The sequence below is a fragment of the Deinococcus hopiensis KR-140 genome, assembly GCF_900176165.1.
In the GTDB taxonomy this organism is placed as follows: domain Bacteria; phylum Deinococcota; class Deinococci; order Deinococcales; family Deinococcaceae; genus Deinococcus; species Deinococcus hopiensis.
Genome location: NZ_FWWU01000009.1, coordinates 2,079,891 through 2,137,561 on the forward strand (window position 1 = coordinate 2,079,891; position 57,671 = coordinate 2,137,561).

At 67.0% G+C, this 57,671-nt stretch carries 43 protein-coding genes (1 of these 43 only partly in view); 19 read left to right on the forward strand and 24 right to left on the reverse strand.

What is annotated here, in order from left to right:
• The first annotated feature begins 87 nt into the window (after nt 1–87).
• Both rpoB and rpoC read left to right on the forward strand, forming a co-directional pair.
• The gene (rpoB, locus tag B9A95_RS23655) at nt 88–3,546 is read left to right on the forward strand and encodes a DNA-directed RNA polymerase subunit beta (protein WP_084049510.1); all 3,459 of its coding nucleotides are present in this window, start codon (nt 88–90) and stop codon (nt 3,544–3,546) included.
• A 103-nt stretch (nt 3,547–3,649) separates the two neighbouring features.
• Nucleotides 3,650–8,248 (forward strand): DNA-directed RNA polymerase subunit beta', encoded by a 4,599-nt coding sequence (rpoC, locus tag B9A95_RS23660; protein WP_084049511.1) that lies wholly within the window; start codon nt 3,650–3,652, stop codon nt 8,246–8,248.
• A gap of 587 nt (nt 8,249–8,835) precedes the next feature.
• On the opposite strand, the gene B9A95_RS23665 is transcribed toward rpoC, so the two are convergent.
• Nucleotides 8,836–9,369, reverse strand: coding sequence for a DUF2721 domain-containing protein (locus tag B9A95_RS23665; RefSeq protein ID WP_084049512.1), 534 nt, complete (start codon nt 9,367–9,369; stop codon nt 8,836–8,838).
• Nucleotides 9,370–10,243: 874 nt separating this feature from the next.
• Between B9A95_RS23665 and rlmN the strand changes: the two genes are divergently transcribed.
• The 5 genes from rlmN (at nt 10,244) to B9A95_RS32660 (ending at nt 15,806) form a co-directional block, all read left to right on the forward strand.
• On the forward strand, nt 10,244–11,275 hold the full coding sequence (rlmN, locus tag B9A95_RS23670; RefSeq protein ID WP_084049513.1) for a dual-specificity RNA methyltransferase RlmN: 1,032 nt from the start codon (nt 10,244–10,246) through the stop codon (nt 11,273–11,275).
• A 184-nt stretch (nt 11,276–11,459) separates the two neighbouring features.
• Nucleotides 11,460–13,148, forward strand: coding sequence for a tetratricopeptide repeat protein (locus B9A95_RS23675; protein ID WP_084050937.1), 1,689 nt, complete (start codon nt 11,460–11,462; stop codon nt 13,146–13,148).
• Entirely contained in the window at nt 13,145–14,512 is a 1,368-nt protein-coding gene (locus B9A95_RS23680; protein ID WP_084049514.1) for an SPOR domain-containing protein, read from the forward strand. The genes B9A95_RS23675 and B9A95_RS23680 overlap by 4 nt, the downstream gene beginning before the upstream one ends.
• A 5-nt stretch (nt 14,513–14,517) precedes the next feature.
• A complete protein-coding gene (locus B9A95_RS23685) occupies nt 14,518–15,213 on the forward strand; it encodes a redox-sensing transcriptional repressor Rex (RefSeq protein WP_084050938.1) in 696 nt (231 codons plus the stop codon).
• Nucleotides 15,210–15,806: a hypothetical protein gene (locus B9A95_RS32660; protein WP_139806958.1), complete on the forward strand. Its 597-nt coding sequence runs from the start codon at nt 15,210–15,212 to the stop codon at nt 15,804–15,806. The genes B9A95_RS23685 and B9A95_RS32660 overlap by 4 nt, the downstream gene beginning before the upstream one ends.
• A 69-nt stretch (nt 15,807–15,875) precedes the next feature.
• Here B9A95_RS32660 and cpdB read toward each other — a convergent pair whose 3' ends face one another.
• The 6 genes from cpdB to B9A95_RS23715 form a co-directional block, all read right to left on the reverse strand.
• Nucleotides 15,876–17,807, reverse strand: coding sequence for a 2',3'-cyclic-nucleotide 2'-phosphodiesterase (cpdB, locus tag B9A95_RS23690; protein WP_084049515.1), 1,932 nt, complete (start codon nt 17,805–17,807; stop codon nt 15,876–15,878).
• A gap of 142 nt (nt 17,808–17,949) precedes the next feature.
• A complete protein-coding gene (locus B9A95_RS23695) occupies nt 17,950–18,609 on the reverse strand; it encodes a DUF5639 domain-containing protein (RefSeq protein ID WP_084049516.1) in 660 nt (219 codons plus the stop codon).
• A gap of 123 nt (nt 18,610–18,732) precedes the next feature.
• Complete coding sequence (locus B9A95_RS23700; protein ID WP_139806959.1) at nt 18,733–20,148, reverse strand: FAD-binding oxidoreductase; 1,416 nt, start codon at nt 20,146–20,148, stop codon at nt 18,733–18,735.
• A gap of 94 nt (nt 20,149–20,242) precedes the next feature.
• Complete coding sequence (glcF, locus tag B9A95_RS23705) at nt 20,243–21,472, reverse strand: glycolate oxidase subunit GlcF (RefSeq protein WP_170928813.1); 1,230 nt, start codon at nt 21,470–21,472, stop codon at nt 20,243–20,245.
• Between the two features lie 172 nt (nt 21,473–21,644).
• A complete protein-coding gene (locus B9A95_RS23710) occupies nt 21,645–22,826 on the reverse strand; it encodes an MFS transporter (RefSeq protein WP_084049519.1) in 1,182 nt (393 codons plus the stop codon).
• 240 nt (nt 22,827–23,066) lie between these two features.
• A complete protein-coding gene (locus B9A95_RS23715; RefSeq protein WP_084049520.1) occupies nt 23,067–23,888 on the reverse strand; it encodes a pyruvate, water dikinase regulatory protein in 822 nt (273 codons plus the stop codon).
• Between the two features lie 170 nt (nt 23,889–24,058).
• Here B9A95_RS23715 and ppsA point away from each other — a divergent pair, with 170 nt between their 5' ends.
• Nucleotides 24,059–26,440, forward strand: a complete 2,382-nt coding sequence (ppsA, locus tag B9A95_RS23720) for a phosphoenolpyruvate synthase (protein ID WP_084049521.1) — start codon at nt 24,059–24,061, stop codon at nt 26,438–26,440.
• A gap of 58 nt (nt 26,441–26,498) precedes the next feature.
• Here the strand turns inward: ppsA and B9A95_RS23725 are convergent, their stop codons facing one another.
• The 11 genes from B9A95_RS23725 to B9A95_RS23775 all read right to left on the reverse strand — a co-directional run bounded on the left by B9A95_RS23725 (nt 26,499) and on the right by B9A95_RS23775 (nt 38,646).
• Nucleotides 26,499–27,689 (reverse strand): branched-chain amino acid ABC transporter substrate-binding protein, encoded by a 1,191-nt coding sequence (locus B9A95_RS23725; protein WP_084049522.1) that lies wholly within the window; start codon nt 27,687–27,689, stop codon nt 26,499–26,501.
• A gap of 295 nt (nt 27,690–27,984) precedes the next feature.
• Complete coding sequence (locus B9A95_RS23730) at nt 27,985–28,617, reverse strand: LysE family translocator (RefSeq protein WP_084049523.1); 633 nt, start codon at nt 28,615–28,617, stop codon at nt 27,985–27,987.
• Between the two features lie 3 nt (nt 28,618–28,620).
• Nucleotides 28,621–29,826 (reverse strand): 23S rRNA (cytosine(2499)-C(5))-methyltransferase, encoded by a 1,206-nt coding sequence (locus B9A95_RS23735; RefSeq protein WP_084050939.1) that lies wholly within the window; start codon nt 29,824–29,826, stop codon nt 28,621–28,623.
• Nucleotides 29,827–30,017: 191 nt separating this feature from the next.
• Nucleotides 30,018–31,226 (reverse strand): thiolase family protein, encoded by a 1,209-nt coding sequence (locus B9A95_RS23740; RefSeq protein ID WP_084049524.1) that lies wholly within the window; start codon nt 31,224–31,226, stop codon nt 30,018–30,020.
• Nucleotides 31,219–32,433: an alpha/beta hydrolase family protein gene (locus B9A95_RS23745; protein WP_084049525.1), complete on the reverse strand. Its 1,215-nt coding sequence runs from the start codon at nt 32,431–32,433 to the stop codon at nt 31,219–31,221. Before B9A95_RS23745 ends, B9A95_RS23740 begins: the two co-directional genes overlap by 8 nt.
• Nucleotides 32,434–32,449: 16 nt before the next feature.
• Complete coding sequence (locus B9A95_RS23750) at nt 32,450–34,783, reverse strand: 3-hydroxyacyl-CoA dehydrogenase/enoyl-CoA hydratase family protein (RefSeq protein WP_084049526.1); 2,334 nt, start codon at nt 34,781–34,783, stop codon at nt 32,450–32,452.
• Nucleotides 34,784–34,831: 48 nt separating this feature from the next.
• Nucleotides 34,832–35,074, reverse strand: coding sequence for a hypothetical protein (locus tag B9A95_RS23755; RefSeq protein ID WP_084049527.1), 243 nt, complete (start codon nt 35,072–35,074; stop codon nt 34,832–34,834).
• Nucleotides 35,075–35,928: 854 nt separating this feature from the next.
• Nucleotides 35,929–37,047 carry a transposase gene (locus B9A95_RS23765; RefSeq protein WP_245808460.1) on the reverse strand — a complete coding sequence of 373 codons (1,119 nt, stop codon included), beginning with the start codon at nt 37,045–37,047 and terminating at the stop codon, nt 35,929–35,931.
• Between the two features lie 31 nt (nt 37,048–37,078).
• A complete protein-coding gene (locus B9A95_RS35685; RefSeq protein ID WP_245808461.1) occupies nt 37,079–37,240 on the reverse strand; it encodes a hypothetical protein in 162 nt (53 codons plus the stop codon).
• A gap of 387 nt (nt 37,241–37,627) precedes the next feature.
• Nucleotides 37,628–37,897, reverse strand: a complete 270-nt coding sequence (locus B9A95_RS23770; protein ID WP_084049529.1) for a hypothetical protein — start codon at nt 37,895–37,897, stop codon at nt 37,628–37,630.
• On the reverse strand, nt 37,894–38,646 hold the full coding sequence (locus tag B9A95_RS23775; RefSeq protein ID WP_084049530.1) for a sulfite exporter TauE/SafE family protein: 753 nt from the start codon (nt 38,644–38,646) through the stop codon (nt 37,894–37,896). Before B9A95_RS23775 ends, B9A95_RS23770 begins: the two co-directional genes overlap by 4 nt.
• A gap of 101 nt (nt 38,647–38,747) precedes the next feature.
• Between B9A95_RS23775 and B9A95_RS23780 the strand changes: the two genes are divergently transcribed.
• Nucleotides 38,748–38,987, forward strand: coding sequence for a hypothetical protein (locus B9A95_RS23780; protein ID WP_084049531.1), 240 nt, complete (start codon nt 38,748–38,750; stop codon nt 38,985–38,987).
• On the opposite strand, the gene B9A95_RS23785 is transcribed toward B9A95_RS23780, so the two are convergent.
• Both B9A95_RS23785 and B9A95_RS23790 read right to left on the reverse strand, forming a co-directional pair.
• Nucleotides 38,965–39,456, reverse strand: a complete 492-nt coding sequence (locus B9A95_RS23785) for a P-loop nucleotide/nucleoside kinase family protein (protein ID WP_084049532.1) — start codon at nt 39,454–39,456, stop codon at nt 38,965–38,967. The genes B9A95_RS23780 and B9A95_RS23785 overlap by 23 nt on opposite strands.
• A complete protein-coding gene (locus tag B9A95_RS23790; RefSeq protein WP_342744608.1) occupies nt 39,443–39,898 on the reverse strand; it encodes a M67 family metallopeptidase in 456 nt (151 codons plus the stop codon). Before B9A95_RS23790 ends, B9A95_RS23785 begins: the two co-directional genes overlap by 14 nt.
• A gap of 142 nt (nt 39,899–40,040) precedes the next feature.
• On the opposite strand from B9A95_RS23790, the gene B9A95_RS23795 reads away from it, so the two are divergent.
• Complete coding sequence (locus B9A95_RS23795) at nt 40,041–43,172, forward strand: FtsK/SpoIIIE family DNA translocase (RefSeq protein WP_084049534.1); 3,132 nt, start codon at nt 40,041–40,043, stop codon at nt 43,170–43,172.
• A gap of 241 nt (nt 43,173–43,413) precedes the next feature.
• Nucleotides 43,414–45,297, forward strand: coding sequence for a fasciclin domain-containing protein (locus B9A95_RS23800; protein ID WP_084049535.1), 1,884 nt, complete (start codon nt 43,414–43,416; stop codon nt 45,295–45,297).
• Nucleotides 45,298–45,355: 58 nt separating this feature from the next.
• On the opposite strand, the gene B9A95_RS23805 is transcribed toward B9A95_RS23800, so the two are convergent.
• Nucleotides 45,356–46,198, reverse strand: coding sequence for a metallophosphoesterase family protein (locus B9A95_RS23805; protein ID WP_084049536.1), 843 nt, complete (start codon nt 46,196–46,198; stop codon nt 45,356–45,358).
• Between the two features lie 81 nt (nt 46,199–46,279).
• Here B9A95_RS23805 and cysK point away from each other — a divergent pair, with 81 nt between their 5' ends.
• The gene (gene cysK / locus B9A95_RS23810) at nt 46,280–47,248 is read left to right on the forward strand and encodes a cysteine synthase A (protein ID WP_084049537.1); all 969 of its coding nucleotides are present in this window, start codon (nt 46,280–46,282) and stop codon (nt 47,246–47,248) included.
• Nucleotides 47,249–47,315: 67 nt separating this feature from the next.
• On the opposite strand, the gene B9A95_RS23815 is transcribed toward cysK, so the two are convergent.
• Entirely contained in the window at nt 47,316–48,164 is an 849-nt protein-coding gene (locus tag B9A95_RS23815) for a DUF937 domain-containing protein (RefSeq protein WP_084049538.1), read from the reverse strand.
• A gap of 737 nt (nt 48,165–48,901) precedes the next feature.
• Here B9A95_RS23815 and B9A95_RS23820 point away from each other — a divergent pair.
• Genes B9A95_RS23820 through B9A95_RS23830 form a run of 3 tightly spaced genes read left to right on the forward strand, consistent with a single transcriptional unit; the run spans nt 48,902 to nt 51,594 of the window.
• Complete coding sequence (locus B9A95_RS23820; RefSeq protein WP_245808552.1) at nt 48,902–49,741, forward strand: ABC transporter permease; 840 nt, start codon at nt 48,902–48,904, stop codon at nt 49,739–49,741.
• Nucleotides 49,734–50,624: an ABC transporter permease gene (locus tag B9A95_RS23825; RefSeq protein WP_245808463.1), complete on the forward strand. Its 891-nt coding sequence runs from the start codon at nt 49,734–49,736 to the stop codon at nt 50,622–50,624. The genes B9A95_RS23820 and B9A95_RS23825 overlap by 8 nt, the downstream gene beginning before the upstream one ends.
• 16 nt (nt 50,625–50,640) lie before the next feature.
• Nucleotides 50,641–51,594, forward strand: coding sequence for an ABC transporter ATP-binding protein (locus B9A95_RS23830; RefSeq protein WP_084049539.1), 954 nt, complete (start codon nt 50,641–50,643; stop codon nt 51,592–51,594).
• 613 nt (nt 51,595–52,207) lie between these two features.
• Here B9A95_RS23830 and B9A95_RS23835 read toward each other — a convergent pair.
• On the reverse strand, nt 52,208–53,494 hold the full coding sequence (locus tag B9A95_RS23835) for a polysaccharide deacetylase family protein (RefSeq protein ID WP_084049540.1): 1,287 nt from the start codon (nt 53,492–53,494) through the stop codon (nt 52,208–52,210).
• Nucleotides 53,495–53,596: 102 nt separating this feature from the next.
• Between B9A95_RS23835 and B9A95_RS23840 the strand changes: the two genes are divergently transcribed.
• The 3 genes from B9A95_RS23840 (at nt 53,597) to B9A95_RS23850 (ending at nt 55,846) form a co-directional block, all read left to right on the forward strand.
• On the forward strand, nt 53,597–53,989 hold the full coding sequence (locus B9A95_RS23840) for a hypothetical protein (protein ID WP_084049541.1): 393 nt from the start codon (nt 53,597–53,599) through the stop codon (nt 53,987–53,989).
• Nucleotides 53,990–54,622 (forward strand): DNA-3-methyladenine glycosylase, encoded by a 633-nt coding sequence (locus B9A95_RS23845; RefSeq protein WP_084049542.1) that lies wholly within the window; start codon nt 53,990–53,992, stop codon nt 54,620–54,622.
• 66 nt (nt 54,623–54,688) lie between these two features.
• Entirely contained in the window at nt 54,689–55,846 is a 1,158-nt protein-coding gene (locus tag B9A95_RS23850; protein WP_084049543.1) for a DNA glycosylase AlkZ-like family protein, read from the forward strand.
• Here the strand turns inward: B9A95_RS23850 and B9A95_RS23855 are convergent.
• Nucleotides 55,765–56,853 (reverse strand): phosphotransferase family protein, encoded by a 1,089-nt coding sequence (locus tag B9A95_RS23855; RefSeq protein ID WP_245808464.1) that lies wholly within the window; start codon nt 56,851–56,853, stop codon nt 55,765–55,767. The two genes, B9A95_RS23850 and B9A95_RS23855, sit on opposite strands and share 82 nt — an antisense overlap.
• A 268-nt stretch (nt 56,854–57,121) precedes the next feature.
• On the opposite strand from B9A95_RS23855, the gene glmM reads away from it, so the two are divergent.
• Nucleotides 57,122–57,671, forward strand: the 5' portion of a protein-coding gene (gene glmM, locus B9A95_RS23865) for a phosphoglucosamine mutase (protein WP_084049545.1). Its footprint extends 785 nt past the window's final position; 550 of the gene's 1,335 nt are visible here — the first part of the coding sequence; it begins with the start codon at nt 57,122–57,124; the stop codon falls past the right edge of the window.

Genomic DNA, 57,671 nt, shown 5'->3' on the forward strand with positions numbered 1-57,671 from the left:
CGCAGCCACCAGAGCTGCGGTCTCGACTGCGCCTTTTTATCCGCCCCGAAAGGCCGCAGGAACTCAACCAGGGAGCGCGAGGTGGGAATGAGTCTATCGAACGTCAAGCCGCGCATCGAGCGGTTCGGTGAGATCACCGAAGTGATCACGCTGCCCAACCTGACCGAAGTGCAGGTCAACTCCTTCCGGGCGTTTTTGCAGGCCGACCGTGCGCCGGACCGCCGCGAGGATACTGGGCTCCAGAGCGCCTTCCGCGAAGTCTTCCCCATCGACGAAACCGAGAAGGGCCGCTCAACCGGCCTGGTGCTCGATTTCCTGGAATACCGCCTGGGCGACGCGCCCTACACACCCGAGGAGTGCCGGGAAAAGGACCTGACCTACCAGGCCCCGATGTACGCCAAGCTGCAGCTGATCCACAAAGACAGCGGCCTGATCAAGGAAGACCAGGTGTTCCTGGGTGACCTGCCGCTGATGACGGAGGACGGCTCCTTCGTGATCAACGGGGCCGACCGCGTGGTCATCTCGCAGATCCACCGCTCGCCCGGCGTGTACTTCACGTCCTCCTACAAGGGGATCAAGAAGATGTACACGGCGGCCATCATCCCGATGCCCAAGCGCGGCCCCTGGATCGAGCTGGAGTTTGCCAGCGGCATTCTCGAAATGAAGGTCAACAAGCGCAAGTTCCCGGTGTCTATGCTGCTGCGCGTGCTGGGCTACGACGATGCCAGCCTGCGGGCGCTGTTCACCGAGTTCGAGCCTGATGCCGAGCTGCCTGAGGACAAGAGCGCGGGCATGAGCGCCGACGAGGCCCTGCTGCGACTCTTCACTGTGCTGCGCCCCGGCGATCCGCCCAAACGCGACAAGGCGATTCAGTACTTGTATGGCCTGCTGGCCGATCCAAAGCGCTACGACCTGGGCGATCCCGGCCGGTTCAAGATGAACACCAAGCTGGGCACCTCGCGCCAGGAGCGTACCCTGCTGATGTTCCAGGACGGCAAGTTTAGCGACGCCGGGCTGGTGGACACCATCCGCTACCTGATGGCGCTGCAGCGCGGCCTGGAAACCGTGGGGATCGGTGCTGACGCCGACGGTGTGGTCAACGAAGTGCCGGTTACCGAAGACGACATCGACCACCTCGGCAACCGCCGCGTGCGTACGGTGGGCGAACTGCTCGCCGACCAGCTGCGCGTGGGCATGGGCCGCATGGCCCGTGGTGTTCGCGAGCGCATGCTGCTGGGCAACCCCGACGCCGCGACGCCCACCAAGCTCGTGAACAACCGCCCCATCGTGGCCGCGATGCGCGAGTTCTTCGGGCGCAGCCAGCTGTCACAATTCAAGGACCAGACCAACCCCCTATCGGACCTGCGCCACAAGCGCCGTATCTCCGCGCTGGGGCCGGGCGGACTGACCCGCGAGCGCGCAGGCTTCGACGTACGCGACGTGCACCGCACGCACTACGGGCGTATCTGCCCCATCGAGACGCCCGAAGGCGCGAACATCGGCCTGATCTCCTCACTGTCCTCCTACGCGAAGGTAAACGACCTCGGCTTTATCGAGGCGCCCTACCGCCGCGTGTCTGACAGCCGCGTCAGCGACGAAGTGGTCTATATGACCGCCGATATCGAAGACCGCTACACCATCGCGCAGGCCAACTCCCCGCTCAACGCCGACGGGACGTTCGCCGACGACCGCGTGCTGGCCCGGCGCAAGGGTGACCCGCTGCTGTACGCACCCAGTGAAGTGGACTTCATGGACGTGTCGCCGAAGCAGATCGTGTCCATCAACACCTCGCTGATTCCCTTCCTGGAGCACGACGACGCCAACCGCGCACTCATGGGATCGAACATGCAGTCGCAGGCCGTGCCGCTCGTGCGCGCCGACTCCCCCGCCGTGGGCACGGGCGTGGAGGAGCGCGTGGTGACGGACTCGGGCACCAGCGTCATCACCGACGTGACGGGCCGCGTTTCCTATGTGGACGCCCGCGTCATTCAGGTCACGCTGACCGAGGACGCGCCCCAGGCCGGAATGGTCAAGGGCAACGTCCGCACCTTCGAGCTTGTGCGCTTCACCCGGTCCAACCAGGGCACCAACCTCGACCAGCACCCCATCGTGGAAGTGGGCGAGGAAGTGAGCGCCGGGCAGGTCATCGCCGACGGTCCCGCCTCTGACCTGGGCCGCCTCGCCCTGGGGCAGAACATCACCATCGCGATTATGCCCTTCGACGGCTTCAACTTCGAGGACGCGATCTGCATCTCCGAGGGACTCGTCCGCAAGGACTTCTACACCTCTGTCCACATCGAAAAAGACGAGATCGAGGCCCGCGACACCAAGCTGGGGCCGGAAAAGATCACCCGTGACATCCCCGGCCTCTCCGAAGCGGCGTTGCGCGATCTCGATGAGGACGGCATCGTGCGCGTGGGGGCCGAAGTCAAGCCCGGTGACATTCTGGTGGGCAAGACGAGCTTCAAGGGCGAGAGCGAGCCGACGCCCGAAGAGCGCCTGCTCCGCTCGATCTTCGGTGAGAAGGCCCGCGAAGTGAAGGACACCTCGCTGCGCGTGCAGTCCGGTCAGGGCGGCATCGTGGTGAAGACCGTGCGCTTCCGCCGTGGAGACGAGGGCGTGGACCTCAAGCCCGGTGTGCGCGAAATGGTGCGCGTGTACGTGGCCCAGAAGCGTCAGCTTCAGGTGGGCGACAAGGTGGCAAACCGCCACGGCAACAAGGGCGTCGTCTCCAAGATTCTCCAACCCGAGGACATGCCCTACCTGGAAGACGGAACGCCCGTGGACCTCGTGTTCAACCCGCTCGGCGTGCCCAGCCGCATGAACCTGGGGCAGATTCTGGAAACGCACCTCGGCGAAGTCGCGCGCCTGACGGGCCAGAAGTTCGTCACGCCCGTGTTTGACTCGGCCACCGAGACGGCGATCAAGGAAATGCTGGAAGTGGCCGCCGCCGAACGCCTCCAGCGCCGCAAGGACGAGGGCTTCGAGCTCGACAAGCGCGAGCAGGAGGTGCTGGACCGCGCGGGCAAGCTCGGCGTGATCGGCGCTCCAGGAAGCAACTACGAGAAGGCCCAGATGGAACTCTCGCGCACCGGCAAGAGCATCCTGTATGACGGGCGCACCGGCGAGCCGATCAGTGGACCCGTCGTGGTGGGCACCATGTACGTGATGAAGCTGTACCACATGGTCGAAGACAAGCTGCACGCCCGCTCCACCGGCCCCTACTCGCTTATCACCCAGCAGCCGCTCGGCGGTAAGGCGCAGTTCGGCGGCCAGCGCTTCGGCGAGATGGAAGTGTGGGCGCTCGAGGCCTACGGCGCGGCGCACACCCTGCAGGAAATGCTGACCATCAAGTCCGACGACATCGATGGCCGCGACGCCGCCTACCAGAGCATCGTTAAGGGTGAGGAAGTCTCGGGAAGCACCATCCCCGAGTCTTTCAAGGTGCTTGTCAAGGAACTGCACTCGCTCGGCCTGGACGTGGAAGTGCTGGACCAGGGCGACAAGTCGGTGGACATCTTCGAAGGGATGATGCCGAAGCGCTGAGGCTTTGGGCGTTGGGGGTTGGGGCGAAAAACCGAACCCTCATCCCTAACGCCTCCCCCCCCCTCCCTTAAACAACGGGCCTCCCATCACAGGAGCACTTACTTTGAAAGACTTCAGCAAAGTCCGTATCGCCATCGCCAGCCCCGCGAAAATTCGCGAGTGGTCGTTCGGCGAGGTCGAGAAGCCGGAAACGATCAACTACCGCACCCTGAAGCCCGAGCGCGAGGGCCTCTTTGACGAGCGCATCTTCGGGCCGATCAAGGACTACGAGTGCGCCTGCGGCAAGTACAAGCGCCAGCGCTACGAGGGCAAGGTCTGCGAGCGCTGCGGCGTCGAAGTGACGAGCAGCAAGGTGCGCCGCTACCGCATGGGCCACATCGACCTGGCGACGCCCGCCGCGCACATCTGGTACGTGAAGGACACGCCCAGCAAGATCGGCACCCTGCTGGACCTCAGCGCCGGGCAGCTGGAGAAGGTGCTGTACTTCTCCTCCTTCCTCGTGACTGACGCGCGCAACGCCCAGAAGGACGGCCGCCCGCTCAAGCGCGGCGAGCTGCTGAGCGACGACGAGTACCGCGAGCTGCGGTTCGGGCGTCAGGAGACCTACACGCTGCCCAACGGCACCGAGGCCGTGATTCGTGACGGCGAGTACGTGACGCGCGGGCAGTCGCTCGGCGGCAACGTGGTCGCCAAGATGGACGGCCTGGCGCAGTACCGCTTTCCTCGCCGCGCCGAGATCGCCTACGCGGAAGTGGCCGAAGCGTCCCTGCCCCTGCCCGCCGACGTGCTTGTGGAGCAAGAGGAGTTCCGCGCAGGAGAAATCCTCGCCGAGCTGGAAAGCGACGTTCAGCTCGCCTCCCCCGTGGACGGCACCGCGTTCCTGCAGCCCATGGGCGAGGACAGCGTGATGGTGCTGTTGCGCGACGGCAGCGAGGACGGCGAGGTGCTGGCCCGCGTGTACGTGCCGCACGGAATGGAACTGCAGATTGCCGAGGGCGAGGTGCTGGAGGCCGGCGCCACCATCGCCACCGCGAGCGCCGGAGGCCGCCTGCGCGTGAGCCGCGACAGCCGCCTCAGTGGCGTCACCTTCCCCAAGAAAAAGGGGGACGTGCAGGTCACGGCGCACTGGACCCGCCGCGTGGAATACCCCATCAACCCCACCATGCACGTGCTGGTGGGCGACGGCTCGCCGGTCCGCAAGGGCCAGAAGGTCGTCGGCGCGATTGACAAGGAAGAGGAAGTCACTGCCGAGGCCGAGGGCATCATTACCCTGCACGCGCCCGCCTCGGTGATCGTGAGCCGCGCGAAGGTCTACGCTTACAACGACGAGCCCCTCGTCGTGAACGGCGACCGCGTGGAGCCGGGCGACGAGCTGGCCGACAGTGGCAACCTCCGCTCGGAAATCTCGGGCCGGGTGGAAATCGACCTCGTGCGCAAGCAGGTGCGCGTGATCGAGTCCTACGACTTCGAGGCCAAGATGGGTGCGGAGGCAGTCAAGGAACTGCTCGACGACATGGACCTCGATCAGCTGGAGGCCGAGCTGGGCGAGATGATGAAGGACTCCTCCCGCCACAAGCGTGCCAAGGCCCGCAAGCGGCTGGAGGTGACGCGCGCCTTCAAGCGCAGTGGCAACCACCCCTCATGGATGGTGATGGAGACCGTGCCCGTGATGCCGCCTGACCTGCGCCCCATGGTGCAGGTGGACGGTGGGCGCTTCGCCACCTCGGACCTCAACGACTTGTACCGCCGCCTGATCAACCGTAACAACCGCCTCAAGAAGCTGATGGGCCAGGGCGCACCCGACATGATCATCCGCAACGAGAAGCGCATGTTGCAGGAAGCGGTGGACGCGCTGATCGACAACGGGCGGCGCGGCAGCCCCGTAACCAACCCGGGCTCGGACCGCAGTCTGCGCTCGCTGACCGACCTGCTGGGCGGCAAGCAGGGCCGTTTCCGCCAGAACCTGCTGGGCAAGCGCGTGGACTACTCGGGCCGCTCGGTGATCGTGGTGGGCCCGCAGCTTCGCCTGCACCAGTGCGGGGTGCCCAAGCGCATGGCGCTGGAACTCTTCAAGCCCTTCTTGTTCAAGGTGCTCGAAGAAAAGGGCGAGGTCACCAACATCAAGCAGGCCCGCAAAATGCTGGAGCGCTACCGCGACACCCGCGACTCCGTGTGGGACGCGCTGGAAGAGGTTATTGAGGACAAGGTCGTGCTGCTCAACCGCGCGCCCACCCTCCACCGCCTCGGCATTCAGGCCTTCGAGCCCGTGCTCGTGGAAGGGCAGTCCATTCAGCTGCACCCGCTGGTCTGCGAAGCTTTCAACGCCGACTTCGACGGCGACCAGATGGCGATCCACGTGCCCCTCAGCGCGCAGGCACAGGCGGAAGCCCGCATTCAGATGCTCTCCGCGCACAACCTGCTCTCGCCCGCCAACGGCGAGCCGAACGTCAAACCCAGCCGCGACATCATCCTCGGCATCTTCACGCTGACCCAGCTGCGCAAGGACAACCTGGGGATGGGCACCGAGTTTGCCAGCGAGCAAGACGCCCTGACCGCGCTGGAAGAGGGCCGCGTGGCGCTGAATACGCCCATCACGGTGCGCGGTGTGGATACCAGCCCAGGCCGCCTGAAGTACACCTTCTCCAATCCCGACGAGGCGATCATGGCCGTCGAGCGCGGAACCATCGACTACCAGGACCACGTGCGGATTCGCCTGGGCGGCACCGTACACGAGACCTCCGCCGGGCGCGTGATGTTCCGCCGCATCGTGCAGGAGGCCCTCGGTGCGCAGGCACACCTGGTGGACACGTTGGTAAACCTCGACACCGCGTACGAGAAGGACCACCTCAAGGACATGGTGATGGCCTGCTTCAAGCACCTCGGCATTGAGGCCACCGCCGGACTGCTCGACGGCCTGAAAGACAGCGGCTTCAAGCTGTCGACCACCTCGGGCATCACCATCAGCATCGATGACATCGTGCTGCCGCCCAACAAGCCCGAGCTGCTGGCCGCCGCCGACGAGAAGCTCATCGAGATCGAGCAGAACTTCGACTTCGGCTTCATGACCGAGGAGGAGCGCTACAAGCAGGTGGTGCAGCTGTGGACCGAGACCACGGACGCCGTGAAGAACGCGGTCTTCGAGAACTTCGCCCAGAACTACCCCTTCAACCCGCTGTGGATCATGAGCGTGTCCAACGCCCGTGGTAACCCCCAGCAGATTCGCCAGCTCGCCGGAATGCGCGGCCTGATGCAGCGCCCGGACGGCAGCACCATCGAAGTGCCGATCAAGGCGTCCTTCCGTGAGGGCCTCACGGTGCTGGAATACTTCATCTCCACCCACGGTGCCCGTAAGGGTGGTGCCGATACGGCGCTCCGTACGGCCGACTCGGGCTACCTGACCCGCAAGCTGGTGGACGTGGCCCACGAAGTCGTGGTGCGCGACGTGGATTGCGGCACCACCGACTACACGGTCATGCCCCTGGGCGCGACCGATGAGCGCACCGGCGAGTGGCGTACCCGCAAGGCCAGCGAGATCGAAACCTCGATCTACGGGCGCACCATCACTGCCGACGTAGAGCTCGCTGACGGGCGCACGATTCCCGCCGAGACGATGCTCAGCCTGGAGGATGTGCGGTCGGTCACCAAGGACGCCAAGCACATCAGCGAGGTCTTTGTCCGCACGCCGCTGAACTGCCGCGTGAAGGCGGGCGTGTGCCAGAAGTGCTACGGCTACGACCTGTCGCAGGCCAAGCCCGTTTCCATGGGTGAAGCCGTGGGCGTGGTGGCCGCCGAATCCATCGGTGAGCCCGGCACGCAGCTGACGATGCGTACCTTCCACACCGGCGGCGTGGCGGGCGGCGGCGACATCACGATGGGTCTGCCCCGCGTGATCGAACTGTTCGAAGCCCGCAAGCCCAAGACGCAGGCCGTGGTGGCCGACCGCGACGGCGTGGTCCGCATCGAGGAGGAAGAAGAGCGTTACCTCGTGCGCATCGAGGCGGAAGACGAGCAGTACTCCTCCAAGACGGCGACGAAGATCGGCAAGGCGCTGCGCCTGATCGTGCGCGACGGCGACCACGTCGAAGCCGGGCAGCCGCTGACGCGCGGCGCCATCAACCCGCATGACCTGCTGCTGTACAAAGATACCGACGCGGCACAGCGTTACCTGGTGGAAGAAGTGCAGCGCGTGTACCGCTCGCAGGGCGTGAAGGTGCACGACAAGCACATCGAGACCATCGTGCGTCAGATGCTGCGCTACGTCGAGATCACCGATGGCGGCGACACCGACCTGCTTGAAGGCCAGACCGTCGAGCGCTGGGAAGTGGATCAGGCGAATGAGGCCCTGGCCGACGGCCAGACGCCTTCGAGCTGGAAGCCGGTGCTGCTGGGCATCACCAAGAGCAGCCTGACCACAAAGTCGTGGCTCTCGGCGGCCTCCTTCCAGCACACCACCCACGTGCTGACCGAAGCCAGCATGAAGGGTCAGGTGGACGAGCTGATCGGGCTGAAGGAGAACGTGATTCTCGGCAAGCTGATTCCCGCCGGTACGGGCCTGCTTACCGTCCGCGAGATGCAGGTGGCCGACGACCGCACGCTCGAGAAGTACGGCCAGGAGAGCAACAGCCCCGACGCCGTGACGGGCAACCAGCGGTACGACGACACGCGCCCCGGCAGCGCGATCAACCCCAGCTACGGCGACTGAGCCGAGCGGAACTCCCCCAATCGACGCCCCTCCCCGTTTCCGGGGAGGGGCGTTTTCCGTTATGAACCCTACAGATTTTGTATGTTTGGTACATAACTAAAGTGATTTCCACCTTTTGGCGCACGAGAGCCACTCCGCACCAGGTCTTCATAGGCGAGCTTTACAGCCTCACCATCGACTTTTCCACATACGAGAATCACTTTTCTCTCGTATGACTTCCAAGCCGGGAGTTTCCCGGCTTGCTTCCCCTCACGCCCGGAAACCGCTGCTCTGCTGCGCGCCGCTCGGACTGAATCGCTTTATAAGCGACGAGCCAAGAGTCCGTATCAAAAGGATTCCCGTCACCAGTGGTGAGATCACTGGTTGGCCCAAACGAAGCGAGCATAGCGCAGTTGTCCGAATTGGGCCGCGCGTGGAGGGGCCGCCCTCACGGCACCCTATTCTCCCAATGCACATTCAAGTTCGCTCGTTGGACTCGGTCAAAAAGAAGTCCTCTTTTTGACACATGCTCTAGAAAACGGTGACGGAGAGGCGCCGCATCACTGAAGTGGAGCGGAGGCGATGAAACGGATGATCTGGAAACCGCATCAGCTGTTCGCTGCCTGCCCGACCCGCTCCGTTTCACCGTTGTACAACCCCGCGTAGTGCTGCCCCAAGTCCAGTAGAAAGCGCATTTCCTCCTGCGTGGTGCGGGCACTCAGGCGCGTCTCGAAACTCAGGAGCAGCGCGGCGTAGGCGAGCGAGGCTGCCCCCAGCAGGGCGAGGATCACCGCAGCAGGCCCGGACGTCTCCCCCACCAGCGCCCCTGCCCCAATCAGAATGCTGGTCAGCACGAGCAGGGCGACGGCGAGGTACAGGGCCGTCATCGCGCCCTGAATAATGCGGGTACGGCGGGCGAGGCGCGGAAGCTGGCGCATGATCATCTGTTTTTCCTCGCGGGCCAGCGCCTCCTGCTGTCCCTGGGGACTGACCAGCACCTTGAAGCGGGCGGTCAGTTGGCGCACCCGGTCTGTCGCGCGGCCGAGCCGCGTACTCGTGCTCATAAGCAGGGTGCTGCCGCCGCCGATCAGGACAGCGGGCGTGATCATCGCCGTCAGAACGCTGAGGTTGGGGTCCGCCACCTCCCCAGGCTACGCCGGAAGCAGCGTGCGCCGAAAGAAGCCGAGCAGACGGACCTCCGCGTGCCTCTTTAATGGAGTGATCCCCGTCCAGTTCCGCGGGTTCACTGCCCTCACTGCAGGACTGGAGGCCCGCGTGCATCCGCCATGCCTGGGAGATGGCCACGTAAACGTCCGGCCCTGCCGCCCGTGAAGGTGGAGAAAGGGTGCCGAATGGGCCGGGGCATGGCGGACGGGACTGCCCGAAGCTGCCAGCCCAAAGCACTCGGACAGCGGTGCGCCGAACAGGGGAAACGGCCGGAAGTCCGGGGGGAGGGCCGGACCAAAAAAGTTCATCAGCCCACCGCCTGCACCTCCGAGGCCTGTTCGGGCCAGGCGTTTGCCGCCGGCCACCTGCTCAACATCGTCCACCCACCACCGTGCACGTGGAGAATGGCAGGGACAGGCCGGGAAGGCTGGATCCGGAGCCGCAGGACACCGAGCTTCAGGCCATGGGAGCTGAAGAGCACATCTTCCACCAGTTCGGGGTCTGGAGGCGGGCTTCACCTTCTCGCCCCAGGTCATTCCCCGGTCCATCTTTCAGTAAAGCGGTGAAGTCCCAGACCCACCGGGCCGAACCCGTCCGCTTGCGAGGAAGCGGGACGGAGGGCGGCCATGCTTGAAATTTGTTGCGCTTGAGTCAAGCAAAACCCCTTCGGGTGTGCACCCCGCCCCAACAGAATGGAGGACGCCTGAATCCCTCCCTCTCAAGTCAACCCGGCTTCCCGGGGATGCCGCTCTCGCCGGGCTCCCCTACCGTCCTTCTTCCCCCATTCTGCCCGTCCAGATCGTGCTCCACGCCCCTCCCTCTGTTCTGCAAAGCCGCTAGACTGCGTGGATGCAGCTTCTCCTCGACCTTCACCCTGATCAGTACCCGCTGGAGGGCTTCCGGCGGAAGCAACTCCTGGAATGGGTCTTCGTGCAGGGGGTAGGCGGTTTTGAAGCGATGACCAACCTGCCCGGCCCTGTGCGAGCGGACCTGTCCGCCAAATTTCGGCTCAACCCTTTTCGCGAGATCGAGACCGTTCGCAGCAGCGACGGCTCGGCGAAATACCTGTTTACCCTGCTTGACGGGCGGCAGATGGAAGCGGTGTACATGCCCTACCTCGACCGCAAGACCGTCTGCGTCTCCACCATGGTGGGCTGCCCGGCCCGCTGCGCCTTTTGCGCAACCGGGGCGATGGGGTTCGGGCGCAACCTGACCCCCGGCGAGATTGTGGGGCAGGTGCTGGCGGTGGCGGGCGGCGAGGGCATCAGCCCGCGCGAGATCCGCAACCTCGTGTTTATGGGCATGGGCGAGGCGATGCTCAACTACGAGCACACCATGGTTGCCGCCCGGATCCTGCTGCACCCGCAGGCGCTGGGCATGAGTAAGCGCCGCATAACCCTCTCCACAGTGGGCATCGCCAAGGGCATCCGCCGGCTCGCCGAGGAAGACGACCTGGGGATCAAGCTGGCGATCAGCCTGCATGCCCCCGACGAGGAAACGCGTCAGAAGATCATTCCCACGGGCGCGGCCAACTCCATCGAGGAGATCATGGCAGCGGCGCGCGACTACCAGGACGTAACGGGGCGGCGCGTGACGATGGAATACACCATGCTGCGCGGCATCAACGATCACCTGTGGCAGGCCGAACTGCTGGCCGAACGCCTGCGCGGGCTGGTCAGTCATGTCAACCTGATTCCTATGAACCCCTGGGAAGGTTCGGGCTTCGAGAGCAGCACCGAAGGCCAGATTCAGGCGTTTTACGACGCGCTGCAAGACCGGGGCGTGGACGTGAGCGTGCGGCGTTCTCGCGGAAAAGACGCCGGGGCGGCGTGCGGCCAACTCGCACTCAAGCGCCCAGCAGGCCTGGCCGCTGCCCTCTGAGCTTTACGGTGCCTCTCGACCCGCCTCTCTTTCGGGAGAGGTTTTTTCGTCACTCCCCCTCTTGCCCTCACCCTCCCCCTTCCGGCGTGAGAGAATTGCACTGTTCGGACCCGGCAAACGCACAAGAATGGACCAAAGCAGGATGGTACAATCCTCACGTTCCCTCATTCAGGAGGACTTTTCGGTGACTCAACGTAACCTCAAGGTGCTGATTGGCCTGCTGCTCGCCTCGGCTCCGGTGGCCTCGGCGCAGACCCTGCTGGACACATCGGCGGCTGTCTCGGTTCAAAACACCCTCAACGGCGTGGGCACTCCCAACTACGACGCCTGTAAGCTCGCGCCGCAGTACTGCGTGGGTGGTCAGGCCCCTGCCCAGAGCACGGCGAGTCAGGCTGCGGGAACCCCACCCCAGGCCGCGGCCACCACGCCCACCCCTGCAGCCGCTCCCACGCCCCAGGGTGCGCCCCTTCCGCCTCCCGCGCCGCTGACCGAAGCGCAACTCGCCACCCTCGGGCAGGCGCAGAGGGCGCTGGGGGGTGGGCAACTGGCGCAGGCCCGAACCCTGTTCGAGCGGTTGATCGCGCAGAACTACCGCCAGGCCGAACCGCACTTCGGCCTCGGCTTGACGCTGCTGAGTCAGAAAGACCTCAAGGGCGCGATTTTCGAGTTCACCCAGCTTACTGCCCTGGCTCCGGAACGTCCGGAAGGCCCCTACAACCTGGGCGTGATCGCCACCCGTGAGGGCCGTTACGGCGAAGCGTTGCAGCTCTACACCCAGGCGGCGGCGCTGGCGGCAGGCAAGGCGAACGCCGCCACCCAGCGCCAGATTCTGGAAGCCCTGGCCGCCGAACAGGTGCGGGCGCGTGATTTCGCGGGGTTGACGAACACGCTGACATCCATCACGGCGCTTGATCCGAACGACGTGGACGCGCAGTTCCGACTGGCGCAGGCGCAGGTGCTGGCGGGGCAGGGAGCGCTGGCACTGCCCGGCACCTACGCCGTGCTGGAGCGTCAGCCGGGGCGGGTGGACGCCGCGCTGCTGCTCGCCGACATCTATGTGGGCCAGAACCTGCCGGACCGGGCCATCCGTGAACTCGATGCGGCGGCGGGGCGCGTAGCGAACGGCTCGGACCGCGCCACGCTGCTGATCCGCAAGGCCAACATCCAGGCGGCCACGGGCGATTCCCGCACCGCTGTGTTCACCGCCCAGGAAGCCACCCGGGAAGACACCCGCAGCGCCTCGGCCTTCGTCCGCCTGGCCGAGCTGCGCCTGGTGCGTCAGGACCGGGCCGGAGCGCTGAGCGCTTACCAGAAGGCCGTGCAGCTGGCCCCGCAGAACGCGGCCTACCGCCTCGCCCTGGCCACGCTGCGGCTGGCGGTAGGTCAGGTGGCGGACGCTGGGCGGGACGCCGCCGAGCTGGTCCGCCTGAAGCCCGAACCCCCCCTGCTGGCGCAGGCGCAGCTTGTGCAGGGCATCGCGGCGTTCCGGCAGGGGCAGTACGCCCAGGCGCGTACCGCGCTGCGGGCGAGTGCCCAGGGCACGCCCACCGCCGACGCCTACCTGTGGCTGGGCCTCAGCGCCTACGCCATGAAGGACTATGCGGGGGCCGCCGGAGCGCTGACCACCAGCGTGAAGTTGAATCCCACGCCCACCGCCCGGCAGAATCTGGCGGCGGCCCTGCTCGCCACCACCCGCTACGCGGAGGCCGAGGCCATCTTGCGCGGATTGGTTACCGATGATCCCAAAAACGCCGACGCGTGGTATTTGCTGGGACTCGCACAGCGCTCGCAGGCCCGTGAGGCAGACGCCCGCGTGTCGCTGAAAACCGCGGCTGACCTGGGCAATGCCGCAGCGAGGACGGCGCTGAAATGAGCCGGGTGGAGGCCCCGCCGCGCCGCTGGCCCGACCTCATGATCGGCCTGCTGGTGCTGCTGCTGCTCGCGGGCTTCGTGGCCCTTCTCGCCGCCCAGCGTCGCCCCACGCTGACGCAGGTTCCGCCGAGTTCGGCCGCCCAATCCACCGTCACGGAGTCCACCGCCGCGCCAGAGGCAGCAGAAGCGCCGAACACCTCCACTGCTGGAGAACAGATATCCGAGGCGCAACCTACGGGGGAAACGTCAGCCGCGATTCCCGGAGCGCCAGGAACACAGCTGGGCACCACTCCGGAACCTGCGCCGACAAAGGCGGCTGCGGCGCCCTCAGCCAGCACCCCCAGCGCCCAACCGTCCGAGGAAACCTCCTCCAAGGAGGCAAAGAGCGGGCCGAAACCGGCGGTGGCCGCGTCACCGTCAAACTCTTCCCCAGCCGCCGTGTCCGGTGAAACGGCCTCCAGCACCCCGGCACAGACAAACGGCAACCCGGCCCCCCCCGCAGCCTCAGCCGCCGCTTCCAGCAGCGGCACCGGCGCGCAGGCGAGCGCGGCCACCGAGGTTCCGGTGGTGCCCGCCGACCCGATCCCCGCAGCACCCGAAGCGCCCGTCGCGCCGCCCGTCACGCCGCCCGTCACGCCGCCGTCCACAGTCCAGACGAACGGCGCGTCGCCCTCTGCTTCTGAGGACCGCACGCCGCCTGCCACTGCCCAGACTGGGCCTGGCACGTCCCCCCAGGCCAGCCCAGTGGCCTCCGCCACCGCTCCCCGGTCGGGTGGAACGGTGGCGACGAGCGAAGCGCGCACGCCGCTGCGAAGCGACTATCGCCTCAGCCTGGGCACCTTCGGTTCTGCCGCTGAGGCGGAGCGGGCCACGGCCGAGGTGAGCGGCCTGGGCTACACGGTCTACCCCATCGAAGTGGGCGACCAGGTGGTCGCGCAGGTGGGCCCCTTTGCCGATGAGGAGACGGCACGGCAGGCGCTGGCCGACATTGGACGTGTCTATTCCCGGTCGATTCTCTACCGCCCACGTGGGCAGCGGCAGGACGCCGCCGCCAGTACACCGTCAGAGACGGCGTCATCCGATGCGGCACAACCCGCCAACGCCTCCGAATCCGTGGACGACGCCCCCACCGCCAGCGCTCCGGCCCCCAGGGGGCCCGTCTACCTGCAGGTGGGCGCTTTCGACCGGGTGGAAAGCGCCCAACGGCTCGTGGGGATGCTGCGCGACGAGGGCTACGCACCCACGGTCAACGCCCCCGAGGACAGCAAAGTCACGGTCCTGATTGGCCCCTTCTCTGGCGACGCGGTCACGCGGGCCGAGGGGCGGCTGGACGCAGGCGGCTTCGATCACTTCCGGGTGCGGTGACGCGGGTGACGGCCATCCCCACCGCCACCATCAGCCGCCTCGTCACGTACCTGCGCATTCTGGAAGGTCTGGAGACGCAGGAGGTGGGGCGCACGAGCAGCAGTGACCTGGCCGAACGCGCCGGCGTCACGGCCTTTCAGGTGCGCAAGGACCTGGCGTACTTCGGCCGCTTTGGGACGCGGGGCATGGGCTACCTCGTGCCGGTCCTCAAGCGGGAGCTGATGCGGGTCTTGGGCCTCAACCGCACCTGGAACGTGGTAATTGTGGGTGTGGGGCGGCTGGGGCAGGCCATCGCCAATTACCCAGCCGCCGGGGACTACCAGTTCCAATACGTGGGCCTGTTTGACGTGAGCCCGGAGCTCATCGGCCACACTGTGCGGCATCTGACCGTGCAACATGTCGAGACGCTGGGCCAGTTTGTACAGACCACCCCGGTCGACATGGGATTTTTGGCGGTCCCCCCCGAACGGGCGCAGGACGCCGCCCAAACGCTCGTTGAGGCGGGCATACGCGGTATCCTGAACTTCGCCCCCACGGTCATTCAACCGCGCACCGCTGACCGGGGCGATGTGGCCGATCCAGGCGATGAGTGGCGCGGCGTCACCATTGAGAACGTCGATTTTTTGGCTGGCATGAAGCGGCTGGCCTTTTACACCCTCAATCCCCATCTCAAATCCGCCGATCTGGAGGAACAAGAATGAAGAAACTCGGTCTGTTTGCCCTGCCCCTGTTGGTTGCCGGATGTGGCTTAAGTGGAACGGACGCACCTACACGTCCCTATACCATTACTATCGAGCCGTTGGGATATAGAGTGACCGGCACTACCGCCAGAATTATTACCATTACAAGCGCCACAATCAACCTCTATAGTGCTGCAGGTGCACCAGACGTCAGCTCCATCGATTACACAGCAATTATTTTGAATTCCAAAGGAGATAGGGCTGCTCTTGACAATTCTGTCATCGTGCCAGCTACTGGAACACTTCTGGGACGAGCGAGAGGGGGATATGTGTGTACAAACACCAGTCTCCCGTCTGCATCCTGCTCTATGTCAAGGCCTGACGCCATTATGACGAATACAGGACCGCTTCAATGGATCGAGAACAGCATCACAAAATTTGTCATGCCCTTTGAATGGGCAGTTGCTCATGATTCTGCCTTTTCTGGAGTCAACGTTCCAGGAGAGGACCCTGCAGGTTGGTATGCTCAATTTACTTTTACTGCCAATCAAACCAACGGCAGGACAGTGACCTGGAAACAGAACTACCAAATTGTCTCTCCTGCAGGTAGCTAAATTCCGTCTTTAAAATAGAGAACGAGGGCAGCCATGAGACGCTGCCCTCGTTCTCTTCACTTACGCTGTTCAGAACTTAATGGTGTACTCCGCGAACCCGTCCTCACGTGTCCGCAGCAGCGCCACGCCTGAGGGAAGGTTCTTCTGTGCATTGGGACTGCTGACATACAGCAGGGTCGCGCCGGGAATGGGCGTCAGCTTCCAGTTGTTGTCGGCGGTGGGGTTGACCGTCTTTTGCTCCTGGAAGTACTTCACCAGAGCCTCGCGGGTTTCGTCGGGGGCCTGGAGGATGATGTTCTTGCCGGTGAGGCCGGGGAACGAGCCGCCGCCCGAGGCGCGGTAGTTGTTGGTGGCGACGACGAACTGGGCGTTGGGATCGATGGGCTTGCCCCCGAACATCAGGTTCTTGATGCGGTGCGCACCCTCGCTCGCCACCTCGCCCTTGCTGTTGTACCGCGAGGGCTGGGTCACATCGATCTCGTAGGTCACGCCGTCGAGAATGTCGAAGTTGTAGGTGGGAAAGCTTTCGTCCACCAGGGCCTGCGGCTCAGCCTTGCTGGGGTCAATCTGCTTGAACTGCCCTGCCGCACGCTCCAGCCACTCCTGCACCTGCGCGCCCGTTACGAGCACCGCCTGCACCGTGTTGGGGTACACGTAGAGATCCGCCACGTTCTTGATGGCGAGGGTGCCGGTGGGAATGTCAGTGTAGTAACTCGCCCCGGCGCGGCCACCGGCTTTGAAGGGAGCTGCCGCCGAGAGCACGGGCAGGTCCTTATACTGGGTGCCCGCGAGCGCCGCCTTCACGTAAGCGGTCTGCGCGTTGCTGACGAGTTGCACGCTGGGATCGTCCTGCACGAGCGCCCAGTAGGAGGTGATGGGAGCCGTAAGGTCCGCCACCTTGCCGCGCACGTAGGCCAGGGTGCCCTCATGGAACTTCTTGACCGCCGCTGCAATGCGGGGATCGGGCGTCACAAGGCTCTTTTTGGCCGTTTTGTCCCAGATGGGCCGGATGGCACCCGTACCCTCTAGAATGGTCCACTTCTGGGTCTTGCGGTCATAGTTCAGCTTCAGGTCCACGACGCCGAGGTCGTTGCCCCAGAAGCCGGCCATGACGGTGGGCTTGCCGTTGATGGTGCCCTTGGTGAGGTCTGCACCGGGAATGCTCTTGTACACCGGCCCAGGAAACTCCTGGTGGCTGTGGCCGCTGAGCACCACGTCGATGCCTTCCACCTTGGTCAGCTCGGTGGCCACGTTCTCCTGGCCGGGCTGGTAGTCCGCATTGATACCGCTGTGGGCCACCGCCACGATAATGTCCGCGCCCTGGGCCTTCATCTGGGGCACGTACTTCCTGGCCGCCTCTACGATGTCGGTGGTCACGATCTTGCCGTCGAGGTTGGCCTTGTCCCAGTTCACGATCTGCGGGGGCAGGAAGCCGATCACACCCACGTTGATCACGTAGGGGCGGCCCTCGGTGTCGTACACGATCTTGCGCTGAATCAGGTAGGGGCTAAAGGCGTTCTCCCCCGCCTGGCCCTTGCCGTCATCCTTGTAGGTGTTCGCACTGACGTAGGGCATGGGCGCGGCGGCGATCACCTGCTGCAAGAAGGGCAGGCCGTAGTTGAACTCGTGGTTACCGAGGTTGCCCGCGTCATAACGCAGCACACGCATGGCGGCGTGCATGGGGTGAAGCTGGCCGTCTCCCAGGGGCTGCACCCGCGCCACAAAGTCGCCCAGCGGGTTGCCCTGAATCAGGTCCCCGTTGTCGTACAGCAAGGTGTTGCGCTTTTCGTCACGCGCCTGCTTTACGAGGGTGGCGGTGTACTCCAGCCCGAACTCGCCCGTGGGCTTGTCCTGGTAGTAGTCGTAGCCGAGCGCACTGGTGTGCAGGTCGGTGGTTTCGAGAATCCGCAGATCGACGGTCTGGGCTGAGGCCGCTCCCAGCGCCAGCGTCGCCATCAAGGCTAAGTGTTTACGCACGTCCCACAGAATACCGCCCCACATCAAGGCTGTGTAGACAGAAAGGAGCCTGCGAGGTGGGCCGGGCCAAGCCCACGGGCACCGCCGGGCGCTCGCCCCCCAGACCGCGCACGTAAATCTGCGTCTGCCGTGCCCTGCCGCGCCCCACATTTGCTACGCGGCAGGGCTACAGGCTGGCCGACAGCCGGGCGAACAGCGGAGGCACGGGCGGGGCCTGTCCCCCATTCACCCAGCCGAAGCGCCCGTCCCGCAGCGCTGCGCCCACTCCCACACCCATTCCGGCGGGGAAGCGGGACGTCAGGTCCGGTGGAGAGGTCACGTCCATCCCACCGGGAAGCGCAGCGAGCGAGCGCTCCACCTCACGCGCGTGGCCAAAATGCAGGAGGTGAAGCTCTCCCCCATCCTGCCAGGCGAAGCGGGCCGTGATGTGCCCCAGGGCCTCCAGGGAACCAGGAGCCGAAACATGCCGCACACCCAGGCCGGGACGCAGGCGCAGCGTGACTTCCAGGGCCTCGCCCATCAGCCCGAAGCTGCCCACGAAGGGCCGCGTCAGGTCGTAGCCCTGCACGTTCTTCACGGTGCGTCCGCCCGCCCGCACCACCCGGCCCGAGGGCGCGCGGAACGTCACGCCCAACACCTCTGCCCCGAAGAAGAAGGTCTGCCCAAAGCCCCCACGTGAGACGAGGCCCCCCACGCCCCCCGGCAACTCCACCGGGGGAAAGGGGGGAAAGAGGCCGGGCGGCAGCGCCGCGTAGACCTCCAGAACGGGCGTGTCTCCGGTGACAATGATGGTCTGATCGCCGGGAGAGAGGTCAAGGATGGGCATACACGCCTCCAGCGGAGCAGGGGGCTGCCGGCTGCCGGCAGCCGGCCAAAACGGCGCGCGCCCTCTCCTGAGGAGCTTTACAAGTCCGCTCTCTGCCCTCTGCTCTGCGCAACATCGGTCTTCTCACGGCAGCACCTTGCCTGGATTGAGCCGCTCGGCCGGGTCCAGCGCCCGTTTCACGTTCCACAGGACGTCCAGGGTCACGGGGTCCACCGCTTCGCGCATAAAGGGCCGCTTCATGGTGCCGATGCCGTGTTCGCCGCTCAGCACACCTCCGTGCCGGATCGCCACCGCTGCAATTTGGTGGGCCAGCTCATGTACGGCGTCCGCCGACTCACGCCGGGGATCGAAGAGGATGTTGGGGTGGAGGTTGCCGTCGCCAATGTGCCCGAACTGCACGACGGGGAACCCGCTCGCGTCACCCAGCGCGCGAATTTCACGCACCACGTCGGGCAGCACACTCCTGGGAACCACGATGTCCTCGTTCATGCGTTGGGGACGAATGCGGCCCAGCGCGGGGCTAACCGAGCGGCGGGCCTGCCACAACGCGGCGCTCTCGGCGTCGCTGGAGGCGCGGCGCACAGTGCCTCCAGCCTCCACGCAGGCCGCCTCCACGAGGGCCCGCTCCTCCTCCACCGTGTCCAGGTCGTCGCCGTCGGTGTCCACCAGCAGCACCGCACCAGCGTCCACTGGGAGGCCGAGGTGCAGGTAATCCTCCACGGCCCGGGTACACGCCTGGTCCATGAATTCCAGCTTGCTGGGCACGGCCCCGGCCGCGATGGCGGCGCTCACCGCCTCGGCGCAGGCTCCCACTTCCGCGAAGCTCGCCATCAGGGTCCGGGTGAACTTCGGGGGCGGCGTGAGGCGGAGCGTGGCCTCCGTAATCAGGCCCAGGGTGCCCTCGGAGCCGATCAGGAGCCCGGCAAGATCATAAGCGCCCCGGCCCACCTCGTAGACCTCGCCTTCCGCGTCCACGAATTCGAGCGACTTCACGTAATCGCCCGTCACGCCGTACTTGAAGCACATCGGGCCGCCCGCGTTCTCGCCGAGATTGCCGCCGATGGTGCTCGTGCGGAAGCTCGCCGGATCGGGGGGGTAGAGCAGGCCGTAGGGCCGGGCCATTTCGGTAACGCTGAGCGTGACCACCCCCGCCTGTGCCCGAGCCTCGCGCCGCTCGGGAAAGACTTCCAGCCGGGTCATGCGGGTAAAGGAGATGACGAGGCCCGGCTGCATGGGGGCCGCGCCGCCGCTCAGCCCACTGGCCGCGCCGCGCCCGACGATGGGCACGCCGGCCGCCCGCGCGGTTTGCACCGCCGTTACCACGTCCGCCGTGCTCTCGGGCAGCACGACGGCGAGCGGCGTTTCTCCAAACTGAATGGCGTCGTAGCGGTAGCTCAGCCGCTCGGAGAGGGCCGAGAGGACCTTCTTTGGGCCCAGCAGGCGGGTGAGCTCCGCGGCGAGGGCGTTGTCCGGCGCCGCGTTGGAACGGGGCTTGGGGGCAGGCGAACCGGGCGAGAGGGCGGTTTTACGGGGAATCACAGCGGGCCCCGCAGGAAGCGGAGCGCAGAGGCCAGATGGCTGCCAACGGCAGGCGCGCTGCCCTTTGCCCTCCGCTCCGCGCATCGCCACGCCCTCACAGCTCCCCCCGGTACGCGAGGTCCAGCACTTCCACCGTGTGCATCACCGGCACCCGGCTTTCCTGCCTCCGCACATGGCTTTGTATCTGGGTGTGACAGCCAATGTTGCCGCTCGCGATCAGGTCCGGCGCGGTGGAAAGGACGTTCTTCGCCTTGCGAATCCCAAGCTGATTGGCGAGGTCCGGCTGTTCAAGGTTGTAGGTGCCCGCCGAGCCGCAGCACAGGTCGCCCTCGGGCACCTCGGCCACGGTGACGCCGGGAATGGCTTTGAGCAGCTGGCGGGGAGCGGCCCTCACGCCCTGCGCGTGGGCGAGGTGACAGGCGTCGTGGTAGGCGATGGTCAGGGGGCGCGAGGCGGGCATGAACGGCTCCAGCCCGCCCTCCTGAAGCAGCCCGGCCAGAAATTCGCTGATGTCCTGCACCTTGGCAGCGAAGGCCCGCGCCTGTTGCTCGCCCTCTAAGCCGTGCAGCACCACCGGGTATTCCTTGAGGCCCGCGCCGCAGCCCGCTGCGTTAGAAAGGATGGCGTCGTAGTCGTCTGGGTTGAAGGCCGCGAGGTTTTGGCGGACCAGCCGCAGCGCCTCCTCCCGCGCTCCAGTGTGGAGCGCGGCGGCCCCGCAGCAGCCCTGACCTTCGGGAATCACGACTTCGATGCCGTTGCGCGCGAGTACCCGCAGCGTCGCCGCATTGAAATTGGGCGTGAGGGCCTGCTGGGCGCATCCGGAGAGGAAGGCCACCCGCCCCCGCCGCCTGCCCCTTGCTGCAGTCACCTTCGGGCTGGGCTGCATGGCGGGGACGCGCTCGGGCAGCAGGTCCAGCGGAGCGCGCAGGGCTGTGGGCAGCAGGGGCGCGAGGGGCTTGGCGTACTGCCCGACCCGGGCCGCCACGCTGAACACCTGTGGGGCAGGCAAGATTTTGAGAATTGCCGAGCGCTTGGCCCGGTCCAGCGGCGAGCGTTCCCGCTGGGGCTCGGACCAGCCGCGGAAACTGGTGATAAGTTCGCCGTAGGGCACGCCGCTGGGGCAGGCAGTCACGCACGCCTGGCAACCCAGGCAGCGGTCCAGGTGCGGCGCGGCGTCGGCGAGGGGCAGGGTGCCCTCCAGCACCTCCTTCATCAGGACGATGCGGCCGCGCGGGCTGTCCATCTCGTCGCCGAGGAGGGCGTAGGTGGGGCAGGCGGGCAGGCAGAAGCCGCAGTGAACGCAGGCGTCGACGGCGTGCGCCATCACCTCGCCCTGCGGCCCGATCTGTCGCACTGCAATGTCGTTGTTCAAGCCGCTTCTCCCGTCACGCCGCACAGGATAGAGGCGCGGCGTCAAGACAAAAGAGAGGGATGTAGGCAGGGAGATAGGCAAGGGAGCGGCCAGCAGACAGTCTCCAGCGGCCGGGAGAAGAACCTCATCCCGGCCGCTTCCGGGGCAAGCCGAGCAAGAGGGACAGGGGTCCGGCCAGCAAGCACCACAGGGCCGCTTCCAGTCCGAAGTGCCCTGCGATCCACCCCAGCGCGAGGGGCACCGCGCCGCCCACCATGCCGGTCACGCTGCCCAAGGCCATGACCGTGCCGCTGCGCTCCGGCAGGCTGCCGTAGAGCCTCGCCTGCAAAACGGCGTACCAGCCGGCATTGAGCAGGCCCAGAAGACCGAGCAGCACGAGCTTGCCCGTGATCTGGGGCACGAGGAAGAAGGCGGGAAAGAGCAGCGCGGTGAGCAGCGAAGAGACCCGCAGGTACGCCACGCCGGACACCCGCTCCAGGAGCGGCACCACCAGCACGTCGCCGAGGAGGCCCACGCCGGTAAAGACGGTTACGGCCAGCCCTGCCACCGCCGGCGAAGCGCCCACGCTGTCCACGAAATACAGCGCCACGAGGCCGCGAAATACGTCTGCCGTCAGGTTTCCCGCTTCCAGCAGCAGCAGCCAGCGGCGTACATCGGCGCGGGCCAGCGCGCCCCGAATGTCGCGCCACGCTTCACGGAAGTTGAGCCCTTCCCCCGTCTCCACCTCTTGCGCGAGAGCGGTTCGGGAGCGCCACATCAGGGCGAGCGCGCCCACGGTCAGCGCGGCAAGCAGGCCGAACACGGGCCGCCAACCCAGACCCAGCGTGACGGAGAGGCCGACGAGCAGCGGCCCGACGACGTTGCCCACCGAACCCACCAGCGTCCAGCGGGCCATGTTCTGCTCGCGCCGCTCGGGTTCGGCGTCCATCAGTGCGGCCTGGGTCAGGCTCACGAACGCGCCCGAAGCCGGGTAGAACAGCAGCAACGCGGCGAGCAGCGGCCAGAAGTCTCCCGAGGCGGCGAAGAGGCACAGCGACAGGGCGAAGGCCAGCCCACCGCCCAGCACCAGATGTTTTCTGTACCCCCGGTCCGCCAGCAGCCCGAACAGCGGTTCGATGACATTCGCGAAGATAGCGGGCAGACCCAGCAGCAGGCCGATCTGCGCATAGGAGAGCGCGAGGTCCGCGCGGACGAGCGGCCACGCCGAGCCGGTGGCTCCGTCCACGAGTTCGTCGGCCAGTTCGGCGGCGAGGGCAGCGATCAGGAAGCCGAGGGAAAGCCTCAGCAGGCGTGCAGGTGCGGTCACAGGTCTTGGTTCCTTTCACGAGAGCGGCGTCATAGGGCAGCGGCTCAGCGCGAACGGGAGGCGGCAGACCGGTGTAGCACCGGGAGGCAGGCCAGGGTTACCAGGGGGGCAAGGGCATGGGGTCAGTGTAATACGGACTGCGGTTGAATGACTTCGTGGACGATGGGGTAGGAGCCGACCTCAGCGCCCAGCTGTCGGCAGACAGGAGGAAAAGCGTCCACTGCTGAAAGCTGCCCCCCTCTACCCCCGCCGCACCTGGGCCAGAATCCCGGCGGCGATCTCCTCCACGCTGGCGCTGGTGGTGTCGCGCACGGGGACGCCCGCACGCTGAAAGAGCCGCTCGGCGCGGCGGACCTCGTGTTCACACTGCTCCAGGCTGGCGTAGCGACTGGCGGGCTTCCGCTGGGTACGGATGGCGTGCAGCCGCCGGGGGTCGATGGTCAGGCCATGCAGTTTGGCCCGGTGCGCTTCGAGGGGGATGGGCAGCGACTCGCGCTCGAAATCGTCCTCGGCGAGCGGATAATTGCTGGCACGAATGCCGTGCTGGAGGGCCAGGAAGAGGCTCGTGGGCGTCTTGCCCGCGCGGCTGACGCCCACCAGGATCACGTCTGCGAGGCCGTACTGCCGGTCCCCCAGGCCGTCGTCGGTGGCAAGGGCGAAATCCAGAGCGTCCATCCGCGCGAGGTAGCTCTGCTGATCGTGCATATCGTGGTGCCGCCCCACCCGGCGCGAAGCCGGCACGCCCAGCTCGCCCTCCAGCCGCGTGAGGCCGGGGCCCAGCAGATCGAAGACCTGGGCGGGGGCCATGTCGAGTTCGCGCAGCACAGAGGCGTCGGTGATGGTGGTGAAGATCAGGGGACGCTCGCCACGAGAAGCCAGGGCGGCCACCTCACGCGCCACGCCCTGCGCGGCCGCAACCGTACCGACGAAGGAGCGCTGAATGTACTTCAGCGGCTGATCGGGGAAGTGCGCCAGCAGCGCCCGGGCCACCGTCTCGGCGGTGAGGCCCGTATGGTCCGAGACGATCAGGACCGTGCGGGGTTGTGCTGTGGGGGAGGACATGGCCGCAGCCTGACATACGGCATGGCCGGACAGAACGTGAAGGCTGTCCCCCGGTGGGTGGCAGGACCCTGACCTTTGCCGGGTTAAGCTGAGCGGGCACCACAGCACACCAGGTACACCAACCCCCACCGTTTCCACGGGCGGGAGGCTCACCAACACGCGGAGGACACATGAATATGGTTCGCTGGTTCCAAACACTAAAGATGGGCGATGTCGAAATTGTGGGGGGCAAGAACGCCTCCATCGGAGAGATGATTCAGGGCCTTTCGGATGCGGGCGTGCGGGTACCTGGCGGCTTCGCCACCACCGCGGACGCGTTTCGGGCCTTTTTAGACCACAACCGGATCGAGGAGAAAATCAATGCCCGCCTCTCGGCCCTGGACGTGAACGACGTGGTGGCCCTCGCGGCGGCTGGCAAGGAAATCCGGGACTGGGTGGAGGCAGGCGAGTTGCCGGGTGAACTCGAAACCGCCATCCGGGGCGCCTACGCGCAGATGACGCAGGAGACGGGAGGAACAGAGCCCGACGTGGCTGTGCGCTCCAGCGCCACCGCCGAGGACCTGCCTGAGGCAAGCTTCGCTGGGCAGCAGGAAACCTTTCTGAACGTGCGCGGGATTGAAGGCGTGTTGCACCACGTCCGCCTCGTCTTTGCCTCCCTCTACAACGACCGGGCGATCAGCTACCGCGTCCACCACGGCTTCGCCCACGCGGAGGTGGCGCTGTCGGCGGGCGTGCAGCGCATGGTGCGCACCGACCTGGGCGTCAGCGGGGTGGCCTTTACCCTGGACACCGAGAGCGGCTACCGCGACGCCGTGCTGGTGACGGCGGCCTACGGTTTGGGCGAACTGGTGGTGCAGGGGGCCGTGAACCCCGACGAATTCTTCGTGTACAAGCCCGCCTTGAAGGCTGGGAAAAAAGCCGTGCTGCGCCGCACCCTGGGCAGCAAGGCCCGCAAGATGGTGTACGCGGCAGGGAGGGGCGTCGAATCGGTGGACGTGCCCGCACAAGACGCCCGCCGCTTCTGCCTGTCGGACGAACACCTGACCGAACTCGCCCGGCAGTGCGTCGCCATTGAGGAACACTATGGCCGTCCGATGGACATCGAGTGGGGCGTAGACGGGCGCGATGGGCAGGTCTACATCCTGCAGGCCCGCCCCGAGACGGTGCAAAGCCGCGCCGGGCGCACGCTGGAACGCTTCGAGCTGACCGGCAAGGGCACCATGCTGGTAGAGGGCCGCGCGGTGGGCAACCGCATCGGCGCGGGCACCGTCCGCGTGGTGCGCGACGTGTCGCAGATGGACCAGGTGGGTGACGGCGACGTGCTGGTGGCCGACATGACAGACCCCGACTGGGAACCCGTGATGAAGCGGGCCTCCGCCATCGTCACCAACCGGGGAGGGCGCACCTGCCACGCGGCGATCATCGCCCGGGAGCTGGGCATTCCGGCCGTGGTGGGCACGGGCAACGCCACCCGCGAACTCAAAAGCGGCCATGAGGTGACAGTCAGTTGCGCCGAGGGGGACACGGGATACGTCTACGCGGGCAGGCTCGCCCACCGGGTCCACCGGGTGGAGTTGGACGCCATGCCCGACGTGCCCATAAAGATCATGATGAACGTGGCCTCGCCGGACCGCGCCTTTTCCTTCGCCGCGCTGCCCAACGAGGGCGTAGGCCTCGCCCGGGTGGAATTCATCATCTCGAACGTGATTGGCATTCACCCCCGCGCGCTGCTGGATTACCCGAATGTGCCGGATGACGTCAAGGCCCAGATCGACGAGAAAACGGCCGGGTACGCCTCCCCGCGCGACTTCTTCCGCGAGAAGCTGGCGGAGGGCGTGGCGAACATCGCGGCGGCCTTCGCGCCCAAGCCCGTGATCGTGCGCCTCTCCGATTTCAAGAGCAACGAGTACGCGCACCTCATTGGCGGCCCAGCCTACGAGCCGCACGAGGAAAACCCCATGATCGGCTTCCGGGGAGCGAGCCGCTACCGCTCGCCTGACTTCGCCGCCGCCTTTGCGATGGAGTGCGAGGCGATCAAGGGTGTGCGCGACGACATGGGCCTCACCAACGTGCAGGTCATGATTCCCTTCGTCCGCACGGTGGGCGAGGCGCAAACCATCATTGCCCTTCTGGAGAAAAACGGGCTTAGGCGCGGCGAGAATGACCTCAAGGTCATCATGATGTGCGAGGTCCCCTCGAACGCCATCCTGGCCGATCAATTCCTGGAGCACTTCGACGGCTTTTCCATCGGCTCGAACGACCTGACGCAGCTCACCCTGGCGCTGGACCGCGACTCGGGGCTGGTGGCGGACCTGTTCGACGAGCAGGATGAGGCCGTGCTGGCGTTGATGGAGCGGGCGATCAAAGCGGCCAAGCGGGCAGGCAAGTACATCGGCATCTGTGGCCAGGGCCCCAGCGACCATCCGGCGCTGGCCCAGTGGCTGATGGATCAGGGCATCGACTCGGTGAGCCTTAACCCGGACAGCGTGCTGAGCACCTGGCTGCACCTGGCTGGCGAAGGCACCGGGGAGCGGGAGACCGTGCAGGCGTAGGGAGAAACAAAGGGAAGCGGGACGGTTCCTCAGAGGAACCGTCCCGCTTCTGCTGTTCTTACTTCAGGCTCTCGGCGTTCACGATCTGAATCTTGGCCACCTGGCCCTGCAGCACGTTATCGAACTTCATGATCAGCACGCGCGACCGCTGGCGCTCACCGAGGTCGTTGAAGGTGACGGCCCCGGTGATGGTGGCGCACTGGCTCTGATCGGCACTGAAGCATGCGGCGAGGTTGACCTTGCGGACAGCCTCGCTGACTTGGGCACGGGTGGGCACCCGGCCGCCGTTCAAGGTGGACTTGATGGCCGCCAACAGCGCATTTGTGGCGTCGTAGGCGTACACCGCCACACCGCTGGGGGCCGCGCCGTAAGCCGCCTTGTAGCGGTTGGTGAAGTCCAGCGCGTTGTTGAAGGTGCTGACCGGCCCGAATACGGTGGAGTACACCGTGCCCGCCGCCGCGATGCCCGCACGCCTGAGGAAGGAGGGCGAATCCAGGCCGTCACCGCCCATGAACGTGGCGGTCACACCCGCGTCGCGCAGCGCCTTGACCAGGGCCGAGCCGGTATCGTCGGTACCGCCGAAGTAGACGACACCGGCTCCACTGGCCTTGACCTTTTTCACCGCATCGGCGATCTGGGACGCGTTGGAAGCCCCCAGGTAACCGGCAACCTTCACCGAGCGCTTTTTCAGGCTGGCCTGCAGCACCTTGGTCAGACCGTTGCCGTAGGCAGTGTTGTCCGAGACGACGTACACCGAGCCCGCCTTGAGTTCGTCGGCGATGTAGTCGGCGGCAGCCACCGCCTGCGCGCTGTCGGGTGCGACCACGCGGCTGAAGTTCACCCAGTCGTGCTGCGTGAGTTGATCGTTGGTGCTCGCGGGCGAGATCGTGGCCAGCTTGGCGGGGGCCAGCGCCTGCGCGAGCACGTTGGACACGCTGGAATTCAGCGCCCCCACCACACCCAGAATGCTGCGGTCCGCCAGGATGTTTTTCGCCACCAACGCGCCTTGGGTGGCCGACGCCTGGTCATCCATGGGCACCAGCACCAGGTCGTGGCCCATTGCCTTGAACGCCTGCACCTGCTTTTGCACGGCGAGTTCTGCACCGCGCCGCACCTCACTGCCGATGGGCGTGAGGCTGCCACTCAGGGGGCTCACGGAGGCGATCTTGATGGTGGCGGCCTGCGAGGCGCCGGACAGCAACAGGGCCGAAACAATCAGTTTTTTCAGGAGGCTCTTGGAGGGCTGCATAAGCCATGTTGACAGGGCGGCGATAACAGCTCTCTTACAGCAAAATGTGCACCTCCTGCTGTACTTTGTTAACCTTTTTCCTGACGTCAGGCATCAGAAAAGGATGTTTTAAGGAAGTGCGTGCATATCCCACGTTCGCCTGTGCACCCGGGAGCCCCTGTTATGCAGACTCCGATTGAACCGCTCGGCCAGCGACTGAACCCGAGCAGAGTGAGAAGGAGAGAAACGGGTTCCGGGTATGGCGTTGACAAGCTGGCGGTCTTCCGGTTTGTTCAAGAACCAGTCCGAGCCCGCATTACCGGCCGTGGTCGAACGCCAGGCGCAATGCCAGCCCACCCAGCACCGCCCCCATCCACTGCCGCTGGATTCTGGCCCACCGGGGGCGCGCCGCCAGAAAAGCCGCCACGCTTCCCGCCGTCATCACCAGCGAGAAGTTCACCAGGCAACTCACGCTGATCTGGGTCAGCCCCAGCACCAGACTCTGCACGATGGGCGGCCCGCGTTCCGGACGGATGAACTGCGGCAGCAGCGCCAGGTAGAACACGGCCACCTTGGGGTTAAGCAGGTTGGTCATGAAGCCCATCTGAACCAGCCGCCAGGCTGGACCGTGGGGCAGGGTGCGGGGCGCGAAGGGCGAGCTTCCGCCCGGCTTGACCGCCTGCCACGCCAGCCATAGCAGGTAGGTGGCCCCGGCCAGCTTGAGGGCCAGGTAGGCGTAGGGCACGGCCAGCAGCAGCGCCGAGAGGCCGAACGACGCCGCCAGCATATGCACCAGAAATCCCAGCAGCACGCCCCCCAGCGACAGCACGCCCGCCCGCCGTCCCTGCAACAGCGCGCGCGACACCACGTACATCATGTTTGGCCCCGGCGTCAGCACCAGCACGAGGGCGGCCAGGGCAAAGAGCAGCAGATCGTGCAGCGGAATCACGTTTCAGTCCTCCAACTGCACGAAAATCGCCTTGAGGTACTCGGCTTCCGGAAAGGAGGCGTGGTGGTCCGGTGCGTGGCGGCTCGTGCGCAGTTCGCGAAAGCGGCGGCCACTGCGGCGCACCGACGCGCGCACGGCCTCAAAGAACTCGTCCGCACCGACGTGGGCGCTGCACGACGCACTGACCAGAATGCCCCCCGGCGCGAGGCGGCGCAGGCCGTCGTTCACCAGTTTCGCGTAGGCGCGGATGGCCCCCTCCCGCTCGGCCTCGCGCCGGGCCAGCGAGGGGGGGTCAAGCACCACGAGGTCAAAGCTCCGCTTCGTCTGGGTCAACCACTCGAACACGTCGGCCTGCACGGTCTCATGCAAACAGGCGGCGACCTGGAGATCATCCCCATTGAGGGCGAAGTTCCGCGCCGCGCCGGCCAAAGCGTGGGCGCTGATGTCCAGGCTCACGACTTCCTTTGCCCCGCCCCGCGCTGCATACAGCGAGAAGCCCCCCGAAAAGGAAAAGGCGTTCAGCACCCGCCGCCCCTTCGCCAGCCCCTCCACCCGTCGGCGGTTTTCGCGCTGGTCCAGAAAAAAACCCGTCTTTTGCCCGCGCACCACATCTGCCTCAAACCGGAGGCCCGTCTCGCAGAAGATGACCGGGCCTCCGGGCTCCTCGCCCACGAGCGTCTGCCCGTCACGGAGCCCCGCTGCCTCCGCCCGCCCTTCAATATTGCGGCTGAGGCGCAGTACCGCACGAAAGCCGGGAAAGCGCGTTTCCAGCAGGCCCAGCAACAGGGGCAGGTGGGGAAACCAAGCGGCGGTGTAGACCTTCAGCACCAGCGTGTCCGCGTAGCGGTCCAGCACCAGCCCGGGAAAGCCGTCGCTCTCGCCGTTCACCATCCGGTAGCCGTCGGTATCCGGCCCAAACAGGGACGCGCGGCGCAGGAGGGCGGTGTCCAGCCGCGTGCTCCACCACGTCTCGTCCACGGTGACGGGCAGGCCCACATGCAGCACGCGCAGGCGCAGGGGCGAGTGCGGATCGTACAGCCCAATCGCCAGAAAGCGGTCCCGGCGGTCATACACCACGGCCAGTTCTCCGGCCTCGCCCTCGCGGTTTTGCTCCCGCACGCTGCCTTCGTACAGCCAGGGGTGACCCGCCCGCAGGTGCGATTCGGCAGGGGCGCTCACACGCAGCCGGAGACGGGGAGAAGCAGACATGGGGGCAGGGTAGCGCAGGGGGCGGTGAGGAAGGAGCCACCTGGCCGTCAAGACTGCGTGAAACCTACTCTCCCGCCGGTAGGGGCCACCTCGCGCTTTCCCGGCTGACGGCCAGGGCTGAGTTGAAACCATTCGCCCAAACGGGCAAATAAAAAAGCGGCCCCACTGGGCCGCCTGTTTTTGCTGGAACCTCAGTCCGCTGCCGTCTCGCCCTCCGACGACTCTGCCGGGTAAACCTCAATCACGCCCGCCGCGCCCATGCCGCCGCCGATGCACATGGTGATCAGGGCCTTGCCACCGCCCCGCCGCTGAAGTTCGTAGATGGCGGAAGTGGTCAGCTTCGCGCCCGAGCAGCCCAGCGGGTGGCCCAGCGCAATCGCGCCGCCATTGACGTTCATCTTCTCCTCGTCCAGACCGAGTTCGCGGGCCACGGCGAGGCTCTGGGCAGCGAAGGCCTCGTTCAGCTCGATCAGGTCGATGTCGTCCAGGGTCAGGCCGGTCTGGGCGAGCACCTTGGGCACCGCCTTGACGGGACCAATACCCATCAGCTCGGGCTCCACGCCCGCCACCGCAAAGCCGAGGAACTTCGCCAGGGGCTTCACGCCCAGTTCCTGCGCCTTCTCGCCGCTCATGACGAGCACGGCGGCCGCTCCGTCGCTGAAGGGGCTGGAGTTGGCCGCGCTGACCGAACCGGTGGCCTTGAAGGCCGGGCGCACCTTCGCCATATCGGCGAGGTTGGCGTCGCGGCGGATCAGCTCGTCTTTGTCGAAGCTCACGGTGGTGCTCGTGACCTTGGTGCCCTTGACCTTGTCCACCTTCACGGGCACGGGCACGATCTCAGCGTCGAACTTGCCCGAATCCTGCGCCGCCGCCGCGCGCTGGTGGCTGCGGAAGGCAAAGGCGTCCTGATCCTCGCGGCTTACGCCGTACTTGGCGGCCACGTTCTCGGCGGTCAGGCCCATGCCGATATACGCGCCGGGACGGTCGTCCACGAGGTCGGGGTTGGGGCTCGGGTTGTGGCCGGTCATGGGCACCATGCTCATGCTCTCGACGCCGCCCGCCAGCATCACGTCGGCCTGCCCGGTCTGGATGGCTGCCGCCGCCATGGCGATGGTCTGGAGGCCGCTGGAGCAGAAGCGGTTGACGGTCACGCCGCCCACCGTGTCGGGCATTCCGGCGCGCAGCGCAGCCATGCGGGCCACGTTCAGACCCTGCTCGGCCTCGGGAATCGCGCAGCCCAGGTACACGTCCTCCACGATGGAGGCGTCCACACCCGCGCGCTTAACCGCCTCGTTGAGCACAAGGGCGGCGAGATCGTCGGGCCGGGTGTTGGCGAGGGTGCCTTTGACGCCGCGTCCCACGGGGGTCCGAACGGCGGAAACGATGACTGCGTCACGCATGTTGCTCTCCTTGTTGTTCCGCCGGAAGAATTCTGGAGACGAAGCCTTCCAGCGCAAAATCGTATTGTTCGGGGTCCAGGTTCCAGCAGCGGATGTGCTTGGCTCCCTCGACGCGGTGGTACTCCACCAGATCGGGGCGGGCAGCGGCGAACGCGTCGGCCTGGGTCACCGGAATGGTACGGTCGCGCGTGCCGTGCCACAGGAGAACCGGCACGTTTAGCCGGGGGGCGGCGGCCAGCTGGTCCACCGCGTCGAAGTCCTGCCCGCTGCGGTAGGTGACGAGGGCCTGCACGAAGCGGGCCGTGTGCTGCGCCATCAACGCGGGAAGGCCGAAGCGCTGTCCCTGCCAGCGGATCACGTCCCGCCAGTCAAGCGCGGGGCAGTCGAGCATCACGCCCACAACGGGGAGGGGCAACGGCGCGTGCTTGGAGCGCAGCGCGCTCAAGACCACATTGCCACCCATGCTGAAGCCGTAGAGCAGCGCCCGTCCGTAGCCCTTCGCCCGCGCCCAGTCCAGCGCCGCCACCACGTCCTCGGCTTCCTCGTCGCCCAGGGTGTGGAAGCCGGTGCGGGTCTTGGGCGCGCCGTGAGCATTACGAAAGGTGACAAACAGGGAACCCACGCCGGTGCGCCGCAATGCTGGAAGCATCCGCAGCGCCTGGGACCGCTGGCCGCCATGTCCGTGGACGACGATCACGAGGGTGTCCTCGCGGTCCGGCACCTCACCGGTAGGAGGGATGTGCCACGCGGGCATCTCCCCCACCTCGGTCGCCACCGTCACGTCTTCGTAGACGACGCCCAGTTGCGCAGGCGTGCCGTTGTAGACGAACGTAGAAGCCCAAGCCACCGCGCCATTCGGAAGCACGCCGCGCTCCTCCTGCACGGAGCGCTGAACGAGCGTGCCGACCACTTTCGCCTGCCCCAGCACCGCGTGTCCCCGGTTGGGCCGCAGGGGAACGATACCGATGACGCCGCGCGAAAGGGTTTCGGGCAGGGCGGGAAGCCAGATGGTATTGCTCCGCCGCCCCACGGGCACGAACACGCCCTTTACCCACCGCGTCTTGGACCGCAGGGTAATGTCTGCACCCACGAGGGTCGCCGCCAGCAGGGCCACCGTGTAGCCGAGCGCAGCCCAGCCGAGGGCACGACGCTTGCGGACGTTACGCAGGCGCTCCAGAGACAGGCGGGGGCGGGTTCGTTCGGTCATGCCTTCATTCTCCCCCTCAGTTCCTGAGAGGCTTCCCCGTCTTCAGCATATGGGCAATGCGGTCCTGGGTGCCCTTCTTGCCCAGCAGGGTCAGGAAAGCTTCGCGTTCGAGGTCCAGCAGATGCTGCTCGCTGACCTTGGCGGTCCGGTTGTTGCCCGTGCCGCCGGACAGCACGCGGGCGAGCTGCTTGCCCACCTCAGCGTCGTACTTGGTGGCGTAGCCGCCTTCCGTCATGCCGTACAGCGCGAGCTTGACGGCGGCTACCGCCGCGTCGCCCATCACGGGAATGTCCTGCCGGGGCGTGGGCATCACGTAGCCGGGGGCCAGGGCCAGCACCATCCGCTTGGCTTCCTCGATGATGTGGTTCTTGTTCATCACCACCGTGTCGTGATCACGCAGGAAGCCGAGCTTGCGGGCCTCCAGGGCGCTGGTGGACACCTTGGCCGTGCCGATCAGCTCAAAGGCACGCTGCACGGCGGGCAGCAGGGGCTGATTCGGTTGAAGCTGGTCCGTGAAGCGCAGCAGCATTTCCTTTGTGCCGCCACCGCCAGGAATCAGACCGACACCGACTTCCACCAGGCCCATGTACGTCTCCGCGCTGGCGACGATGTGGTCCGCGTGGATGGAGAACTCGCAGCCACCGCCCAGCGCGAGGCCGAAGGGGGCCGCAACGGTGGGATGGGGGCTGAAACGCATGGAAGTCGTGACCTGCTGGAACTGCTTGATGGCGCTGTCCAGCTCGTCCCACTCCTCGTCCTGGGCCTGCGAGAGGATCAGCGGCAGGTTCGCCCCCGCGCTAAAGTTCTCGCCCTGGTTGCCCAGCACGAGGCCCGCGTAGCCCATCTCTCCCACGAGCTTGTGCGCGTCTTGCACAGCGCGCAACTGGTCCTCGCCCAGGGCGTTCATCTTGGCGTGCCACTCCACGAGCAGCACGCCGTCGCCCAGGTCCACGATGCTCGCACCGGGGCGCTTCTTGACCACCTTCGTGGCGTCCTTTTTCAGGTCCGTCAGGACAAAGTACGGCGCCTCATACTTCGTCGGCTCGCCGGTGGGCGTCACCGTTTCCTCGGCCTGGTAGAAGCGCTCGCGGCCCGAGTCCTTCATGGCCTGCAGGAGGGGCGGCAGCGTGCGGCCCTGGGCTTCCAGGTTGGCGATGACGGCCTGCACGCCGAGCGTATCCATCGTCTCGAATGGCCCCTGCTCCCAGCCAAAACCCCACTTCAGGGCGTTGTCGATGTCTTGAAGGCGGTTCGACACGTTCCCGGCCATCTTGGCGGCGTACCAGAACCCGTCGTTCATCACGCCGCGCAGGAAGTCGCCTTCCTTGCCCTCGGCGGCGTACAGGGCCTTCACGCGCGCTTCAAGGGGCTGATTCTTGACGGCCTCCACGGCGGCCACCTTCACCCTGCCCCGGTCCTCGTATTCCAGGGTGCTGAGGTTCAGGGACAAAATCTTGGTCTTGCCCTTCTCGTCTTTGGTCTTCTTGTAAAAGCCGCTGCCAGTCTTGTCGCCCAACCACTTTTTCTCTTCCACCAGCTTCTTGAAGGTGGCCGTGAGGCTGAAGTCCTCGTCGGTGGGCGTGGCGTTGCCGAGGTCATTTGCCACGTGGTAGATGATGTCCAGGCCCGAGAGGTCGGCGGTGCGGAAGGTGGCGCTCTTGGCGCGGCCCAGCACGGGACCCGTCAGCCCGTCCACCTCGTCGGGGGTCAGCCCCGTCTTTTCCATATGCTGCATGGCCCGGACGATGCCGTATACGCCGATGCGGTTGGCGACGAAGCCGGGCACGTCGTTGGCGATGACGACGCCCTTGCCCAGCACCTGTTCGCCGAACTCGGAAAAGGTCGTCAAGATTTCGGGATCGGTCTTGGGCGTCGGAATAACTTCCAGCAGGTGCAGGTAGCGCGGCGGGTTGAAGAAGTGCGCGCCGACAAAACGCCGCTGGAAGTCCTCCGAGCGGCCCTCAATCTGGAGGTGCATGGGGATGCCGGAGGAGTTGCTGGAGATGATGGCCGACTTCTTCGCCACCGCCTCCACCCGCGTCCACAGCTCGCGCTTGGCGTCCAGCTTCTCGATGATGGCTTCCAGAATCCAGTCGGCGTCTTTCAGCTTCTTCAGGTCGTCTTCGAGGTTGCCGGGCGTGATGAGGGCCGCGCGGGCCGGATCCATGAAAGCGGCGGGCCGGGCCTTCAGTGCCCGCTGAATGCCCTGCTTGGCGAGGAAGTTGCGGTCGGGCTGATCGGGCAACACGATGTCGAGCAGGATGACGGGAATGCCCGCGTTGGCGAGCTGCGCGGCGATGGCTGCGCCCATCACGCCCGCGCCGATAACGGCGGCTTTCTGAATCTTCATTGGACCTCCGGGATGGTCTGAACAGAATTCTTGAACTTGGTTCAAAGTTTAGGGGGTATCAGGGGCGTTTGTCCACCGGAGGGGAACTCCGAGATGGCCCAGGTACCCGCCTACGCACAGGTGGATGCCGAGCTGCTCGGGGGCTACAGCTCTGGCGAACTTCGGCCCCTTCTCCAGCGCCCGCTCCAGCGTGTTGAGCCGCGTTCGGTCAAAGGGCTGGACATCCAGGTCTGGTACGGCGTCCGGATCATCCATTCCGTCCGCTCCGGTGATGCCGCGCCTCCCCGTCACCGCTTTTCCTGCCCGCTCTGCTGCGCCGCGTTGCGCGTCTGCTGGAGTTGACGGGTTATCTCATAACTGATTCACCGGAATCCATATAAGGCGGCGTAGTGAGCGCAGGTGTCAACGTGCAGACTCCATTTTGACCGAGCCCGGCGAGCCCGAAGGCGCATGGGGGAGAAAGGCGGCGTGAGGGGTCCCCTTCTACGCGCGGCGCCATCGGGTCAAATGCGCTCAGCACCGTTTTCGGGAATTCCGTGTCCGTCTTCCGCAGCCGCTCTGGGATCTGGCCCAGCCACCCTGGCCCGACCCTCACCTTCAGGTACGGCGCGAACCAGTGTCCCCGCGCACCGGTCCAGGAACCTTCCAAATTTTCCATCAGAAACGCAGGGGATGGAGCCCTGCCGCGTTCAGCACCTTCAGGAACAAGGCGGGACGCCCTGGGACCGGCTTGGAGCTCAGCTCCGGAGCGGGGCGCAAGGGGCTTTTCGGCCTCGTCCAACGGGAGCAGGTACAGGAAGTCCGCCGTGCCGAGCGTGAAGGCCACGGCCTCTCACGCGCGGAGCGTCCCCGCCGTCTCCCCGGCCAAACACGCGGACGGGAGGGGTGAAGCGGGCGGTCTTCACCCGACCGATCTGCTGTGGATGGGGGCCAGGACCGGAAGGACTGGGCTTGAACCGCAGAGCGCTCTGGCGGTCGGTGCCCCTGACTCGGGGCCGCGCCAGGCGGAAGGTCACAGAGGTGGCACGTGACTTCCGCCCGCGAACTCCGGCGGGTGCCTGGCGCCGTGCGAAACGCCGTGCGCGGGCCGCCCCACGGAAGCGCCCTGGGGAGGCAGGGGAACAGTCAATGGCGCATGACAGGAGTCACGCGCTTGTTGCTGGACTCCACCGCAACTCGGCGTACCGGGAGAGGCGCACCGCTTTGGCTTCAAGGTCCGCAACATCGGGGGCAATGGACAAGTGCTCCGTAGCCATCGGGTCCTGCCGGATGACCAACGTTCTCAAGGCGATATTTCGCCCACCCCGAAGGCCTGCGTGTACTTGAGAACCACACCCCTTGCACGCGAACATCCGTCCCTTCCCGGGTCTGTTCTCGCGGCGGGTATAGCCGCACCGCGTACAGGACTGGCTGGTGTAATTGGCATCCACCTTCACCGCCATGCTCCCAACGGGGGGAGCCTTGCAGTCCAGGAACGTCTGAAGTTCCGCAAATGACCACGGCGAACGGCGGCGCTTCGCCCGCTTGGCCTTTTTGGTGGCCTTCGGGTTGCTCCGTCCCGCTGTGCGGCTGCGGATGTCTTTCAGGTTCCCCAGGCCGATCAGGGCATGGGGGTACAGCTTCAAAATCTGGGAAGCGAGGGAATGATTGCGCTGAGCGATGAACCGTCTCTCCCGTCTTGAGAACGCCACCAACCGGCGGGTCGCGGAACGGGTGCCTTTTCGCTGCAAGGATTTGCGGATGCGGACGAAGTGGTCTTTTTTCTGGTTGACCGACTTGCCAGAGAAGAACTTCGAGCGCTGCGGGTTGTCGGTGACGACGGCGTGATACCGCTGCCCGGCATCCACCCCGACAATGCGGGTGTGGTCTTCGGGCGGAGGGTCGGGCAGATCCACTTCCAGGCTGACCAGCAGGGAATACTGCTTCTTGCTCTTCTGGTAGGAGAGCTTGGCGGCCCCCACCTCACAGCCCTGGGCGATGAGGTTGAGGTGCCTGGAGTACCCCTCGTGGGCCATCACCTGACGGCCCTCAAGAGTCAGGACGCTGATCTGCTGCCCCTTTTTCCAGGTGTAGTCCTTTCCGTACTGGTATTCCAGCGTGCGGGAGGAGAACTTTGGGGCGGCGTTGAAGGGGCGGAACTTTCGCCGAGGCTTCTCGGGGCACAGCCTGGCTTCGCGCTCGTTGTGCTTTTTGAGCTTCGTCCACAGCCCTTTGTAGGTGGCTGCGACCTGACGCCGAGCGCTGCACGCCATCTGAGAGGGCAAGCCAATCTCCTCGCGGAGGTGCGAGTACACCTCATTTCTGAATCTTGGCGGCCCCCGAACACTTCCCCATCTCAAACGCCTTTTGCGAGGTGTGATTCAGCGCGTCCCGAAAAGCCAGCGTCACGGCGTCCAGAGCGGCGTTCTGCTCTGGGGTATGCCGCAACTTCAGCTTGGCGGTGAGCGTGATTTTCAAACGGAAGAGAATATTGAAATGCCCTTGAAAGAACAAGAGGCTTCGGCTTCAACGGGTGCTTCGGCATCCTGCCCTTCGGGCGGCCCGGCGCTCCCTCACACGGCTGAAGCCGCGTGCTTCCCGCCCAGACCCGTGAAAAAGAGCCTGCAAAATTATCCCACCTTCCCTGCCCTCTCCCAAGCGAACCGCCCGCCACCCCCAAAGACCACCCCTACGCGCAACGCACGGACCCCTGGCAGCCGAAGGCGACAAGCCGCCACGCTTCAGCTGAACAAACAGGGCGAGCGGAACGGCGCTCCCCGTGATCCTGGCCCACGGACTCCCCGGGCTTCCCAGCAGCATGAAAAAGCTCTGTTGGGAAGCTTGGCGGGAACGCACCCCTGCCCCCTAAAGCAGCCCCTTGACCGCAAAGACCACGCCCAGCCCCCCCAATGCCACCAGCGCCGCCACACTCAAGCGGCGGTCCATCCGCCAGGCCGAAACCGCCACCCATACGGCAGCCAGCACCGGCACCAGCGCCACGCACACCACGCCCAGAACGGCCATCGAGGGAAACAAGACACCGCCGGCCAGAAGAACGACCGCCGCCCAAAACCCAGTCGGATAGAGCCAGGTGGGCAGCCCGGCGAGTTCGTTCTCCGGCTTTTGCGGCGTCATCCCCGCCCCCAGTATTTCCACAGCAACTGCCCAGCGGTAAAAATCAGCAACAGGCTGAAAAACAGCTTGAGCTGCGCCGCGGGAATCCGGCTTTGCAACGTGGCCCCAGCCCGCGCTCCCACCAGGACCCCGAGCGCCACGCCCGCCGCGAGCCGCACGTCCAGCAGCCCCCCCGCCTGATACACCAACGCGTTGCCCACGGCCGTCAGGCCCATGATGAAGGTGCTCGTGGCGATGGCCTGCCGGATGGGAACTCCGGCAAGCAGGTTGAGAACCGGAACCTGAACGGTGCCCCCTCCGATTCCCAGCAGACCGCTCATCACGCCCGCGAACGTCATGGCGGGGGGAACGAGGCGGCTCGGTTCGCGCTCAACTTCTACACGCTTCAGGCCGCGCAACAGGTTGTAGGCCGAGTACAGCAGCAGCAGGGCGAACACCGTCGCCACCGCGCGGGCGGGCAGCACCAATCCCAGAAACGAGCCCAGGGCTCCGCCCAGAATGGTGTACGGCGAGAGCAGATAGCCTGTCCGTGCCCGCACCAGCCCCTGCTGCAGGTAGCTGGCGGCACCGCTGAGCCCCACGGCCAGCACGCCAACCTGCGACACCGCCACCGCCTGACCGATGGTGATGTCGCGCCCGAAGTGCGGCAACACGAATTCCAGCGCGGGCACGACGATGACGCCGCCCCCCAGGCCCAGGACCGCGCCCAGAAGTCCGGCGAGCAGGCCCACTCCGATGACGGCGAACATCAAGGCAAGATCACGGGGCCGAGGCTAACACGTGGCCCCGCCCGGGGGTTTCTGAAGTTTCCCCTCACGCCCACAGGCGGGAAGCCTGCCTAAGCTGGGGCATGGAAGAACTGACAGGCCGGATCGTGGTGGGCAGCATGAGCGACGGCAGCGGGCAGGACCGCATCGCCCTGATTCCCGGCAGCGTGACGGAAGAAGACTGGCAGGCCCTGCTGCGTGCCCAGCGGGGAGACGGCCAGGTGCTGCTCAACACCGAGCACGGGCAGAAGCGCTACCGCATCGCGGACGTGGAGGGGGACCTGCCCACCTTTTACATCGTCAGCGTGGAGGGCCTGGGGTAACGGACACGGCCTCCTCGCCGGGCTCCAGGGGCTGAAAGCGGGCGCGCAAGAGCCAGTACGTCTCGTCGGCAATGAAAAGAGCTCCCGCCTCTCCGTTGCGCGAGCGGATGCGGCGCAGCGCCTCGCCCCCAGGCAAGTCCAAGGTATAGAGGATCAGCGGTACACCCAGAGCGGCGGCTTTCGCGCGTAAGTCGTCGCGCTCCTGACGTGTCCAGAAACCGTGGTCCAGAATCACGGGCACCCCCAGGCGCAGCGCCCGCGTCCACTGCCCCTCCATCACGGCCATTACCCGAGCGAAGTAAACCGGAAACAGTTCAGCGGGTGGGTCCCGACTGTACAGCGCCACCATCCACTCGTCGGAGGTAAAGCGCATTCCCGGCAGCCCGCACTCCAGTTGACGGGCGAGGGTGGTCTTGCCGCTGCCCAGAAAGCCGTGCAGGGCGTGGATGGCGGGCTCAGACCTGCCCATTCTCGCCGCTCTGCCCCAGCCTCAGGGAAACGGGCGTGCCCCCCGGCAGCAGGTACGCGGCCAGCGTGCGTGCCCTCAGGTCCGCAATCACGTAGGGCACCGGGTAGGCGGCCAGCCGGGTATCGGTTTCGCTGGGCCAGCCTGGGCCATGCGGGTGGCTGTGGTACAGGGCGACGAGCGTGAGGTCTGCCGCTTGCATCGCCTTGAGGGCGCGCAGCAGGTGGCCCGCATCGGCCAGGTAGGTCCGTTCAGGGTCCGGCGAGACGTTGGCAAGGGGATACAGGGCGACGGCCTCGGCTGCCGCGCCGCGCCGATGTCCGCCGATGGCCCCCACACACTCTCGCGGCGCTTCCCGCTTGGCATGGTCCCACAGGGCGCTTACCAGGATGAAGGGCAGAAAGAGGGCCACTCCGGCATTATCGGGGCAAGTGGGGAGCAGCACGCGGCGAAAGGTGGCGGGGAAAGTCCGCCCGCACAAGCTGATGAGCCGGCGCTGAGGGAATGGGGGGGCGCCCTCAGGAAAATGTGCGCTGGGCGCGGTTTGGGACACAGAAAAAATGGGGGGCTGAGGTACACTGTGACCCATGTCGAAGGCTCGTGCAAAACCTGCTCCACCCGTGAACCGCTTTGATGGGGAGGCGCTGGGCCTGGTGTTGTTCGCCCTGGGAATCTTCCTGGGGGTCACGCTGGGCCTGCCTGGGGCCGAGGGCGGCCTGATGGCACAGACCCACCGGGCGATGACCGGTTGGCTGGGCTGGGCGGCGTACCTGCTGCCGGTGGTGCCGGTGGCCTACGGGGTGCTGGTGTTTCTGGGCCGTGATCTGAACGGCCTGACCCGGCGGGTGCTGGGCGGCACCGTGGTGGTGGTCTCCCTGCTCGCCCTGCACGAGGTGGTGCGCCCCGGTGAGGCGGGCGAGGGAGCCGCGCTCGCGGTGGGGCCCCTGCGCGGCAGCCTGAGCTACGCCGCGGCGCTGTTTCCCCTCGTGGCCCTGACCCTGGGGCTGGAAATTATGCTGCGCCTGCCGCCGCTGACGCTGCTCAAGGGCATGTTCCGCGGCCTGAGCGTGCTGTTGGGTGGGGCCACCACCCAGGTCCAGGGGGCCATTGAGGCGCGGCAGGACGGGCGCGAGTCGGCACGGGCCCGTTCGGAGGCGCGAATGCACCTTGCGGCGCACACGCGGGACCTGGAACTGCTGCGCAAGCTTTACCCGGGGGCGGGGGAACTCAAGGCCCAGGGGGAGGAGGTGCGCGCGGTGGGACGCGAGCTCCGAAATCTGGACGAGGCGGGCCTGAAGGGGTTCGAGCGCGACCTGGCGGCCTGGCGGGAGGTGCTGGACACCTTCGTGGGCCACGAGACGCGCGACCTGCGCGAGCGCATCATCGCTGAGGCTCCCGACGCCGGAGCCGAGGCCGAGGCCGCGCTCGGCGAGGTCCGCGCCGGACGCCACGAATTGAAGGTGGAGCTGCCCAGCACCCTGGCGAGTGGAGCGCTGGAGCGGCTGCGCCGCGGCATGCTGGCGGACCTGCAGCGTCTTGCTGCCCGGGCGGGCAAGCTGGAGCGCGAGCGGCAGGCGGCCGCCAAGGCGCTCAGCAAACCTGACGCGCAAGTCCTGGCCCGCGAGGTGCCCGCCCAGCGCGAGCGCGAGAAGGCCTGGCGCGAACTGGCCGAGGACTTTACCGAGTGGCGCGCCCGCGAGCAGCACTACCCTGGCTGGCCGGACCTCGCCGCCGCCTTCGACCGCGCGCCCACCGAACTCGCCGCTTCCCTGGCCGAGGCGCTGGCCGCCGACCCTGGCGGCACGCTGGCCGCCCAGGTCCAGTGGCGCGAGCGTCTGGACCTCGCGCAGCGGGAAGCGCTGGAGCGGGCGCAGGCCATGGCCGTACAGGCCGGCACGGCGGCGCAACTCGGCAGCCCACAGGTGGACGGGAACCACGCCGCGATTCCGGCCCTCGACTTCGACTTCACCGGCGCCGCGCCGCAGATTGGCGCCGCAGGCAAGGGCGCGCCGCCCCTGCCCTCCCTCCCGGCCTCTCCCCTCCCCTCTGCGGCGGTGGTCCTCGGCGCCGCTCCCTCCATCTCCGTTCCCGCCCGCCCCGAGCCTGTACTGAGCGGAGCGGGAGCGGCACCGACGGTGACGGCGGCCCGTCCACCCGCGGCGGCAAATGGAACGGGAGAGGACACCGAAGAGAACGCCGCCCCCTGGGAAAGTGCCACCCCCGAACGGGCCCAACCCGAGCGCCGCCGCCCCACACAGGGCGCGGTGGACCCCGCACTGCCGGGGTACGAGTTGCTCGATCCCATTCCGGCGGCGGCGGTCAACACCGCCCAGCTCGACGTATCGGCCCGGCAGCGGGCCGGCGTGATCGACCAGACCCTGCGGCACTTCAACCTGCAGGCGCGGGTGGTGGACTTCGCGCGGGGCCCCACGGTGACCCGCTACGAGATCGAGCCTGCTCCCGGTGAGAAGATCAGCCGCATCGCTTCACTGTCAAACGACCTCGCCCGCGCACTGGCGGTGGGTGGGGTGCGCGTGGAAGCTCCGGTCCCCGGCAAGAGCGTGATCGGCCTGGAAGTGCCCAATGCCGAGCGTGAGCCCGTCACCTTTCACCAGGCCGCCGCCGCCGCCACCTTCCGCAACTCGCGCGCCAAGTTGCCCATCATCCTGGGCAAGAGCATCGACGGCGAACTCATGGTGGGGGACCTCGCCAAGATGCCGCACCTCCTGATCGCGGGGTCCACGGGCTCGGGCAAGTCGGTGTGCGTGAACACCCTGATCACATCGCTGCTGTACCGTTACCTGCCAGGCGAGCTGCGCTTCCTGATGGTAGACCCCAAGATGGTGGAGCTCACGCCCTACGACGGCATTCCCCACCTCGTGCGGCCGGTGGTGACCAACCCGATGGACGCGGCGGGCGTGCTGCTGGGCGCGGTGGCGCACATGGAGCGGCGCTACAAGATGATGAGCCAGGTGGGCGCGAAGAACCTGGAGCAGTTCAACGCCAAGATGCGTCAGGTGGGCGAGCCCGAATTGCCGCACCTGGTGATCATCATCGACGAGCTCGCAGACCTGATGATCACCTCGCCCAAGGAAGTTGAGTCGGCGATCATGCGCCTGGCGCAGATGGCCCGCGCGACGGGGATGCACCTGATGCTCGCCACCCAGCGGCCGAGCGTGGATATTCTGACCAGCCTCATCAAGGTGAACGTGCCCGCCCGCATCGCCTTCGCGGTCTCCTCCAGCCACGACTCGCGCACCATTCTGGACGCGGTGGGGGCCGAGCGCCTGACAGGCATGGGCGACATGCTGTTCTACCAGCCGGGACTGATCAAGCCGCAGCGGTTGCAGGGGCCGTACATCAGCGAGGTGGAATCCGCCCGCATCACCGATGAGTTGCGGCGGCAGGTCTTCGACGACGCCTTTGGCGAGGCCTACGGCACCGACTTCGACGGCGCGCCGGAGGCGAGCGGCCCCACGGTGGACAAGGGCAACATGGACTTCTCGGACCCCCACCTGCGCCAGGCCGCGCTGATCTGCATCGAGGAGGGCCAGGGCAGCGTGTCGCGGCTCCAGCGCCGCCTCTCGGTGGGGCACGCGCGGGCGGGCAAGCTGATGGACATGCTCGAAGCGATGGGGATCGTCTCCAAACACCAGGGCAGCAAGCCCAGAGACGTCCTGATCACCGAGGCGGACCTGCCCGAGTACTTCGGGCGGTGAGGACAGTCGGTGGGCTGGAGAGGGGCGGCGCGCGCGCCGCCCCCTTCGCCATTTCTGGATTCCAGCCAGTCCCTGCGCGCAGGCTGAACCGGCCCTCTCCCGGAATGAGGCCACCATGAGGCAGGAGCAAAAAGCGTCCGCCCTTTTGTTTAGGAGTCCTGTCTGAAAAGCTCCAAAAGTTGCTTTTTGGCGGGGCTTGGTGAAGATTGAGGGACAGAAAGCTCAATTCAGAGGTGAATTCATGAAGAAGCAAACCAGCCTGCTCACGCTCAGCCTGATGCTCGCCACACCCGCCCTCGCCGGAGGCGCGGGCGCGCCGGTGACCAAGCCGGCCACGGCGGCCGGAGCCTGCCGTTCCATCGCCCAGATCCTGTCGGGTGACCCGCAGTTCAGCACCCTCTTGACGGCCGTGCAGGCCGCCGGACTCGCCGAGTCGCTGACCACTGGTTCCTACACGGTGTTCGCGCCCACCAACGCGGCCTTCGCCAAGGTCCCCAGCGATCAGCTTGCGGCGGTGCTCAACGATCCGGACATGCTCAACAACGTGCTGCTGTACCACGTGATGACTGGTCAGATGTCGGCCAAGCAGGTGATGAGCGTCAAGAGCGCCAAGACCGTGCAGGGCACGAACGTAACGGTCATGACTTCCGGCGGACGCGTAATGATCAACGGCGCGAATGTGGTAAAGGCCGACGTCCAGGCCTGCAACGGCGTGATTCACGTGATTGACGCCGTGCTGATACCCCCCATGACGGCCGCCGCACCCGCAGCCGCCGAGCCCGCAGCCGCCGAGCCCGCAGCCGCCGCTGAGCCCGCAGCCGCCGCCGAGCCCGCAGCCGCCGCGGAGCCCGCCGCTGAGCCTGCAGCAGCAACGGACGCGACCGGAGCAGCGGAAACGACCACCGAGACCACCACGACCGACACGGCCACGCCAGCGGCGGCGGCCCCGGCCTTCGACATCTCGCAGATTCCCGCCCTGCCCCTGAGCGGTGCCACCGTCAGCGGCGCGAGCAGCACGGGCACCACGACGGAGACGGGCACCACCACCGACACGGCGACCACCGACGCGAGCACCACCGACGCCACCACCACCGACACGGCGACCACCGACGCGGCCACAACGGAGACGAGCACCACTGAAACGGCCACCACGGAGACGGCGGCCACCGACGCAAGCGCGGAGACGGCCGCCGAGTCGAACACGCTGTACGACGTGATCGTGGCCGATGACCGCTTCAGCACACTGCGCGACCTGATCAGCGACGCCGGCCTGACCGAGATGCTGACGAGCGGCGACTACACCATCTTCGCGCCCACCAACGAGGCCTTCGACGCGCTGCCAGAAGGTACGCTGGCCATCTTGTCGGCCAACCCCGACGCCCTGAAGGCCGTGCTGTCCTACCACGTCGTGCAGGGCCGCCTCAGCGCCGCGCAGCTGTCCACAGCCGCCACCCCCCTGAACAGCGTGCAGGGCAGCGCGATCACCCTCACCGAGAACGGCACACGCATCGGTGACGCGACCGTCGACGTCGGCGGCGCAATCACCACGGCGAGCAACGGCAACATCTACATCGTCGACCGCGTGCTGATGCCCCCCAACTTCACGCTGCCCGCTGCCGAGGTCGTGGAGGCGGCTCCCGCCGACGCGGCTGCCACGACCACCACCGAAGCGACGACCACCACGACCACCACGACCACCGCAGCCGCTCCCACCGGCACCCTCACGGCCCTGCTCGCGGGCGACCCCCGCTTCTCCACCCTGGTGGATCTGGTGCAGAAGGCTGGGCTGGCAGAGACGCTGGGCAGCGGTGAGTACACGGTCTTCGCGCCCACCAACGACGCCTTCGCCAAGATCACCCCCGCTGACCTGACCGCCCTGGGCAACGACCCGGCCAAGCTCAAGCAGGTGCTGCTGTTCCACGTGGTCCCCAGCCGCGTGACCGAGACGGCCCTGGCAAGCAGTCCCGAACTGACCAGCGCGGGCAACGGCAAGCTGACCCTGACGCGCATGACCAACCCCGACCGCACCATGATCGGCACCGCGACCATCACGGCGGGTGCGCCCCTCACGGCCAGCAACGGCCTGGTGTACGTCATCGACACCGTGCTGATGCCCACGCCCTGAACCCCTCCGGTCTGAAAACCGCCTGCCCCGTGCAGGCGGTTTTCCGTTGGCCCCGCCCTCAGCGCTTCGGAGGAAACAGCCGCTGAAACGCGGCCCAGGTCTGGGCATTCCGGGACAGCCCGCGTTCCTCGGTCCACATCCAGTAGGGCGTATAGAGGCTGCGGGCAGTCAGGACCTCGTCGCGGAAAATTTCGGCGCTCAATCCCGTAGAGAGCAGCCCGCTCGTCTCGAAGCGGCGCAAAACGCCCGAGCGGTCATAGGGCACGGCGCGGAACTCGGGCACCCACCCGGAGGGCGTGGCCGTGAGCAGCAGGTACTGGGCGCGGGGATCACCGTTGGCCGGGGCTCCCACCGCGCCCGTGTTCAGCACCTGCACGTTTGCGAAGGAGGCCTGTGCCGGACGGTGGATGTGCGAGCCGATCAGTACCCCTGCTCCGCCTGCCAGCTCGGCCACCCGTTCGGGCCGGGTCTTCTCGCTCAGGCTCTCTCGGTAGTGGGCGGGCGTGCCGTGGGCGATCAGCAGGTCCGGTAGACCCACTTCGGTCAGGCGGAGGGTCATGGGCCAGGCTTGCGGCACGCGCAGCAGCCCTGCGCGGTCCAGTTGCTCCGCACTCCAGTCCGTCGCGCCCCAGAAAGGATCGGTAAACCAGTCGCCCGGCAGCGCCCCGCTGCGGGTGCGCCACAGATACAGCAGGTCGTCGTGGTTTCCCAGCGTGAACGCCGCATCGTCCTGCGCGAGCAGCAGCGTCAGGGCCTCGACCGAATCTGGCCCCCTGTTCACCACGTCGCCGTTGACGATCAGGCGCTCGGCCCCCTGTGCCCGCGCATCGCCGAGCACCGCCCTCAGGGCGTCGGCATTGCCGTGAATATCGGCGATCAGGGCCACGCGCACGGGGGGCATTGTAGAGGAAGCTCTCGGCAATCAGCCCCCGGCTTCGTGGGTTGACCGATCGCCGCCCTCTGGGGGCTCTATCCTGCCCGCATGATTGACGCACTCGTGGGCCAGACGCCGCTCGTACAACTGCGGCGGGTGGTGGAGCCGGACATGGGGGACGTGTTCGTGAAGCTGGAGGGGCTCAATCCGGGCGGCAGCATCAAGGACCGCACGGCGCTGGGGCTGGTGGAGGACGCCGAGCGGCGGGGCCGCTTGAAGCCGGGGGGCACCATCGTGGAACCCACGAGCGGCAACACCGGCATCGGGTTGGCGCAGGTGGCGGCGGCGCGGGGCTACCGGCTGATCCTGTGCATGCCCTCCCAGATGAGCGAGGAACGCAAGCGCACCCTGACCGCCTACGGCGCCGAACTGGTGCTTACTGACCCTGAGCGCCGCATGCTGGCCGCCATCGAGGAGGCCGAGCGCATCGAGCGTGAGCAGGGCGCGGTGATGCTCGGGCAATTCACCAACCCCGCCAACCCCGCCACCCACGAGCGCACCACCGGCCCCGAGCTGTGGGGGCAGATGGAAGGCCGCATCGACGCCTTCGTGTACGGCACGGGCACGGGCGGCACCATCAGTGGCGTGGGGCGTTACCTCAAGCGGCAAAACCCCGGGGTGCGGGTCATCGCCGTGGAACCTGCCCGCAGCAACGTCCTGTCGGGCGGCGAACGCGGCGAACACGGCTTTCAGGGCATGGGCCCAGGCTTTATTCCGGAGAACCTGGACCGCTCGGTGATTGACGACATCATCCCGGTCTGGGAGGAAGACGCCTATCCCCTCGCCCGGCGACTCGCGCGCGAGGAGGGTGTCTTTGTCGGCATGAGCAGCGGCGCGATGGCGTGGGCGGCGCTGGACGTGGCCCGGCGGCTGGGACCGGGAAAGCGCGTGGCCACCATCGCCTGCGACACGGGCGCACGCTACCTGACCACCAGCCTCTTTGATGACCGCCGGACAGGCACACCGAAAGGATACAAGGCATACTCCCGCGAACGGGCGGAGGAAGCAGAAAGCTAAGGGCAGAACGCCCAAACAGGAGCCCCCGGCGCGTGACCGGGGGCTGTGGCGAACGGCTGACTGCTCCCTACTTCCGCCCGCCCCCAAACATCCCGATCAGGTCATTGAGCGCGTTGCCGTCGCCGTCCCGGTCCAGCACGTTGTTCAGCGTGCCGATCATCCCGCCCATCTGTCCCCCCATCTGACCCGTTCCGGCGCTGCTGGGCTGACCGAAGGGACCGCCGCCCAGGCCGCCCCCATCACCGGAGTCGGGCTGTCCATAGCCTGCTGCGCCGCCCTGGCCCTGCCTGCCATCGCCCTGGTTGTCGGGCACATACCCCGGCAGCACCGAGCCACCCAGGGCGCCCCCGAGCCCACCGTCCTGCGGCGGCTGGTACTGCGGCGGCTGGTATTGGGACGGCTGATGCTGTCCGCCGCCCAGCATTCCGCCGAGGCCACCGCCCATGCCGCCGAGGATGCCGCCCAGAATTGAGCCCATGTCGACGCCGCCGCCCATTCCTCCAGCCATCCCGCCTCCCTGGCGGCGACGGCTGAGGTAGCCCAGCACGAGCGGCGCAGCCATGGAGAGGATTTGCAGGGCGAGGCCCGGATCGATGCCCGCGCGGCGGCTGACCGCGTTGACGGCGGACTGCTGCTGCCCCCCGAACACGTGGCCCAGAATCTGCTGCCCCGCAAAGGGGTCCGGCGCCTGCCCCTGGCCGAAGAGATCCAGCGCCGAGCCGTCGTGCTGGTCGAGCGCGCCCGCGAGCGACTGCGCGCCCATGGGGTCTTGCGCATTGCGTCCCATCGCGCCGAGCAGCAGCGGCACGGCGGCTTCCAGCGCGGCCTCGGTCTGAGCGGGTGAGGTGCCGAGCTGCTGGCCGATCGTCTGGCTTGCCTGGCCCATTCCGCCAAGCGTGTTGAGCAGGTCCATCATGGTGTTTACCTCCTGGATGTCCAAGTGCTGCGAAGTTCAAGTTTCAGGGTAAGCAGAGGCGGTGAGGTGGGAACGCGACGGGCACTTAGGGTTCGCTGACCTTCGGTAAAGGAAGCAGAAACAACTGAAGTTGGAGCGCATCTCTGTGGACTTGGGCTGCCCGCCTTGGAACATCACGCCTACGCCGTGTTCGGGGTCCAGGTGGGTGTCGAAACCCAGGCTGAACCGCTGCCTTCGAGCTCGCGGGGCACCAACAGCTCCGTCAGGCGAACCCCGGCGCCGCAGGTGGCTTCGTCCACCGTGCCCCCCGCACGCCTGCCGCCGGAAAATTCTGAGCAGGGTGGGCCGCTACCGTCCCAAAAGCCGTTCCTGCCGAGATCCGGCTGCACATAGGAGTGCACATCCCGGATTGTCCCCAAGTTCGGGCAACCGCGCCGGGCCCCCGCGGCCGCTTCAAGGTGGGCGGAGGACGACCTCTGTACCCTTCAATGCTGGAAGGTCAATTTCCGTCTGGCCCTGCCGCCCGCGCAGTCGGGTGCAGGTCCGGGGCCGGGCAGGTCAGGGGCAGGTTCAGAACAGCGGCGTGGTGGGTGGCGGGGGACGCTCCCGGGGCCATACCGCCCTGTCTCACGCTGAGGTGGAGCAGGGTGGAGCCCCAATCCTCCGCCATTGTGCCCATGCGCCCGCTGCCGAGCGCCTCTTATCCTCCCCTTTCCGGTTCGGCAACTGGGAAAGGGGTGTTTTTGAGTGCAGCGAGTTTGAAGGCGGATGGCCGTCCGTCCGGCCTGCGGATGTATGCCTCGGCGGCGCGGCTGGGGTTTCGGCGGCAGTTCGCGTATCCGGCCGCCACCTTCTGGGGCCTGGTAACCAACCTCTTTTTCGGAGCCCTGCGGGTGGCGATTTTGCTCGCGCTGTTTGGCACGCGGCCGCAGGTGGCGGGGTACACGCCGGAAGACGCCATCGCGTACACAGGGCTGACCCAGGCCCTGCTGAGCGCCTTTTCCCTCTTCGGCTGGTATGACCTGATGCGGACCGTTCACCGGGGCGAGGTCACCACCGAGCTGTTGCGGCCCGCCAGCTTTCTGGGCATGTGGCTGGCGCAGGACGCGGGACGTGCGGCGGGACAGTTTCTGCTGCGCGGCGTTTCAATGCTGACCCTGTACGCGCTGATGTGGGGACTCAAGCTGCCTGAGGGCCTGGTGGGTTGGGCCTGCACCGCGCTCAGCCTGCTGCTCGCCTGGGCCTGCGGCTTCGCGTTCCGCTTTCTGGTCAACTGCGCCGCCCTCTGGTCTCCGGACGCAGTGGGCATCGGCCGCTTCGCCTGGGCGCTGATGGGATTCAGCTGCGGCTTCCTGATGCCGCTGGCGTTCTTTCCGGTAGAGTTTCAGTCCTTGCTCGCCTGGACACCCTTTCCAGCGATGATGAACAGCACGGTGGAAATCTGGCTCGGCGTGGCGCGAGGCGGCAGCGCCCTGCGGGTGCTGGCGCTTCAGGCCGTGTGGACGGCCGCGCTGCTGCTGCTCGCGCGCTTGGCGTTGAGCCGGGGGTTACGGCGGCTGGAGGTGGGGGGTGGATAGCCGCAGGACCGTTGCCACCTCGCCCTCTCCCCCCAGCCCTCCGCCACCGGGGGAGAGGGCGCAAATACCCTCGGCCTTCCGCCTTCTGCACCTGTACTTCCGGCTGCTGGGCGCGCAGGTCCGCTCGCAACTGGCGTACCCCACGGCCTTTGCGCTGGACGCGCTCGCCGCAGCGCTGATTACGGCCACCGAGTTCGCAGCGTTTGCGCTGGTGCTGCCCCGCTTCGGGGGACTCGGCGGATGGACGCTGGGCGAGGTGGCGCTGCTGTACGGGCTGGCGGAGCTGGCCTTCGTGCTGATGGACCTGACCTTCGGGGGGTTCGACGCGCCCAACCTCAGCGCCCATGTCCGCACAGGCAGTTTCAGCACCTTTCTGCTGCGGCCCGTCCCCCTGCCGCTCCAGATTTTCGGCTCGGACTTCGCGCTGCGCCGCCTCACGCGGGTGGGGCTGGCGGCGGCCATCGTCGCTTACGGCGTCTCGCACGTCGCGGCGGAGTGGAATGCTGGAAGCGTGCTGCTGCTCAGCGGCAGTGTCCTCGGCATGATCGCCTTTTTCGGCGGCCTGTTCGTGGTGGGCGGCACCCTCACCTTCTGGACGGTGGAGAGCGTGGAGACCATGAACGTGCTGACGTACGGCGGGCGCAGCCTGATCTCGTATCCGATGGGCATATACGGGGCGCGGCTGCGCCGAATCTTCACCTACCTGATTCCCGCCGCCTTCCTAAGCTACTTTCCCGTGCTGCACGTCCTGGGGCGGCCCCTGCCCGACGGTCTGCCGCCCTCTGCCGCCTTCCTCTCCCCCATTCTCGGCCCGCTGCTGCTCGCCGCCGCCTTCGCGTTCTGGCGGGCGGGGGTGCGTCGGTATCACGGAACGGGTTCATAACCCGAGGAGCGTATCCATGATCGAAGTTCAGCACCTGCACAAATCCTTTCAGACCCGCTCCGGTGGCCTGCTGCGTGGAACGCGGCGCACCGTGGAGGCGGTACGGAACGTGAGTTTTGAGATTGGCCGGGGCGAGGTGGTGGGCTACTTGGGGCCGAACGGCGCAGGCAAGAGCACCACCATCAAGGTGCTGACCGGGTTGCTGGTACCCACTTCCGGGCGGGTGGAGGTGGGTGGGCTGGTGCCGTGGCGAGAGCGGCGGCGACATGTGGCGCGGCTGGGGGCGGTGTTCGGGCAGCGGACAACACTGTGGTGGGACCTACCGGTGCGCGACTCGCTGGACCTGCTGCGCGACGTGTACCGCGTGCCCCCCGCCCGCTTCCGCGAGGACCTGCACGCCTTTACCGAACTGCTGGATCTGGGGCCTTTTCTGGACACCCCCGCCCGCGCCCTCTCGCTGGGGCAGCGGATGCGCGCGGACCTCGCGGCGGCGCTGCTGCACGGTCCCGAACTGCTCTTTCTGGACGAGCCGACAGTGGGCCTGGACGTGGTGGCGAAAGAACGCATCCGCGAATTCGTAGCGCGCGTCAACGCGGAGCGTGGTGTAACCGTGCTGCTGACCACGCATGACCTGACGGACGTGGAGCGCCTGGCCCGCCGGGTCATGATCATTGACCACGGCTCGCTGTTGTACGACGGTGGGTTGCCCGAGTTGCAGGCCCGCTTCGGGGACGCGCGGGAGCTGGTGGTGGACTTCGAGGCGCCGCCCGCCAATCCCCATGTGTCCGGCCTGGAACTCCGGTGCGCCGAGGGGCCCCGCGTCACCTACGCCTTCACGGGCGCGGCCGCCCGGCCCATCGCCCTCGCCACGGCACACGCCCCAGTGCGTGACGTCACGGTGCGCGAGCCGAACATCGAGGCGACGATCCGGCGGATTTATGAGGGGGGGCTGCTGGGAGCAGGGGCGTAAGCTCGGGTACGAGCGAGCCCTGGAGCCTTTGTCAACGTGCGGACTTCTTTTTGACCAACCAGCGCGAGCAAGCTCGAATGCGCACTGGGGAGAATGGAGCCCGGAGAGGAAGGGCACCCCTCACGGCTCCATTCGGACACCTGCTTTCAACTCTGCTTCCCAGGAAACACACCTTCTTTCATCCCTGGGGAAGGCGGCCTGCTTCCGGCGGTCGGAGTGCCTGCCTGCGCAGCAGGGGTTTCCGGATCATCCGCTACAGCCCATCCGTTTCTGTGATTTCACGCCTCTCTGTCACCGTTTTTCCTGCTCGCTCCGCCTGGGTTCATCAGTTTTGAAATCACTGATGAACCCGAATCCTTATGCGCGGAATGAGAGGCGGGGAACAGCGGTTCTCGCGGCCCTGCTGATGGGTTGAGGCCTCTGGCGAGCCTGTGGGGAGCGGGAAGCCAGGCCAGGCCCTGGGGAAACGCAGCCTCCGCAGTGCCGATGTTGGGGGCTGCCCCGCAGTCGCGCCTGATGGGGACGGCGCCCGGCTCCAGCGTTCTCGTCCTGGGCCTGCTCCGCCTCTGGGCCACCTGACAGGACCGCCGAGAACGTTGGGCCAATCCCCGACCTACCACACCGTCCCCACCCGTACCCCGAAGCTGATCCGGTCCAGCCGCGACGTGACCGAGGCGGAGTGCGCGCCCATCCGCACCGTGCCGCCCACGTACCAGCCGGCGTCGTAGCCCAGGAGCAGGCGTAGGGGCCGCCCCTCGCCCGTCATCACGGGAAGGGCGTACTGGGCCTCCCCGCGCGCCCCTCCGCTCGCTGCGACGGTGTACTCGGCCTTCAGGCGCAGGTAGTTCAGCGGGAGCAGTTCGGTGCCCACCGTGACCTGACCGCCGGCGTAACGGCCCCAGACCTCGCCGTAGCCGCCCAGGGCGACGGAGACAGCGCCCACCGGACCCTGGGTGCCGTAGCCCACCGCCACCGTGACCGGATCAAGGTTATAGGCCAGCGTCGCGCCTGTGTACGTCTCGCGCCCGCGCAGCACGTTGACGCCCATCACGGCTCGCCCCTGCCGCACGAGCAGCCGGGTATCGCGCACGCCGCCCTCCCAGCGCAGGCCCATCGCGCCGGACCCCAGCAGTTCGTAAGCGGCCGGGTTCCAGAAGCGGGGGCTGGCGGCCTCGCCGGAGGAAGGCAGCAAGACGTTCGCGCCCAGCCCCAGCAACACGGGCAGGCGCAGGTCCAGGCCACTTCGGGCACGGATGGGCAGCAGCCAGTCGTCCCAGGGGGAGGCGAGGGGGCCGGGCAGGGCATACGCCTCACCCCTCACACCGAATGCACCGCCTGCCCCACAGCGAAACGAGTGCCGGGCAGCCCGCCGCACCCGGGCATCTTGCAGGTAGAAGGGATAGGCCACGCACGGCATGGAACCGTCCCCGGGCTCCAGTTCCCAGGTCAGGCGGCCCGGCGTCAGGTCCACGAGGGCCGCGTGGGTTCGTGTGTGCGAACCGATTTCCCACCCGGCAGCGCGCAACTCGTCCAACTGCGTCTGCGTCATGTGCCCCGGCCGCCCGATCAGGTCCAGAATCGGGTACACCGTGCCCCGCACGCCCAGTTCGCGCAGCGTGGGGAACGCCTCGCGGTACACGCTCTCGAAGCCGTCGTCGAAGCGGAAGGTGGCCGTCTTGACCGGGCGCGGGTAGCCCATCACCTCGCTGCTCGTGACGAAGATGTAGCCCTGGGTTCGGAGTGCCTGCACCCGCTTCCTTAGGGCGTCCGCAGACATTCCCAGCGTCACGCCACCGTGCCCACCGATCTGGTGATACACCAAGGTCACGTTGCCCGCCTCGGCCTCGCACGCGAAGATGAGAATAAGCAGAAACGCCAGGACCCAACGAAAGGCGCACATCTGTGAGAAGTATAAACGAGTCTTTAGGTGATGGTTCGTCTCCTTGAGGTTTTCTTGAGCCCAACGTGGGGTCAGCCGCGAGAAAGGGGCGTACCTTCAGGCGTGACGACCGTTGACCGATTCGGCCTGGAGGGAAACCCAGAGGTTCAAAGGAGCCGGCGCGTTCCTTTCGGTACGGAGAGCTTCTGCGGGTTTTACCTCGTGTTCGCCTGGTTCTACGCACTGGTCCACCTTCACGCTCTGCCCAACCTCGCCCCACTGGGCCATGGCGTCTCCCTGCCCGCTTTTCCGGTACTCCTCGTCGAGCCGCGGCGGTGGAGGACGCGGGCGCAACCGAGGGCGGGGCTGGTGCCCCTCTGGACGCTTGGCCTGGCGATCTGCCGCCGGATAACCTCCACCCGCGCCAGGGGCCTTGTGCGGCACCGTCCCGTGGGCAGCGTGGGGGCCGCGCTTTGGCAGCCGCTTGGCCCCGCGCTCCTGGCGCGCGTCCGCTGAATGCCTCCCCTCGCGCCCGCCTTCTTTGCCCGCGATCCCGTTGTCGTCGCGCGGGAGATGCTGGGCAGCACCTTGATCCATACCCTCCCCAGCGGCGAGAAGCTGTCGGGCCGGGTGGTGGAGGCGGAAGCCTACGACTGCCCGCGTGATCCGGCCTGCACCGCTGGGCGCTTTCACGCCGCCCGCACCGCCGAGATGGCGATTGCTCCCGGACGCTGGCTGTTCTGGACGGCGCACGGGCACCCGCTCCTGCAGGTGTCGTGCCGCGACGTGGGCGTCGCCTCCAGCGTGCTGATCCGGGCCATCGAGCCGCTGGAAGGCGTAGGCCGGATGCTGGAACACCGGCCCGTGGTGCGCGAGCGGGACCTGACGAACGGCCCGGCCAAGCTGGTCTATGCCCTCGGCCTGAATCCAGCGCAGGTAACGGGCACGGGGGTGGACAGCCCGGCGCTTTACCTGCAACCGCTCCTCCTCCCCGTGGCCGACGAGGACGTGCAGATCACCGCCCGCATCGGCGTGGGGGCTGGCAAGAACCTGCCGTGGCGCTTCCTGCTGCGCGGCAACCCCTGGGCGTCGCCCGCTACGCCGAGCACGGAACTGATGGAGGGGACAGGCGTGAGGAACGAGGCGTGAGGGAGTTGGGGCATTTGCTCAAGCGCCCTGCCCAAACCCCCACCCCTTCACTGCTACCCTCCCTCCATGTCGGCTTATCCCGCGCCCCTCACGCCCGCCGCGCTGCGGGCCTTGGCCTGGCGCACGCTAGAACGGCAACCCAGCCTGCAGGCCGCACTGAACGGGATGGGCTTCGTGCAGGCCGATCCCATCCGTGCCCCGGCCCGGGCGCAGGACCTGACGCTGATGCAGAGGGTGAGGGGCTACCGCGCCGGGGACCTCGAACGCCTCTACCCGGTCTTGAATGCCGAGGAGGACATGCTGCCCAACTACGGCTTCGTGACGCGGGAGGTGCAGGCCCTGTTGCATCCGCGCGAGCCCGGTGTGTCGCGCGCGGAACGCCAACACCCGGAACTGCTCGCCGAGGTGCGGGCGCTGCTGGAGGCGGGGAGCGAGGTGCATCCCCGGGAGGTGGCCACCGCTCTGGGGCAGGGCCGGACGGTGAATGCCTGGGGCGGGCAGTCGGCGGCCACCACCCGACTCCTCGACGCCCTGCACCGACGGGGCGAGGTGCGGGTCACGCGGCGGGTAGGCGGCATACGGCTTTACGGCCCCGCGCCCCACCTCGCGGCCCTGCGCGCCTCACCCCTGGGCAACGCCGAGCGCGTGCGGGGAGCGGTTCACCTCCTTGCCGCCCTGTACGGTCCGTTGCCGGAGGCCAGTTTGGGTTACCTCGTCTCGCTGTCGCATTACGGTTTGCCCCATCTGCGTCCCGAGATGCGGGCAGCCTTCAAAACCGCCGTCCGCGAGGAACTGGCTGGGGGGACGGTGGATGGGCTGCGCTACGTGTGGCCCGCCGAATGGAATGTGGACGGTGGGACCCTGCCCCGGGGCGTACGCATCGTCGGTCCCTTCGACCCCCTGGTCTGGGACCGCCGACGCTTTACGCACCTGCACGGCTGGACCTACCGCTTCGAGGCGTACATGCCGGCGGAAAAGAGGCAATGGGGCTACTACGCGCTGCCCGTGTTTCAGGCGGGGCGCGCCGTGGGCTGGGCCAACCTGAAGGTGGAGGGGGGCGAACCCGTGGCCGAGACGGGCTTCATTCCCGGCATTCGCGAGACGGCCGCGCTGAAAAAGGGGTTGGAGGCTGAGCTGGAACGTTACTGGGCATTTCTGGGACTGACGCCCTGGCCCGCGTCCCAGGTGTGCCACGCCTCCACCACCCGTTCCAGCGCCGACTGAACCCCGCTGCCGCCCTCTCGCCGGGCCTGCCGGGCGGTGGTGAGCACATTGAGGACCAGGCCCAGGCGCTCCTCATCGGCAAGTTGCGTCCGCGACAAGACGATCCCGTACCCTGCCAGCGCTTCCCGGTACGTCTCGCGCAGTTCCGGGGCAAGTCGGGCGCGTTCGGGCGGGTCCAAGCGCACGTGCAGCAGGTGGGCCAGGTCCTCACCCAGCGGAGCGGCGTGGGCCTGCCCGTAGTCGATCAGGACGGGTTCGCCGCCCCGCCTGGGCCACAGCACCTGCCCCGAATGCAGATCGCCGTGGGCGAGCGTCACGCCCAACGTCTGGCCCAGCAGCTCAGGCAGGAGGCGAGCGGCTTGCCCAGCAGCGTCTCTCGCGGCGGCGGGCGCGTTGGGCGGTGTGGAGCTTCTCAGGGCCCGGCGAATTGCCCGTTCCCGGTCCCAGCTCCAGTCACCGCTCAACTGGGGATGACCGAACCAGAAAGCGTGGTGCTGGGCCAGCAGGCGCACGATCTGCCGCAACGCCTCCTCCCGCTCGGCGTCGGTGGCGAATGCTCCCCAGCCTGTCGTCTCGTCCGTCAGGTCCCGCAGCAGCAGGTGGCCGTGCCCACGGGCCGGGTCCAGCGCCGCGTGGAGCAGGGGCGCGTGCGGCACGGGCGACAGGGGCGCGAAGCGGCGCAAATACGCCTCCTCGCGCGCCACCCGCCGGTACGCCCGCCTGTCCTGCCACCCGGCGGGCAGGTACTTCAGAAAGAGAGGGCCGTGCGCCGTGCTGTAGCGGGCAAAGGCAGCGCCCTCCCCACTCCACGCTTCCACCAGATGACGAGGCCCGGGAAAGGCAGCGCGCAGTTCGCGCGGCCAGAAATGGGGCGAGGCGGCGGGCCCACGGCCGCGGAGCAGGGCCCAGCCGTCCGCCAGCAGGGCAACGCTCAGACGAACAGCGACGCCAGCCCGGCGACCGAGCCCACGGCGAGGGCCGCGCCAATCGCGAACATCCCCAGGCAACCACGGCTGTGGCGGCGGTGCGAGCGGTGGTGGGGCCGGTGATGCCCTCCGTGACCGTAATGCCCGTGGTGAGCGCTGTGGCTGTGGCTGTGCCCGAAAAATCCGGCGCCGTGCCCACTGCTGTGGCTGTGCCCACGACTGAACGAGAAGGAACCTCCTGAAAATCCACTCATGCCTGCAGGTACGAGGCGGAGGGCGCGGAGGTTTCCGGCCTCCCCCAGCCGGGGAGGGGCAGGCGAAACACCGGGCCGCGTATGATGCGCGAATCATGAGCGAAAGAAAGTACTTTGGAACCGACGGCGTGCGCGCGGTGGCGGGTGAGTTTCCGCTGACGGCAGCCTGGGTCATGAACCTCGGCGCGGCGGCGGGAGAGGTGTTGAAACGGCGCAGTGCCCGGCCCTGCGTGGTCATTGGCAAGGACACCCGGCAAAGCGGCGACATGCTTGAGGCGGCGCTGGCTGCCGGGCTCACCAGTCGGGGCGTGAACGTTATTCACGTCGGTGTGCTGCCCACCCCCGGCGTCAGCTACCTGACCCGTTACCTGGAGGCCGAGGCGGGCGTGGTTATCAGCGCCTCGCACAACCCCTACCAGGACAACGGCATTAAATTCTTCGGCGCGGACGGCGGCAAGCTCAGCGACGCAACGGAACTGGAGATCGAGGCGGCGATTGACGACGTGACCGCTTTCGCACCCGTCAGTGGCGTGGACCTCGGCTCAGTGACCGACTACGGCGAGGCCGAGCGGCTGTACACGAAGTTCCTGCGTGCCCAGGCTCCAGACCTTTCGGGACTGCGGATCGCCATGGACTGCGCGAACG

Bases quoted from the DNA above. Each gene is read 5' to 3' on its own strand.
- rpoB (WP_084049510.1), top strand. From the start codon at position 88: ATGAGTCTATCGAACGTCAAGCCGCGCATCGAGCGGTTCGGTGAGATC.
- rlmN (WP_084049513.1), top strand. From the start codon at position 10,244: ATGCAGCTTCTCCTCGACCTTCACCCTGATCAGTACCCGCTGGAGGGC.
- B9A95_RS23680 (WP_084049514.1), top strand. From the start codon at position 13,145: ATGAGCCGGGTGGAGGCCCCGCCGCGCCGCTGGCCCGACCTCATGATC.
- B9A95_RS32660 (WP_139806958.1), top strand. From the start codon at position 15,210: ATGAAGAAACTCGGTCTGTTTGCCCTGCCCCTGTTGGTTGCCGGATGT.
- cpdB (WP_084049515.1), bottom strand. From the start codon at position 17,807: ATGTGGGGCGGTATTCTGTGGGACGTGCGTAAACACTTAGCCTTGATG.
- B9A95_RS23695 (WP_084049516.1), bottom strand. From the start codon at position 18,609: ATGCCCATCCTTGACCTCTCTCCCGGCGATCAGACCATCATTGTCACC.
- glcF (WP_170928813.1), bottom strand. From the start codon at position 21,472: ATGGCGCACGCCGTCGACGCCTGCGTTCACTGCGGCTTCTGCCTGCCC.
- B9A95_RS23715 (WP_084049520.1), bottom strand. From the start codon at position 23,888: ATGTCCTCCCCCACAGCACAACCCCGCACGGTCCTGATCGTCTCGGAC.
- ppsA (WP_084049521.1), top strand. From the start codon at position 24,059: ATGAATATGGTTCGCTGGTTCCAAACACTAAAGATGGGCGATGTCGAA.
- B9A95_RS23725 (WP_084049522.1), bottom strand. From the start codon at position 27,689: ATGCAGCCCTCCAAGAGCCTCCTGAAAAAACTGATTGTTTCGGCCCTG.
- B9A95_RS23735 (WP_084050939.1), bottom strand. From the start codon at position 29,826: ATGTCTGCTTCTCCCCGTCTCCGGCTGCGTGTGAGCGCCCCTGCCGAA.
- B9A95_RS23740 (WP_084049524.1), bottom strand. From the start codon at position 31,226: ATGCGTGACGCAGTCATCGTTTCCGCCGTTCGGACCCCCGTGGGACGC.
- B9A95_RS23745 (WP_084049525.1), bottom strand. From the start codon at position 32,433: ATGACCGAACGAACCCGCCCCCGCCTGTCTCTGGAGCGCCTGCGTAAC.
- B9A95_RS23750 (WP_084049526.1), bottom strand. From the start codon at position 34,783: ATGAAGATTCAGAAAGCCGCCGTTATCGGCGCGGGCGTGATGGGCGCA.
- B9A95_RS23770 (WP_084049529.1), bottom strand. From the start codon at position 37,897: ATGACGCCGCAAAAGCCGGAGAACGAACTCGCCGGGCTGCCCACCTGG.
- B9A95_RS23775 (WP_084049530.1), bottom strand. From the start codon at position 38,646: ATGTTCGCCGTCATCGGAGTGGGCCTGCTCGCCGGACTTCTGGGCGCG.
- B9A95_RS23780 (WP_084049531.1), top strand. From the start codon at position 38,748: ATGGAAGAACTGACAGGCCGGATCGTGGTGGGCAGCATGAGCGACGGC.
- B9A95_RS23785 (WP_084049532.1), bottom strand. From the start codon at position 39,456: ATGGGCAGGTCTGAGCCCGCCATCCACGCCCTGCACGGCTTTCTGGGC.
- B9A95_RS23795 (WP_084049534.1), top strand. From the start codon at position 40,041: ATGTCGAAGGCTCGTGCAAAACCTGCTCCACCCGTGAACCGCTTTGAT.
- B9A95_RS23800 (WP_084049535.1), top strand. From the start codon at position 43,414: ATGAAGAAGCAAACCAGCCTGCTCACGCTCAGCCTGATGCTCGCCACA.
- B9A95_RS23805 (WP_084049536.1), bottom strand. From the start codon at position 46,198: ATGCCCCCCGTGCGCGTGGCCCTGATCGCCGATATTCACGGCAATGCC.
- cysK (WP_084049537.1), top strand. From the start codon at position 46,280: ATGATTGACGCACTCGTGGGCCAGACGCCGCTCGTACAACTGCGGCGG.
- B9A95_RS23815 (WP_084049538.1), bottom strand. From the start codon at position 48,164: ATGATGGACCTGCTCAACACGCTTGGCGGAATGGGCCAGGCAAGCCAG.
- B9A95_RS23830 (WP_084049539.1), top strand. From the start codon at position 50,641: ATGATCGAAGTTCAGCACCTGCACAAATCCTTTCAGACCCGCTCCGGT.
- B9A95_RS23835 (WP_084049540.1), bottom strand. From the start codon at position 53,494: ATGTGCGCCTTTCGTTGGGTCCTGGCGTTTCTGCTTATTCTCATCTTC.
- B9A95_RS23845 (WP_084049542.1), top strand. From the start codon at position 53,990: ATGCCTCCCCTCGCGCCCGCCTTCTTTGCCCGCGATCCCGTTGTCGTC.
- B9A95_RS23850 (WP_084049543.1), top strand. From the start codon at position 54,689: ATGTCGGCTTATCCCGCGCCCCTCACGCCCGCCGCGCTGCGGGCCTTG.